The organism is Streptomyces sp. OR43 (genome assembly GCF_008042275.1).
GTDB lineage: Bacteria > Actinomycetota > Actinomycetes > Streptomycetales > Streptomycetaceae > Streptomyces.
The window spans coordinates 215,441-271,880 of the sequence record NZ_RDBK01000022.1 but is presented as its reverse complement, the minus strand read 5'-3'; the positions used below and the strand labels follow the sequence as shown (position 1 = coordinate 271,880).

Genomic DNA, 56,440 nt, shown 5'->3' with positions numbered 1-56,440 from the left:
ACTGGGCCTCGACGGGGTTGAACATCCCCGGCTGATTCGCCACGACCTTCGCGTTCGCGGGCAGGGCTTCGGTGAAGCCCGCCACCATCAGATCGGACGCGGCGCCGGGCGCCCCGGCCACGATGCCCACGTCGACCGCCTTCCCGCCGGCGTCCTTCCCGATCCAGCCGGCGTCCAGGGCGCCCAGCTTCTTGAGGTCGACCACCGCCGCACCGAGGATGCCGTCGACCTCGTCGGTGGCGACCGATGTCAGGAAGATGGGCACGTGCGCGGAGCCGGCCTTCGCTATGTCCCCGTCGAGCGCGTCGACGTTGACCGTCTGCACGACCAGCGCGTCGACGTTGCGGGAGATCATGTCCTCGATGTTGGACAGTTCCTTGCCGGGGTCCATCTTGGAGTTGGCGAGGTAGACCTTCACCCCGGCGGCCTTCGCCGTCGTCTCGACGGCCTTCTGCAGGCACATGGCGAACTCGCTGGTGTCGCCGTTGACGAAGCCGAGCGTGATGGAGCCGTCGCTCGCGGCGTCCGCTCCGGCTCCGCATCCGCTCAGCACGATCGTGGCGCCCAGGGCCACCGCAGCGGCCGGGCCCGATCGGAGACGGGCAGGGAAGGACATGGTGAACCGCCTTTGTTCTCGGGTGGGGTGGCGCCGGCACAGGAGGCCGGCGCCGGACGACCGGGCTCACATGGGCTGGACCATCGTCTCCAGGACGTGCTGGGTCAGACCGGCGTGGTCGAAGTCCGGGTACTGGGAGGGGTCCATCTCGTACTCGCCGATCTGCACCGACGACTCCACGACGAGCCGGCACCGCTCGTAGCGGGCCTCGGTGTACTCGGCGAACGCCTCCTCATGGCTGCTGTGGGCCGCCAGACACCGGGCGAGGACGACACCGTCCTCGATCGCCTGCGCCGCACCCTGCCCGAGGTGTGGCGTGACGGCGTGGACCGCGTCCCCCATCAGCACGATGCGGCCCTTGTGCCACGGCGCCGGTGCGATCAGCCATTCCTCGGGCCGGAACACGATCTTCGACGAGTCGTTGACGTACGCGTCACGGACCCGGCCGGCAAGCCCGCCGAACGGCGCGAGTCGTTCGCGCAGTTCGTCCGCCATCTTGTCCTGGTCCAACCAACGCCCCTCCTCCCACGTGGTGTTGTAGAAGAGGTAGGCGAGGTCGGGGCCGATCGGCACGAAACCCGCCAGGCCCTCCGGGCCGTGCTGAAGGATGATCCGGTCGATCTCCGGGTCCCGGGGGATGTTGAGCCGGAAGGCCGACTGCCCGAGGTAGACGGGCTCGATGTCCTCCGCCAGAACGTAGGGGCGGACCTTGGAGTGGACACCGTCGGCGCCGACAACGAGGTCCACCACGTTCTCGGAGCCGTCGGTGTAAGTGACCTCGACGCCGTCGGGCCCGTCGGTGAGCGTCGTGAACGTCCTGTCGTACGCGATGACGACGCCGGCTTCGAGCGCCTTGTCGGTCAGGATCCGGTGCAGCTGCGGCCTGGTCAGACCGTTCATCGGCGGCAGATCGGAGCCGGGGATCCTGGCCCCGGGCATCTCCCGGAGGAGGTTGCCGTCCACGTCGAGCATGTGGCCCCAGGCCGTGGTCGCGTATCCGACGGCCATGCACGCCTCGGCGCAGCCGATCGCGTCCAGCGCCCGCAGGGCGTTCACCGGCTGGATGATCCCCACGCCGTACACCGACGAGTGGAGGTCCTGCTGGATCTCCACGACATGGACGTCGTACCCGGCGTTCCGCAACGCGATCGAGGCGGACAGCCCGCCGATCCCGCCACCGACGATGAGAACACTGTTACGGCTCATTGCAACCACCTAGATTCGTCCCCTTGCCGCCGTACGGAAAAGCACGGAGGCCGGATGCGAGGCGAACTTAATGACCCTTTGCCAGAACGGTAACCAGGCAGGAACGCACACTTACGTTGCGTCCCCATGCCCTTGCAGGCGTACGGAAAATGCTCTCTCCGAAAAGTAACGTGAAGCCGGAGTCCCTTACTCTCTCGCGCTCTCTCCGTACGCTTCGAGTCGGCACATCACCCCTCGATGTGCCGGACGGCACGCAATACGCGACGGAAATCCCCGATATGCACGGCACCGATGTCGAATTTCCTTGCATCGGTGGACGCCACCCGGTCATGAGGCGCAAGAATGACCCGGCATCCGAACACCCAGGAGAATCCAGTGGCGTTTCCCCTGCTCGACGCGCTCGACCTGAAGCTGCTCCAGGCGCTGGAACTCGACGGCCGCGCCTCCTTCAGCCGGATCGCCCAGGTGCTGGGCGTCTCCGACCAGACCGTCGCGCGCCGGTTCCGCCGGCTGCGCGAGACCGCCAGGCTGCGCGTGACGGGAATGACCGACGACAGCCGCCTGGGCCGCACCAGCTGGATCGTGCGCCTCGGCTGCGCCGACCACACCGCGGCCCGGCTCGCCGCCACGCTCGCCGGGCGGCCGGACACCCACTACGTCGACCTGGCCGCGGGCGGCACCGAGGTCGTGTGCGCGATCACTCCGCAGAGCAGGCCGGACCGCGACGAGATCCTCCTGGAACGGCTCCAGCGCATTCCGCACGTCACCTCGGTCGGCGCCCACTGCATCCTGCGTACCTACTACGGCAACTCCCTCAGATGGCTGCGCAAGATCAGCGCGCTCGACCCCGACGAGGAGAACGCCCTGCGCGTCCCGGCCGCCGCACCCCTCCCGGCACCCGCCGCTCCGGACCCCGTCGATCTGTCCATGCTGAACGTGCTGCAACGCGACGGCCGGGCACCCCTTTCCCAACTGCAGGCCGCCGGCGGCCTCTCCGAGACCGCGGCCAAACGCCGCCTGGAACGTCTGCGCGCCTCCGGTGTGCTGTATCTGGCCGTCGAGTACGACCACGAGCCGCTCGGGCAGGGCATCGAGGCCCTGTGCTGGCTGACCGTCCCACCTCACGCGCTGGAGCGCACCGGCCGGGCCGTCGCGGACCACCCCGAGGTGCGCTTCGCCGCAGCCGTGACCGGGCGGACCAACCTCGTCGTCTCCGTGCTCTGCCGCACGACCGACGACCTGTACGGCTTCCTCACCGAGAAGACCGGTGCGCCGGGCGACGTACACACGGCGGAGACCGTACTCACCCTGCGCCGGGTCAAGACGCTGACGAACGAGCAGCCATCGCTCCACCCGTCAACGGCTGATCCGCGCACCGGGCCGTCGAGCTGTCGCTAGGCGGCGGGCTCGGACGTAGCTCATAGCCCGACGTCTGAGGTGGCTCATGCCCCAACGGCCGAGAGCCGCGTGAGCACGGTGTTCTTCCGGAACGGTCTGCGGCTGGAGCGCGAGGATCGGGCCGGGATGGTCGATGATGCTGTCTGCCGCTTCGATGTCGAGGAGAAACTACTCCAGGGGAGCCTCATGTGCGGCCGCACAGCGCCGAGGGGGAGCCGACGGTCCAAAGCTCCGGCAGACCAACCCCACCGCTCGGCCTCAAGGACTGCGGGTCGGGGTCCTGGCTTGCCGCTCCGCAGCGCTGCCGTTGCCGAGGATCTGTTGGGCGCCTGCGACGAATTCGGAGCGGGTTCTACGAAAGTCCGCGTTCTTGACGCTCAACTGCTCATCCACCTCGTCAAAGGAGAGAGCGTCGTCGAAGGCGACCTTGAAGCGGTGCATGTTCACGTCGTACAGCCTCTTCGCGAGGTCGGCCATCGGCTCAGGCCCGGACACCCTTGCGTTCCATATCGCGCGGCGCAGCATCCGCATGGCCGCCTGGCTTTCCTCGCGCATCTCCGCCCACTGCTCCGACGGCCTGTCCGCGGGGCTCGCACCGCGTCGAACTGCCACGATGTCATCGAGTGAGGCAATGAAACGTTCGGATGCATCTATGACCTCCGCATACGAGGCCCTGCGGTCCGCACGAAGTTGTGCGCGCCGTTCGGCTCTTTCCTGAGCGGCGATCTGTTCCGCGGCGGCTCTTCGCTGCATCCACACCCCCACGAGCGTTCCGCCCAGTGCCCCGAACACGCCTATGAGTGCCGCCAGTACGGCGGCCATACTCTCGCCCATGGGCGTTCTGTCTAGACCAGTTCGGCCCAACCTGCAAGATGGCACTCAGGGCGGGCGCACTGGACAACGAGCCACTTTCAAGAACCATGCGGTGTGCGGCGGTTGGGGATGCTCTCCGAGGGTCGTGCCGGAACCGGCGCATATATGGTCCGACGCCTGTGCCCTTCTTCCACGGCTCCTCCGCGATTCGAGTGCCGGGCATGGCGACGCCGTGAGACTGCCGGCAGGACTCGGTCTGCCACGTCGCGTGTCTCCGGCCCCCGAACGGTCCGGAGACACGCGGAGTGATCAGCCGGCCTGCTGCTTCGCGGCGGATCCGGATACCTTGCCCGGAACCTGCCCGGCCTCGTCGACGATGCCGTGCTCGATCTCGGCGGTGCTGGAAAGAAGGGTCCCGGCCTTCGCGTAAGGAGCGTCCTTCGTCCGGTACATGCGGGAGCCCAGGAAGGAGTAGTCGTCCTTGTCGAAGACCCATTCGGTGCGGTTGCCGTATGTGGTGTCCTCGCGGGCGATACCCAGGCCCGTTCGGCCTATGGCGTCCTTCGCGTCCGGCGCCTCCTCGACGCCGGGGATCTTCGCCGCCGCACGGTAGAGGGCCGCGGCCGTCTTCGGCGGCAGCACACCGCCGAGCAGGCCGCCGACCTGCTCGAAGACGAGCTGGTCGGTCTCCTGCCCGGCGTCCTTGCGAACGTGTGCACGGAGGTAGGCCAGGAGTTCGTCGGGTTCGGCAGGCAGCGAGGCGAGCCAGCGGTAGGTGGGGCGGTACAGACCGGCGGGGGTCCCGTCGTCGTCCCCGAGCTGGGCGTTGATGACCATGTCCTCGCCGTCGACCCGTGCCAGTCCGAGCTTCTTCAGGGGGCGCGGGTCCTGCGCCGCCCAGTCCTCCCTCTCGGTCAGCGGGCTCAGCACGGCCTTGCCGCTGCCGATTTCGGCCTCCCGAACCTTGGACCGGGTATAGAGGAACTGGTCGTCCCGCACGACGGGTGCCGCACTGGTGAGGGCGACGGTCGAGAGGTGGTGGAGAAGGCCGCCGGTGCCCTGGGTGGCCGTCACCGGCGTCCGGTCCCGGTCATCCGTACCGAGGGCGAGACCGCCCGCGAGGATTCCGGCCAGTGCCAGCGCCGACACGGGGACGAGAAATGCGGGGCGCAGGAGTCGTCCGGTGGGGCGGGCCGTGGGCTGAGTCCGGCTGTCACGGCGGGAGTCGGCGTCGATGCGGTTCATCAGAAGTTCCTTGTGGTGGCGGAATCGCTCGGGCGGGAGGTCCTCGGTCGCCGGAGCCGGAAGCAGCCTGGCCAGGTGGCGGGCTTCGTCATCGTTCCGGTTTTCGGAAGAGGCGGTTTTTTCGCGGTTCATCGGGTTTCCTCCCGCAGGGGCACGGTCGCGATCGCGGCTGTATTGCATACCTCTCCGCGGGCTCTCGCGGGTTCCGGGTTTCTTCGCGGGCGTTCCGTGCGCTCCGCCTGGTCCGCGATCCGGGCGAGCCGTCTGCGGGCGCGGGAGAGCCGGGAGCGCACAGTGCTCACCGGGACGCCGAGCGCGTCGGCGGTCTGCTCGTAGTCCAGCCCGGACCACACGCGCAGGGAGAGCACTTCCTGTTCGTGGCGCCGAAGCCGCCCGAAAGCCGTCGAGACGGCGCGCAGCCGGCTCCGGTCGTCCAACCGGGACGCTGCCTCTGCCGAGAAGTCCGCGACGGCGGCGGGCGCCGGCTGACGGGCCAGGAAAGCCCGCCGCCGCCGAAGTCCGCGCCGGGTGTTCTCCCACTTGTGCGTGGCGATGCCGAGGAGCCAGGGCAGCGGGGAGCCCCGATCCTCCTCCAACCGCTCCCTGCCCTGCCAGGCGGCCAGGAAGGTGTCCGCCATGATGTCCTCGGCGGTGGACCAGTCACCTGTCAGCCGCAGCGCGTGGCGGTAGACGGCCTGGGCGCAGCTCTCGTACAACTCGGCGAACGCCTCACGGTCCCCCGCGCGCAGCCTGCGCCGCATTTCGTTCCCCGCGTCCTCCTGGGCCTTGGTGCCTTCGGTGCCCCGGGGGTTCCCCAGGATCTCTGACTCTGGTGGTTCTCTCACACCCGGTAACTCTCCGCGGCCTCGAGCCCGTTCCTGTGACTCCCGCCACAACCCTCTGCCACACTGGCCGGTCGGGGAAAGCTACTGAGGGGCCGTCATGGGCCCGGATTTTCGCGCGACGCAAGTCTCAGAAGGGGGTCAGCCCTGCTTTTGAGCGAGAACAGGTTCCGCGCCCGAATCCGGGTTCGGCGGAGGTCCGGCGCCTCATGGTTGATCTTGCTCGCGCAAAGGACTGTTCATGCGAGCCAATCAACTGGCCCGTGCGGCGACCGTCGCACGACCTTCCGATACTCCCCAGGCATCTCCTGTCTCTGTTACGGTGAGTCACCGAGACTGTTTGGCGGCGTTTGCCCGATAGCGTTCCAGTACGCCGATGGACAGCGCCGATACGGCCATCAGCCCGAACTCGATCGAGTTCGAACCGCCGCTGTGCTCTCGCTCCCCAAGACGGAATCCGACCAGCAGGACAACGGCTCCGAACAGCACAACCTGTATCCACCTGATGGCCACGGCCCGCTGGCCGCGGCCATCCACGTTGCTGTCTCTCCTGTGCACCAGGGCTCCTCTGCTTTTGTAGTGTGCCGACTGTACTGGCACAGGACGCCGTCGAACCGACCGTCTCAGCGTCCGGGAGTACCTTGCGCTGCTCGGTGATGTCGGGCCACTTCTCGGCGCAGGTGGCTTGAGCTTGATGGAGTCGGCCCCCTTCTCGGGTACTTCACTCTGTTCGAGGCCGTCCTGCGCGACGCCTCACACGGGGACGACGTGGTCACCGGGCTCGGCTGCGAGCATCTGCGCTGCCACGACCTCCGACACACCGGGCTGACCTGGTTTCCGGACGCCGGGGTCCACGTACCCGTCCTCCGCAGGATCGCCGGCCACGGTTCACTGACCACCACCGAGCGCTACCGGCACCCGGACGTCCACAAGATCACGGCCGCCGGGGCGGCGCTCTCGGCCCGCTTCAACATGCTGCGCGCACCACGCTCGCWGCCGAGCCCCCTCGTCACGCCCCCGCCGACCCGCTGACCCGCTGACCCGCTGACCGGGTGAGGGCGCCGGGCCTCCAGCCGGTCCCCAACTGGTCCCCAAAAACGATCAAGGGCCGGTTTCGGATTGCTCCGATACCGGCCCTGATCTGCGACTGTCTCCAGTCGGGACGACAGGATTTGAACCTGCGACCCCTTGACCCCCAGTCAAGTGCGCTACCAAGCTGCGCCACGTCCCGCTGCCAGTCCCCCGGTCCTGCCGGGCGGCTGCGCAGGACAAACATTACCTCACTCCGTGGACCGGATCGACGCCCGTGCCTGCTGGGCGCGGGCTGCCAGTCCCTCGGCGCCGCAGGCCGTGGCCAGCTTGTGCGCCCGGGCGAGCCCGCGGGGTGAGCGGGTGGCGACGCCGTGGTCGAACAGGGCGAGCGCGAGTTCGTAGCCGGACGGCGAGGCCTCCAGGTGGCGGACCGCCTCGCCCAGCAGGTGAGCGGCCTCGTCCGGGCGGGCGAAGAGGGCGACACAGCGCAGCGCCTCGCCGATCGCCGTGTCCGTGCCGAACCGCTCGGCGTGCACCCGGGCGGAGTTGGCGAGCTGGGCGGCGCGGCCCGGGTCGTCGTCGACGAGGGCGCGGGCCAGGTCGCCGGCCCAGGGACCCCAGATGCCGTTGAACCTGCCGCGCGGTTCGAGGGCGTGACCGGCGGCCTCCAGCTCCGTGACGGCTTCCTTCGTACGGCCTTCGGCGAGCAGCAGGCGGCCACGGACGCACGGGGCGTCGGGCAGCACCATGGCGCTGGGGTAGGGCAGCCCGAAGTCGTACCGGTCGGCGACCTTGCGGGCCTCGGTGATCCGGCCACGGGCCAGCAGCGTGTCGATGAGCAGACAGGCGGCGTCCCAGTGGACGGGCAGGCCGCTGCCCACACGGTCGGCGAGCCGGAGCCCCTCGCGCAGGAAGCCCTCCGCCTCGGCCAGGCGGCCGCGACGGCGGTGGACCAGGCCCAGGAGGGTGTGGGCGAAGGCCAGGTGGGCGCCGCTCCAGCCGGAGATCTCGAAGGCGCGCACGGCCTCGCCGAAGAGTTCCTCGGCCCGGTCGAGCTGGTCGGTGAAGGCGTAGGTGATGCCGAGCAGGGTCGGGAGTTCGAAGCCCCATTCGGTGTCGGTCCAGCCGAGGCCGCGGGCGGGGTGGCCGTTGACCAGGGCGCGTTCGCACAGGTCGACGATCAGCTGGGCGTTCTCGCCGCGCAGCATCGCGTCGAAGGCGCGCAGCGTGAGCAGCGCCCGTTCGGCGTTGTCCCGGCCGGTGAGGTGGTCGGCGTTGGCGGCGAGCCGGCGGGAGCGGCCGGGGCCGTCCTGCTCGGTGGCCTGCATGCCCTCCCAGAGGAAGTGGGCGGCCTGCAGCCGCATCAGGCCCGGGCCGGGCGCCGTGCGCTCGGCCTCGGCGGCCAGGGCCAGCGCCGCTTCCTTCAGCTGGTTGTTGTGCGACAGCGCGGCCGCGAGCCGGAAGGTGGCGTCGACCCTCAGATCGTCGGCGAGGCCCGGCATGTCGAGGGCGGCCCGCAGATGCTGCACCGTGGTGGGCGGCGAGCTGAGGAGGGTGGCGCAGCCGAGTTCGTAGAGCAGGGTGGCGCGCACGTCGTGGCGCGGAGGTTCCTGGAGGGCTCGCTCCAGGCAGCGCCGGGCGGCCTCGGGGGCGCCGACCGCGAGGTGCTGGTTGGCCGCCGCCCGCAGCTGTTCGACGAGCTCCTGGTCGTCGTCCGGATGGACCTCGAGCAGGTGGCGGGAGGCGGCGGCCGGGCCGAGTCCGGCCCGGGTGATCGCCCAGGCGGCCCTGCCGTGCATGGCGGTGCGGGTGGCCGGCGGGATGGAGCGGTACACGGCCGTGGCGATCAGGGGGTGCACGAACTCCAGCGGGTCGAAGCCGCTGACGATCCGGGCCTCGCGCAGCCGGGCCGTGCAGTCCGCCGCTTCGGCGGGGCTCATTCCGGCCAGGGTGGCGGCGAGGTCCTGGGAGATGTCCGTACCGAGGACGGCGGCCGCCCAGGCGAACCGGTTGGCGTTGGTGCCGAGCCGTTCGAGCCGGGCGACGAGGCCGCTGCCCCGGGCGGACGCGCCGAGTTCGCGCAGCAGTCCGGCGGACTCCTCCAGCGGGGGCAGCTCGCGGTCCTGGACCTTGGCGACGAGTTCGACCGCTTCGTACGGGTTGCCGCCCGTGACGGCCCAGACCTCGCGGCAGAACGGGTCGTCCGCGTGGTCGCCGAGGGTGGCGCGGACCAGTTCGGCGGTGGCGTCGGGGGTGAGCGCGCGCAGCGCGACCCGGACCTGCGCCGGGTGACTGCCGGCGGATGTGCGCTCGGCCTCGCGGGCGGCGAGCTCCTCGGGGCGGTGTGCCTGGACGACGAGGACCTTCACTTCGCCGAGCCGGGCGGTGAACGAGGCGAGCCAGGCGAGGGATTCGCCGTCCGCCCAGTGCGCGTCGTCGATGATGAGCAGCAGCGGGCGGTGGCTCAGCCGGGTGGCGAGCCGGGAGACTACCCAGTCGAGGCCGTCGCGCACACCCTGCGGGTCGGGCTGCGGACCACTCGGCTCGGAGAGGCCGAGGGCGGGTGCGGCGATCTCGTACCAGGCGCCGAAGAGCGCCTTCACGTCATCGACGGGCAACTGGTCCAGTGCGGGCTGGAGCAGTTGGCGTACGACGTGGAACGGCACCGAGGTGACGGTCTCGCCGCCGCGGGCGGACCAGACCGTGCAACGGTCGGCCGCCATGGCCCGGATCTCGGCCAGCAGCGCGGTCTTGCCGATGCCCGCTACGCCGCTGAAGACCAGCAGCCCGCCGGTCGCCTGCGCGCCGCACAGTGCGTCAACGGCGTCTGCGGCAGCGGCAAGTTCCGGTTCTCGCTCGTACAGCGGCCGGGACGGCTTCATGCCTACCCTCCCCCAAAGTCGTTTCGGTGACAGTCGAGACTAGTCGTGCGCGGGGGCCCACCGACAGTGGTTCGGACAGTTCATCGCAGGTACGGGGCACAATCAAGGAGTGGACGAGACTCGCAGGGACCGTGACATGGAGGGCAGGGCGCACAATGCGCGCCCCCGGGACGGGCTGGGGCGCCCCCTGCCGTACGGCACGGTGGGGGTCGAGCGGCAGCCCGAGGGAGTGGTCCGCACACCGGAGGAGACCGTACGGGAGGCGCAGCGGCTGCTGGACGCGGGCATGCCGTTCCATGCGCACGAGGTCTTCGAGGACGCGTGGAAGTCGGGCCCCGACGCGGAGCGGGAGTTGTGGCGCGGGCTGGCCCAGCTGGCCGTCGGGCTGACGCACGCGGCCCGGGGGAACGCGACGGGCGGGGCGCGGCTGCTGCGGCGCGGGGCGGCGGCGCTGACGGAGTTCACCGCGTCCGGCGGGGACGGCGTGGCCGGGACCTCTGCCGGCGCGGTGTACGGAATCGGCATCGGGGCGCTCACCCGGTGGGCCACGGAACTCGCGGGGCGCGTGGAGAACGCGGGCGCGCCCGCTGTCGATGCGGCAGCCGAGGCGCCGCGGCTGAAGGCCGACGGCTGAAGAAGGCCGACGGCTGACGGGCGCGGCCGGCCGCCACGGGAGCACTGCGGCTCCGAACTCCCCTTACTTTCCCTGCCCTTGACCGAGAGCGGTGAACAGTGCCGTGCGAAACCATTACCATCCGGCGTCATGAGCACTTCTGACCAGGACCAGGACCAGGCCGTGGACGCACCGATAGCCGAACCCGGGGACACCGGCGCCGCCGAGGACCGGAGACTGACGCCGCGGCAGGCGAGACAGCTGCGGATCGTCCTCTCCTCGGTCGGGATGGCGGCGATGGCCGTCGTGCTCGGGCTGCGGATCGCGAGCCGGTCCTCGGTCCTGGTGGTGGGGGTGTACGGGCTCGCGCTGATCCTGTGCGGGATCGTGATCGAGCTCAGCAGGAACGGCCGGACCCGGCTCGGCAGTTGGCTGCTGGGCGTCGGCCTGGTGGCGGCGATCGGTTCGGACTGGCTGCTGATCCCCTGAGGCCCTGGCTCCGGCTGAGCCCCTGAAGGCCCGGCTCCTGCTGAGCCCCGGAGGCCCGGCTCCTGCTGAGCCCTTGAAGGCCCGGCTGCTGCTGGATCTCCGAGCGCCCGGCTCCGCTGATCCTCCGAGGACCCCGGCTCCCGCTGATCCTCAGAGCGCCCGGCCGAACCGCTGCCGGGCCGGTCAGCCGGCCGAGACGTGCACCGTGCCTCCGCGCGGATCGGCCCGGTCGAGCCAGTCGGCGGGCAGGTGGAACGGGCGTCCCGGCCGGGCGGGGCGCAGCAGTCGTCGGCGGTACAGCTCCCGTCCGTCCTGACGGGCCACGAGCAGCGGGGCCGTCAGCGGCCGGACGGTGCGCAGGGTGAAGCGGTTGTTCAGCGGCCGGTCGCCGTCGGGGCAGAGCAGGTTGGGCGCGATCCACTCCAGTGGCGCCGCGACGGCGAGCGCGGGCCGCCCGGCCGGCCAGCCGCCGGCGGCCGTCCCGGTGGTCAGGTGGCGCCGTACAGGGGCGGCGAGGGCCCGGCCCTCCGCCGCGGCGGTGCCGGCGCTCTCCACCGCGTGGAGCAGATTGCCGACGGCGAAGACCCCGGGGACGCCGGTGCGGTACGCGGCGTCGTACGCGGGGCCGCGGGTGCCGGGGTCCAGGGGCACGTCGCCGCGCCGCGCCAGTTCGTGGTCGGGGATCCAGTCGCCGGTGAACACCACCGTGTCGCACGGCAGGGTCGTCGTACGGCCGTCCTGATGGCGCACCGTGACCCCGGTGAGCCGGCCCCGGCCGGTCAGGGCGGTGACGGTGGTGCGGGTGAGCAGCGGGGCTCCGTGGCGCGGCCCCAGGGCGGCGGGGAGGGCCGGCGGGCGGTCGGTGACCCGGGCGACGACCTCGGCCCCGGCGGTGCGCAGGGTGGCGGCGGCGGCGATGCTGACCGGTTCGTCGCCGATGATCACGGCGCGGGTGCCGATGTGCTGGCGGTGGAGGTGGACGGCCTGCTGGAGCTCTCCGGTGGTGTAGACGCCCGCCGGGCGGGTGCCGGGGACGAGGCGGGCGCTGCGCGGGCGTTCGCGGGCCCCGGTGGCGAGGACGACGGCGTGTGCGGTGATCCGTTCGAGCCCGCCGGGTCCGGTGGCGTCGAGGGTGAGGGGTCCGGCCCAGCCGGTGACGGTGATGCCGGTGCGCACGGCGGCGCCGGCCCGGGTGGCCGCGGCCGTGCAGCGGCGGGCGTACTCGGGACCGTCCGTCCCGCCGCTCGAACGGCTGCCGCCGAATCCGGCGTGGTGGCAGTGGCGCGGGATGCCGCCGGCGGTCTGCTCGCGTTCCAGGACCTCGACGCGTCGTACACCGGACGCGGCGAGTCCGGCGGCGGCGCCCAGTCCCGCGGGTCCCGCTCCGACGACCAGTACGTCGACGGTCCGTTCGCGTCGGGTCATGGCCGGGTCCTCTCGATCAGCGCGCGGAGCCCGGCTCCGCAGTGGAAGCCCTGGCAGCGTCCGTTGCCCGCCCTGGTCCTGCGGGCCAGGCCCGCCACGGAACGCGGCGGGAGCGTGGAGGCCAGTGCGTCGCGGAGCTCGCCCGCGGTGACGCGCTCGCAGTGGCAGACCAGGGTGCCGTACGCCGGGTCCCGGCCGATGAGATCCGCGTCCAGGTACGGGCGCCGGCCCGTCTCGCCGAGGCCGGGCATGGTGAGGGGGGCCGGTTCGGCGGGCTCGCCCGGGTCGAGTCCGGTGCGGACGAGCAGGGTGGTGACGTGGTCGGCGATGGCCATGGACGCGGTCAGCCCGGTGGAGCGGATGCCGCCGACGGCGACGTAGCGCTGGTCGGGGTACTCCTGGATCCGGTAGTCCTCCTGGCCGGTGGCCGCCCGCAGTCCCGCGTAGACGGCGGTGACCTCCTCGTCGAGGAGCCGGGGCAGGATCCTGCGGCCCCTCTCCCTCAGCCGGTCGATGCCCTCCTGCGTCGATTCGGTGGCGGTCTTGTCGTCGAGTTCCTCGGCGGTGGGGCCGAGGAGGACGTTGCCGAAGACCGTCGGTGCGACCAGGACGCCCTTGCCGGCGGCGGTGGGGACGGGGAGCAGGATGTGGCGGACGAGGTCGCGGGCGAGTTTGTCGAACACGATCAGCTGGCCGCGGCGCGGGGTGACGGTGAAGGCGTCGTGGCCGAGCAGGCGGTCGATCTCGTCGGCGTGCAGTCCGGCCGCGTTGACCAGGAAGCGGGTGCGCAGCGGCCCGCGGCCGGTGGTCAGCGTGTGGACCGCGTCCCCGGTTTCGATGTCGAGGACCGGGCAGTCCAGGTGCAGGTGGACGCCCGCGCGGACCGCCTCGGTGGCGAAGGCGAGGGGGGTGGTCCAGGGGCAGATGACGGACTCGTCGGGGACCTCCAGCCCGCCGAGCGCACCCGGGCCGAGGTGGGGCTCCCGTTCGGCGACCTCGTGGGCGTTCAGCAGCCGGGCCGCGTGGTAGCCGTTGGCTTCGGCCTTGGCCAGCAGGGCGGGCAGCGCGGCGAGTTGTTCCGCGTCCCAGGCGACGAGAACGGCGCCGACGCGTTCCACGGGGATGCCGGTCCGTGCGGCGTACGCGGAGAGCCTGTGCCGTCCTTCGCGTACGAGTCGGGCCTCCAGTGAGCCGGGTACGGCGTCGAAACCGGTGTGCAGGATCGCGGTGTTGGCCTTGGACGTGCCGTCGCCGATGTCGTCCGATGCCTCGACCAGCGCGGTGCGCAGGGGGTAGCGGGCCAGTTCGCGGGCGATGGCGGTGCCGACCACGCCCGCGCCGATGACGGTGACGTCGTACGGGGCTCCGCCGGGCTGCGTGGGCAGCGGATCGCCCGCGGTCGTGACGGTGGGCGTGATCGGGCCGCTCGTGTGCGTCATCGGGCCGCTCCGGCAGGGCTCATGACCGTTCCAGGAGGGTCCCGACGGCCGCGCGGAATCCGGCGAGGCGCTCGGCCGCCTCCGCGGCGCCGATCCGTGGTTCGTACACCGCGGCCGGCCGCCAGGCGGGGACGGCCTCGGCGAGGGAGAGCCCGGGGTCGATGCCCAGCCGGGCCACGGCGCCGACGCCGAGCGCGGTCACGTCGGGCAGCGCGGAGACCTCGACGGGCCGTTGCAGCAGGTCGGCCTGGGTCTGCATGAGGAGTGCGGAGCGGGTGAGGCCGCCGTCGACGCGGAGGGCGGTCAGCGGCGAGCCGAGGTCTGCCGCCACCGCGTCGGCGAGCTCGACCACCTGTGCGGCGATTCCCTCGCAGAGCGCCCGCACCAGATGGCCCGCGGTCGTGTCCAGGCTCAGGCCGGTCACCGAGCCGCGCAGGTCGCCGCGCCACCAGGGGGCGGCGAGTCCGGCGAGCGCCGGTACGAAGGTGACGCCACCGGAGTCGGGGACTGCGAGGCCCACCGGGTCGAGGTCGGCGGCGCCGGAGATCACGTGGAGGTCGGTCAGCCAGCGGACCGCCGAGGCGGCTGTGTAGACCTGCCCGTCCAGGCAGTAGCTGGTACGTCCGCCGAGCCGCCAGGCCACGCAGCTGACGAGGCCCGAGGATCCCCGGCGCGGAACGGGGCCGGTCTGGGCGAGGAGGAACGCACCGGTGCCGTAGGTGCACTTGGCGGACCCCGGCTCCAGGGCGCCCTGGGCCAGGAGCGCGGCCTGCTGGTCGACGAGGAGCCCCGTGAGCGGGAGTTCGCCGCCGAACGCGGTGGTCGTGCCGAACATGCCGGCGGCATCGACCACGGCCGGCAGCCGCTCACCGCCCAGCCCGAAGGCGTCCAGGGCGGCGGGTGACCAGCCGGCGGCGTCGAGGTCGAGCAGCTGGGTGCGGCCCGCCGTGGCGGCGTCCGTCACGAAGGCACCGGTGAGCCGGTGGACCAGCCAGGAGTCGCTGGTCGTGACGACGCCCTCCCCGGTCAGTTCGCGGCGGATCCAGGCCATCTTGGGTGCGGCGAAGTACGGGTCCAGCGGCAGCCCGGTGAGGTGCTTCAGCTCTTCCTCGTGAGCCGCGAGTTCACCGCAGATCCGTTCGGCCCTGCGGTCCTGCCAGACGATCGCCTCGGTGAGCGGCCTGCCGGTGTCCGGGTCCCAGGCGAGCACGGTCTCGCCCTGGTTGGCGAGGCCGACGGCGACCACGGGCTCGGCGGCGTCCGCCAGGGCCCGCGCCCCGGCTTCGAGGACGGAGCCGAGGAGCTCGGAGGGGTCCGCCTCGACCGCTCCCCCGGATCCGTAGCGCGGGCGCACCGGAGCGGAACCGGAACCGATCACGCCCCGCTCGGGGCAGATCACCAGGGCCTTCGTCCCCGAGGTGCCCTGGTCCACGGCGAGTACCGGGCCTGTCATCGGGTCTCCAGCGGTACGCAAGCCCGGGGCTTGAACGGAATCGTGATCTTCGGTCGCGGAACCTCAGGGTGGTGCAGCCCGGCGGCTACGTCAAGCGCCCGCAAGGCGTGCGCCCGGAACCCGGCCCCGAAGCTCAACCTCCTGTTTGCACACGTGACTTGAGGAAGATCCACGATTCGTTCGGGAGATGGGCACGCAGGGCTCTACACTCACCGCCGAGCAACAACCGGACGCTTTACAGCAGTTCATTTTTCAACTGCTGCTTCACCCCCCACGTCCCGAGGATCGATGAGACCGACACCATGCGCCGAGCACGACCATGGCCAACAGTGACTTCCGGCCGGTCTACCATCCGGCCGGCCACGACAACGAACTGCGCTCCGCGTTACAGGACTTACGCACCGGGCGCTGGCTCTCCATGCGCGACCTGCTGGAGAGCACCCCTGACTGGACCCTGTGGACGCAGCGGACCCAGGTGCTCGGCGCGGTCGCCGCGGGATCGGACGCGGTACAGGCCTGGCTGACCGAGGAGCCCCGCAGTGTCGCGGCCGCAGTGATGCACGCCCGGGTAGCCGTGGAGCGGGCGGTCCGCGCCCGCCGCTCGGACCATCCCAGCGGGCAGGAACTGTGGCAGGAGGCCTGGGAGGCGTGCCGCTCGGCCGCCCACGCCTCGCCCGCCGACCCGGTGCCCTGGGTGTGCCTGCTGGCCCTCTCCCAACTGGACGAGCGCCAGCGGCTGGAGGAGCACCGGCTGCACCCTCCCGGGCCCATGCTCTTCCCCGGGCCGTGGGGTCTGCTGGCGGAGGCGGACAAACGCGATCCGTACAACCGCGAGGCCTACCACCGCATGCTGCAGTTCGTCTATGCGCGCCGGGCCGGCGGCTCTCTCTCCGAGGCGGTCAACTTCGTCCAGTGGGCGGCGTCCTCGGCACCCGACGGATCGGCGCTCCATGTGCTGCCGCTGTACGTGCGGGTGGAGCGCTACCGCCGCGAGCACGGCCACGAGAAGGCGCTCGACCTGCACTGGGTCACCGAGGACGCGGAGCGCGAGGCCCTGCGCGCCCTGGAGATCTGGTTCCACCGCACCCCGCCGGCCGCGCACACCCTGCTCGATCTCAACCATCTGGCCCACGCGCTGTGGGGGGCGCTCCAGTTCGCCGACGCGGCTCCCGTGTTCCAGGAGCTCGGCCCGTACTTCACCTCGCTGCCCTGGGCGTACCGCACCCGCACGCCCAAGGACCCCGGCGGCGCCGAGGAGGTCTTCCTGCGGGCCCGCAGTCGCGCCCTCGCCGCCGTCCGCGATCCCGGCCGGGGTCCGCACGGCTGAGCGTGAAGCCGTTCCCCTGCCCGTTCTTGTGTCTCGCATTCCCCCGCTACTCCGCATATTCCACTTATTCCGCTCACGGAGGTCTCCCCCATGTCCCTATCCACCTCGAACCGGAAGGGCGCCGGCGCCGCCCCGCCCAAGGACGAGGAGCAGCGGCTGCGCGAACTCGGCTACCAGCCGGTGCTGGCCCGCCGTATGGGCGGCTTCGGCAACTTCGCCATCAGCTTCTCCGTCATCTCGATCCTGTCCGGCTGCATGACCCTGTACGGCTTCGGCATGTCCACCGGCGGTCCGTCGGTGATGCTGTGGGGCTGGGCCGGGGTCGGTCTGTTCGTGCTCTGCGTCGGCATGGCGCTCGCCGAGGTCACCAGCGCCTACCCGACGTCCGGGGCCCTGTACTACATGGCGGACCGGCTCGGCGGCCGTAAGTGGGGCTGGTACACCGGCTGGCTGAACCTGCTCGGGCTGCTCGGTGCGATCGCCGGCATCGACTACGGCGCCGCGCTGTTCACCGGTGCGCTGATGAACCTGCAGTGGGGATTCACCCCCACACCCGGCAAGACCATGATCATATTTGTCTGCATCCTGCTGCTGCACGCCGTGCTGAACCTCTTCGGTGTCCGTCTCGTCAGCGTGCTCAACTCGATCAGTGTGTGGTGGCATCTGGCCGGTGTCGCGGTGATCGTGTCCGTGCTGGCGATCGTGCCCGACCACCACCAGTCGCCGTCGTTCGTCTTCACCGAGTTCGTCAACGACACCGGGTGGGAGAACCCGCTCTATGTGGCGGCGATCGGTCTGCTGCTGGCGCAGTACACGTTCTGCGGCTACGACGCCTCCGCCCACCTGTCGGAGGAGACATCGGACGCCTCGGTCTCGGCGCCGCGCGGCATCGTCCGTTCGATCTGGGTCTCGTGGCTGGCCGGTTTCGTGCTGCTCGCCGGGCTGACGTTCGCGATCCAGGACTACGTGGGCACCCAGGAGAGCGCGACCGGAGTGCCGCCGGCCCAGATCCTGATCGACGCCCTGGGAACCTCGGGCGCCACGGCGATGCTGCTGATCGTGATCGCCGCGCAGCTGTTCTGCGGCAACGCCGAGGTCGCCGCCACCAGCCGGATGGTCTTCGCCTTCAGCCGGGACAACGCGCTGCCGGGATCCTCGGTGTGGCGCAAGGTGAGCGCCCGCACGCAGACACCCGTCAACGCGGTGTGGCTGTCGGTCGTCGTCGCCGGCGTGCTCGCCCTTCCGTCGCTGTACTCGGCGACCGCGTACGGCGCGGTGACGGCGATCAACGTCATCGGCATCACGCCCGCCTACGCCATCCCGATCTACCTGAAGCTGCGTGCGGGCGGCCGCTTCGAGCACGGGCCGTGGCATCTGGGCCGCTGGTCGAAGCCGGTCGGCTGGATCGCCGTGGTGTGGGTCGTCCTCGTGACCGTGCTGTTCCTGCTGCCGCAGAGGTCTCCCGTGACGATCGACTCGATGAACTACGCCTCGGTCGCCCTGGTCGCCGTGCTGGTCCTGGCCACTGTGTGGTGGTTCGTCGCCCGTGGTTCGTACGGCACTCCGTCGGCGTACGGAAACGCGCGCGAGCAGGCGGAGATCGAGGAGGGCATCGTCTGACGGACGGTGTCCCGCATCCCCGCCGGCCCTTCCGGATCATCGCGATCCGGAAGGGCCTCGCCGCGGGTACAGCGGGAGCTCACGCATTCAGCGGGAGCTCCCGGGTTCAGCGGAAGCTCACGGGTTCAGCAGCAGTTGGAGACCGCCCAGCACGGTGGCGGCGATGACCAGGCGTTCGAAGAGCCGCTGGTTGATCCGGTCCACGCACTTCCGGCCGATCCAGGCACCCGGGAGGACGAACAGCAGCAGACAGGCGTCCAGCAGCAGGGACCGTGCGTCGATCAGTCCGAGGCCCACGCTGAACGGCACCTTGGACGTGTTGACGATGAGGAAGAACCACGCGGACGTGCCGAGGAAGCCGAGTTTGCGGAATCCCGCGGAGAGCAGATAGAGGGACATGACCGGGCCGCCCGCGTTGGCGACCATGGTGGTGAAGCCGCCGAGCACCCCGTACGAACGCGCCTTGAGCCGCTCGGCGGGCGTGGGCGCGCCTGCCTCGGCGGCCGCTTCCCCGGCCGCGTTCGCGGTGCGGCGCCGCCAGACCGTGACACCCGCCATGAAGATCAGGATCGCGCCGATGGAGGTCCGGACGGCGGCGTCGCCGGCCCACATCATGAACAGCGTGCCCGCCACCACGCCCACGGCGACGGCGGGGAAGAGCCGGAGCAGGGTCGGCCAGTGCGCATGGCGCCGGTACGTGAGCACGGCGAGGACATCGCCGGCGATGAGGATCGGGAGCAGCACTCCGGTCGACTCGCGGGCGGGCAGGACCGCCGCGAAGACCGCGAGACTGATCGTGTTGGCACCGCTGACGGCCGTCTTGGAGAAGCCGACGAGCGCGGTTGCCGCGGCCAGCGCCGCCAGTTGCCAGAGTGTGAGGGTGTCCATGCCAGGGACAGATCGTAATCCCCCTGATGTTCGATCTTGAACGAGCCCTCACCGCCGCATGGCTATGCTGCGCTCCAAGCGCTCAGGCAAAGCGCTCAAACGCACAACGCACAGGGGGCGACAGCATGCGGGAGCCAGTTGAACTCAGGCGTCAGCGAATCCTGGCGGTGGTGGAGTCGCGCGGTGCGGTCAAGGTCAGCGCGCTCGCGGACGAACTGGCCGTCTCCGTGGTCACGGTGCGGCGGGACGTCGAGGAGCTGGCGCGGGCGGGGCGGCTGCGGCGCGGACACGGCGTCGCCCGGCCCGTGCGCGATCCGGCCGGGCCGTCGGCGGTGCCCGCGCCACGGGGCGTCGACCCCACCGGCGACGGAGGCGCGGTCGCCCTGGTCGTACCGGAGCGGCATTCGTATCTGTACGAGACGCTGCACGGCGCCCGGACCGTGCTGGAGGAGGCCGGGATCCGCATCGCGCTGTATCTCGCGCCGCAGTCGGCCGACGCCGAACGGCCGCTGGTGGAACGGGCGCTGGCGGACGGGGCGCGCGGGCTGCTGATCGCCCCCCGGTGGCGCAACGTGATCTCCGAGGAGCAGGACTACGGCTGGCTGGCGGACACGGGCGTGCCGACCGTCCTGATGGAGCGGCGGCCCCGGCCGGGCAGCACCTTGCACGCCCTCGACTCCGTCTGTTCCGACCACTGGTACGGGACGCATCTCGCCGTGGAGCACCTGGTGTCGCTGGGCCACCGCCGGATCGTGCTGGCCGCCCGGGACGACAGCCCGACGGCACGCACCGTACGCGCCGCGTTCGCCGGGATCGCGGCCGCCCACCCCGACGTCGACGACTGGACGGTGGTGCTGAGTTCGCCGGACGCGGTGCCCGGGCCCGGCCCGTCCGGAGCGGGTCCGGCGCCCGGCGCCCCGTCCGGGAGCGGGGCGGGCGTGCCCGGTCTCGATCTGGCGGAGCTGCTGCGCGGGCGCGGGGCCACGGCCGCGGTGCTCCATGGTGACGTGGACGCGCTGATGCTGGTGCAACGCCTGGCCGAGAGCGGGGTGCAGGTGCCCCGGGACTGCTCGGTGGTGGCGTACGACGACGTGGTCGCGGCGCTCGGCAGCACCCCGCTGACCGCGGTGGCGCCGCCGAGGGCGGAGATCGGCAGGGCGGCCGCCGGGCTCCTGCTCCACCGGCTCTCCGGAGCGGCCGGCGCGCTCGGCCCGGTGCGCCGGACGCAGGTGCTGCCCGAATTGAAGGTACGGGGATCGGCACAGGCGATCACGGGGGCCGCTTCCTCCACGGACTGATCGTTTGACCGCTTTACTCTTCTTCTGAGCGATCTATTGACCACTACCGATCAGCCGATCAGTATTCCCCGTGTCTTCATTCAGGAGCCGCGGGAGGCGCCCATGCCCGGTCGACACAGCCGTCGATCCGTGCTCGCCACGATGACCGCACTACCGCTGGCGGGCGCGCTGAGCGCCTGCAGCGGTGGCACATCGGGGGCGGACAGCACGAGCAGGACCAGCACCACCGGCAGCACCGCCGGCCGCAACGCCACACGCATCACCTTCTGGTCCGCCCTGCGGGGCAGCCAGGAAGTCGTCGACGCGTTCAACCGGACGCACGACACGATCCAGGTCGAGTTCCAGCAGATCCCCTCGGGCCCCCAGGGCGGTTACGCGAAACTCAGCAACGCCTCCCGGGCCGGCAACGGCCCGGACATCGCGACGATCGAGTACCCCCAGCTCCCCGGGTTCGCCATCGACGGCGTCGCCCGGGACCTCACGGACCTGGTGAGCGACTCGCTGCGGTCCAGACTTCTGCCGCAGGCACTGGGCCTGACCACCTTCGACAAGCGCGTCTTCAGCCTTCCGCTGGACGTCGAGCCCATGGTGATGCACTACCGCGCCGACCTCTTCGAGCAGTACGGGATCGAAGTCCCGGGGACCTGGGACGAGTTCGAGGAGGCGTCCCGCACCGTGCGCCGCAAGGCGCCCGGCCGCCGGCTGTCGGCCTTCGCCACGGACGGCGCGTTCCAGTTCGCCTCGTTCGCCTGGCAGGCCGGTGCCCAGTGGTTCGACACCCGCGGCGGCGCCTGGAACGTGTCGCTGGCCGACGAACCGAGCCGGCGCGTCGCGGCGTACTGGCAACGGATGATCGACCAGGACCTGGTCTCCATGACCCCCGTGGACAGCAGGGGGTACGACGCCCTGCTCAGCGCCGGCAAGATCCTTGTCCGGCTCAGCGGCGCCTGGGACGCCGGCGCGCAGATGAAGGCACGCCCCGGCCAGAAGGGGCAGTGGGCCGTCGCACCGCTCCCCCAGTGGAACGCGGGGGACGCCTCGGTCGGCACCCACGGCGGCTCGACCTTCGCGGTCACGAAGGACAGCGAACACCCCGAGGCCGCACTTGAGTTCATCGAGTGGCAGGTCTCGCATCCCGACGCGCTGAGGGCCCGGCTCTCCAGCGGCGCCAGCAGCCAGTACCCGGCCGCCCCCGGTCTTGTCGCCGTCGGCCGCAAGGCCTTCGACCGCGCCTACTACAACGGCCAGGACATCTACACCCTGTTCGAGCAGGAGGCGGACAAGATCCGGGACGGCTGGACCTGGGGACCGCGGATGACCGCCACGCAGAAGGTCATGCAGGACGGCTTCGCCCGGGTGGGCGGCGGCCAGGGCTCGGTGCTCGAATCCGTGCGCGCGGCCCAGCGGGGCACCATGCCCGACCTCAGGTCGCTGGGTCTGTCCACCACAGAGCACAGCAGCTGACCGTGATCCGTCCCCCTTCCCAGCAGCAGAGAGGCAGGTGACCTTCGATGACCACCCCCGTCACCACGCCGGCTTCCGCCCCCGTGAACGTCTCCGCGGCGGCGCCGGCACCCACCACGTCCCCGCGCACCGCCCGAAAGCCGGCCCGCCGCCGTGAACTCGGCGCGGCCGGCGCCCTGATGACTCCCTTCTTCATCCTGCTGGTGACGGTCTTCCTGATCCCGGTCGGCACCGCCGTCTGGCTCAGCTTCTTCAGCGACGACCAGCCGGGGCTCGGCTTCGGCCCGGAGCGCACGGTCTTCGTCGGCCTGCGCAGCTACACCGCCGTACTGACCGACCCGACGTTCCTCAGCGGTCTCGGCACCGTCGTCCTGTACTGCCTGATCTACATCCCGCTGATGGTCGTCGGCGCGCTGGCACTGGCGCTGCTGCTGGACTCCGGCGTGGTGCGGCTGCGCTCCTGGGCGCAGCTCGGACTCTTCCTGCCGCACGCCGTGCCCGGCATCATCGCCGCCGTCATCTGGCTCTACCTCTACACACCAGGGCTGAGCCCGGTCATCGACCTGCTCGGCAAGGCCGACATCACGATCGACTTCCTCGGGGTGCACACGGTGGTGCCCTCGATCGTGAACATCGCCCTGTGGAGCAACCTCGGCTACAACATGGTCGTCTTCTACGCCGCCCTGCAGGCGGTGCCGCGCGAAGTCATCGAGGCGTCCGTCGTCGACGGCGCCGGACCCGTCCGCACCGCACTCCAGATCAAGACGCCCCTGGTGCGTTCCTCCGTCGTGATGGTCGCGATGTTCACCCTGATCTTCGCGCTCCAGCTCTTCACCGAGCCGATGCTGCTGAGCCAGTCGACCCCGATGATCAGCTCGCGCTTCTCGCCCAGCATGTACATCTACGACGCCGCGTTCACCCGGAACAACTACGGTCTGGCGGCGGCCGCCTCGGTCGTCCTGCTGGTGTGCACGATCGCCCTCTCGTACGGCGTGACCCGCTGGACCAACCGCTCCGACGCCGCCGAGGAGGACGCCCGATGAGCGCCACCGCTCCCACCCGCACCGCCGCAGTCCTGCGGCCCCGGCTCCTCGGCCGCTCCGTCGTCAACCTGGTCGTCGGCATCTCGGTGCTGTACACGCTGCTGCCGGTGCTGTGGCTGGTGCTCGCCGCGTCGAAGGACCGGGACGCGCTGTTCGGCAGCGACGTGCTGTCGCTCGACCACTTCTCCTTCGCGCGGAACCTCAAGGACCTGTTCGCGATGGACGGCGGTCTGTACACCCGGTGGTACGGCAACAGCCTGCTGTACGCGGTACTCGGCGCCGGGCTCGGAGCGCTGATCAGCATCGCCTGCGGGTACGCCTTCGACAAGTACCGCTTCGCGCACAAGGAGAAGCTGTTCGGCCTCGTGCTCGCGGCGGTGATGGTGCCGCAGACCGTGCTGGCGCTGCCGCTGTATCTGATGGCGTCGGGCACCGGGCTGGTGAACACCTTCTGGTCGGTCTTCATACCGGTGCTCTTCAATCCGTTCGGCGTGTACCTCGGCCGGATCTTCAGCCAGGGCTACGTACCGAACGAGGTGCTGGAGGCGGCCCGGGTCGACGGGGCCGGCGAGCTCACGACGTACTTCCGGGTCGCCCTGCGGATGCTGGGTCCCGGTCTCGTCACCGTGTTCCTTTTCCAGCTCACCGCGATCTGGAACAACTTCTTCCTGCCCATGGTCATGCTCTCCGACCAGGACCTCTATCCCGTCAGTCTCGGCCTGTACACGTGGAACAGCGCCGCCACCGTATCGCCCGAGTACTACCCCGTGGTGATCATGGGTTCGCTGCTCGCGGTCCTGCCGTTGATCCTCGCCTTCGCGTTGCTCCAGCGCTTCTGGAAGTCGGGGCTCACGGCGGGCGCCGTGAAGTAGCCGGACCGCGCACCCCTCCGGAATCAGGAGAAGAATGACCGGCACCATCCCCCTCGCACCCACCGGACGACGACGGCCGCGCGCCGCCGTCGCCATGCAGCCGGCCACCGCGGACGCGCTGCTGAACACCCGGTCGCTGGCCGCGCTCTCACAGGTGTGCGACCTCGCGCCACCGCCCGTACTCGACGACTTCACCACCGACCGGGCCCGTGCCGTGCTCGCGGACACGGAACTCCTGGTCACCGGCTGGGGCTGTCCGCCGCTCGACGCGGCGGCGCTCGCCGCGGCGCCCCGGCTGCGGGCGGTGGTGCACACCGCGGGCAGCGTCCGCGGGCACATCACCGACGCCTGCTGGGAACGCGGCATCGAGGTGTCGTCGGCCGCGGCCGCCAACGCGCTCCCGGTCGCGGAGTACACCGTCGCGATGATCCTGCTCTCCGGCAAACGGGCCCTGGAGCGGGCGCACTCCTACCGCTCGGAGCGGACCCGCGACGACTCGCTGACCACCTCGCCCGCCCTGGGCAACTACGGCCGGACGGTGGGCATCCTGTCCGCCTCGCTCATCGGCCGCCGGGTCATCGAGCTCCTGCGCCCGTACGACCTGCGGGTGCTGCTGCACGATCCGTACGTCTCCGACGCGGAGGCGGCCGAGCTCGGCGTCCGGCCCGTCGGACTCGGTGAACTGTTCGCGCAGAGCGACGTGGTGAGCGTCCACACCCCGCTGCTGCCCGCGACGCGCGGGCTCGTCAGCCGGGAGCTGCTCATGTCGATGCGCCCGGACGGTGTGCTCCTCAATACCGCGCGGGGCGCCGTCGTCGACCAGGACGCGCTCGTCGACGTCCTGCGGCTGGGCCGCATCCGGGCGGTCCTCGACGTCACCGACCCCGACCGGCTGCCGCCCGGCCACCCCCTGTGGGACTGCGAGAACGCCCTGATCACCCCGCATCTGGCGGGCTCGCAGGGCAATGAGTGGCAGCGGCTCGTCGACCTGGCGGTGGGCGAGGCCGAACGCTGGGCCGCGGGCGACGGATTCGCCCATCCCGTACGACGCGAAAGGCTGGCCTTCCTCGCATGAACCGTCCGCACCCGAACTCCCCGCTGGAGCTTCCCGCCGACGACCGGGCCGCGAGCCCGTACACCGGCTACACCCGCGCGCACTGGGAGGCTGCGGCCGACGGTCTGCTGCGGGCCGCCTGGCAGTGGGCCACCCCCGGCAGCGCGCTCCTCGACCTGCCAGGTCGCCCGTCCGCTTCCGGGGTCCGGTCCGACGGTCTGGAGGGCTACGCGCGCACGTTCCTCGCCGCGGCGTTCCGGGTCGCCGGCGCGGACGGCAAGGACCCGCACGGCTGGCTCGACCGGTACGCGGACGGGCTGGCGGCCGGTACGCGCACGCCGGGCCGGGACGACGCCGAGTCCTGGCCACTGATCCTCGACCACACCGTCTTCGGCCAGCCGATGGTGGAGTCCGCCTCGGTCGCCATCGGGCTGCGGCTCACCCGGCCATGGCTCTGGGACCGGCTGGACCCGGCCGTGCAGGACCGCGCGGAGGAATGGCTGCGCGGCGCGCTCCGCCACACCCCCGCGCCGAACAACTGGTACCTGTTCCCCTACTCGGTGGCCGGGTTCCTCGAATCGGTGGGTCGCGCCGACGCGGAGACCGCGCGGGCACGCGAGCGGGCGCAGGACCTCATGGAGGGCTGGTACCGCGGTCAGGGCTGGTACGCGGACGGCGACGGCCGCGCCTTCGACCACTACAACGGCTGGGCGCTGCACCTGTACCCCGTGCTCGACGCCCACCTCAGCGGTGACGCCGAACTCTCCGCGCACTACGGGGCGCGGCTGCGCGAGCACCTGGAGGGCTTCGCCCTGCTGTTCGGCGGGGACGGGGCGCCGATCCACTTCGGGCGGTCGCTGACCTACCGGTTCGCGGCCGGTGCGGCGGTCGGGCTGGGTGCGCTCACCGGAGACACCCCGCTCACGCCGGGCGCGTCCCGCCGGGTGATCAGCGGGTCGCTGCGCTACTTCCTGGACCGTGGCGCGACCGGCACCGACGGCCTGCTGAACCTGGGCTGGCACGGTCCGCACGACGCCACGCTCCAGCCCTATTCCGGTCCCGCCTCGCCCTACTGGGCGTCCAAGGCCTTCGTCTCGCTCCTGGCCCCCGCGGACCACCCGCTGTGGACGGCGACCGAGGAGCCGGCGCCGAGCGAGGGGCCGGACCGGGTGCTCGCGCTGCCCGCCCCCGGGCTGCTCGTCCAGTCGACGCGGGCGGACGGGATCGTACGCCTGCACAACCACGGCAGCGACCATGTCCGGCCGCACGAGGGCGAGTCGGCGGTGGCCGACGACCCGCTGTACAGCCGTCAGGCGTACTCGACGGTCACCGGTCCGACCGCGCGCGCGAACCCGGCCGACAACCACCTGTCCGTGGTCGTCGCCGGCACCCGCAGCGGCCGCCGCGCCATCCGCCCGCTGGGCGCCGGGGGCGGCGAGGGCTGGGGCTGGGCGGCGTCCTGGCACCGTCCGGTCTTCGCGGGCGGGGCGCCGATGGTGCCGGGGCTCCGGGTGGAGAGCGTGACGGTGGTCCGCGGCCGGTACGAGCTCCGGGCGCACCGGGTGCTCGGCGCCCCGCACGGGGCGCGGGTGGAACAGACGGGCTGGGCGACGGGAGCCGGGTCACCGGTGACGTCCGCGCTGCACGGTCTGCACGGCTGGGAGTCGCGGGACGAGGTACGCGCCCCGCAGGGCACGGCGTACACCCCTTGGGCGGTGCTGCCCCGGCTGGGAGCGGACGCCGAGGGCACGGTGGTCCTGGTGGCGCTCGCCTCGCTGAGCGCGGAGCCGGGCGCGGAGGCGCTGGACGGTGTGGTGAGCGGGGTGAACGTCGACGGGGACAGCGTCGAGGTGTGCTGGGCCGAGGATTCGGCGACGACCCGGATCGTCTTCGGCCAGGTGACGGTCACGCACGGATGAGCCGGTAGCGGGACGGGGGTGCGCCGCCTTCCGGCGGCGCACCCCGCCCGCTACCCGTCACACGTCCGTGCGGATCACGACCGCGAGGGTGCGTGGCCCGTGCACGCCCTCGACCCGTTCCAGTTCGATGTCGGACGTGGCCGAAGGACCGCTGATCAGCGTCGTCGGCCGCTCCGGCACCAAACGGGCCACCGCCTCGGGTACGCCCACCTCCACGGTCGACAGATCGACGACGCAGACGTGCAGGTCGGGCACCAGCGACAATGCCCGCCTGCCTTGACCGGGCGATCCGTCCAGGAAGATCGTGCCGGTCTCGGCGCAGCTCACGGCCGAGGCCGTGACGACGCCGTCCAGCGAGTCCAGCCGCGGTGCGGGGATATCGGCGGAGTCCTGCCGCACCTCGCCGTCGTAGGCGGTGAGCCACTGCGGGTCGAGGCCGGTGGGCACGCCGATCCGGCGGGCTCCGCGCTGCCTCAGCACCTCGGCGACAACCTCGGCCGTGCGGTCGGCGGTGCAGGGATGGACCTGGGCCTTGTAGTCGACGAGCCGGTCGGTGAACAGCGACAGGCGTTCCTCGTCGGGGAGGGTGCGCCCGGTGCGGTAGGCGCGCGGGACCGGGGTGCCGGCTGCGGGTGCCAGGGCCAGGGCGTCACGGACGCGGCCGAGCACCGTTTCGCGAGCGGTCGTCACTTCTCGTCCTCCTGCTGCTGGTTCCGGGTGTGCGCGTCGGCGGCGGCCCGCATGGTCGCGGCTCCCTCGGCCGATGCCAGCCAGGAGCGGAAGGTCTCCTTGGGCGGGGCGGGCGTGTCGCGGCTGTCGCTCCAGCCATTGAAGGGCGGGGGCAGATGCGAGATCTTCCCGTCCCGTCCGGCGATGACGCGGCCGAGCCCGGACGCCTTCTGCGCGGCCGTGAACAGCTTCGGGCTCTTCATCACTCCGGCCGCCGCCTTCATGGCGAGTTTCTCGGCCGTGGTACCGGACTGCTCGGTGTGCTGGTGGCGCAGCTCGACCAGCAGCGACGGAATGTCGATCTTGACCGGGCAGGCGTCGAAGCAGGCGCCACACAGGCTGGAGGCGAAGGGCAGCGAGCTGTTGGGGTCGTCCTTGGCCGCGTGCATGCCGGCGAGCTGCGGGGTGAGCACGGCGCCGATCGGTCCGGGGTACGTCGATCCGTAGGCGTGGCCGCCCGCACGTTCGTACACCGGGCAGACGTTGAGACAGGCCGAGCAGCGGATGCAGTTGAGTGCCTCGCGCCCGATCCGGTCGGCGAGCGCGGCCGTGCGTCCGTTGTCGAGCAGCACCAGATGGAAGGTCTGCGGGCCGTCGCCGGGGGTGACTCCGGTCCACATCGAGGTGTACGGGTTCATCCGCTCGCCCGTGGAGGACCTCGGCAGCAGCTGGAGGAAGACCTCCAGGTCCTGATAGCGCGGCAGCACCTTCTCGATGCCCATGACCGTGATCAGGGTGTCGGGCAGGGTCAGGCACATGCGGCCGTTGCCCTCCGACTCGACGACGGACAGCGTGCCGGTCTCCGCGATGCCGAAGTTGGCTCCGGACACGGCGACCTTCGTCGTCATGAACTTCTCGCGCAGATAGGCGCGGGCCGCGGCGGCCAGGTGCGCGGGGACGTTGTCCAGGGACGGGTCCACGCCCGGGATCTCCTTGAGGAAGATCTCCCGGATCTCGTCGCGGTTGCGGTGGATGGCGGGCACCAGGATGTGCGAGGGCTTGTCGTGGGCGAGCTGCACGATGAGCTCGGCGAGGTCCGTCTCGTACGGGGTGATGCCGATCGATTCGAGGTGCTCGTTGAGGCCGATCTCCTGGGTGGCCATCGACTTGACCTTGATGACCTCCTTGCTGCCGGTCTCCTTGATCAGCCGCGCGACGATCTCGTTGGCCTCGCCGCCGTCCCGCGCCCAGTGGACGGTGCCGCCGCGTTCGGTGACCTTGCGCTCCAGCTCCTCCAGGAGCTCAGGGAGCCGGTTCATGGTGTCGGTCTTGATGGCCGATCCCGCGTCGCGCAGCTCCTCCCAGTCGGGCAGCTCGCCGGTGACGTCGAGGCGTTTGGCGCGGATGGTGTGGGTGGCCTTGCCGAGGTTGCGGCGCAGCTGTTCGTTGCCCAGGTCCTCGTGCGCCGCCGCGGGGAACTTCCGGTCGCCACGCAGGTTGCCCGTTCCGTACGGGGAGCGGGGCGGGGTCGCGGGCATGCCGAGAAAGGTGCTGCTCATCGGGCGGCCTCCGTCAGGACGTGCGGTGCGGTACGGGTGGAGGAGAGGATCTGGGCCAGGTGCAGGGTGCGGGTGCCGGACTTGATCCGGGAGAGCCCGCCGCCGATGTGCATCAGACAGGAGGAGTCGCCTGCGGTGCACACGGCGGCGTCGGTGGTGGCGATGTTGCGCATCTTGTCCTGGAGCATCGCGGTCGAGGTGTCGGCGTTCTTCAGGGCGAAGGTGCCGCCGAATCCGCAGCAGGCGTCGGCCTCGGGCAGCTCGACGAGGTCGATCGAGTCGACGGCCCGCAGCAGCCGCAGCGGCTTGTCACCGACGCGCAGCATCCGCAGGGAGTGACAGGTGGGGTGGTACGTGACGCGGTGCGGGAAGTAGGCGCCGACGTCGGTGGCGTCCAGCACGTCGACCAGGAACTCGGAGAGTTCGTACGTCTTGGCCTTCACCGTGGCGACGCCCGAGCGCAGCGCCGCGTCGCCGTAGCGCTCGGCGATGATCTCGTGCTGGTGGCGGACGGAACCGGCACATGATCCGGACGGCATGACGACCGCGTCGATCGAGGCATCGCCGAACTGCTCGGCGAAGTTGCGCACCAGGGGGACGGGTTCACGCTGATAGCCGGTGTTGACGTGCATCTGTCCGCAGCAGGTCTGCCCCGGCGGGAACACCACGTCGTGCCCCAGGCGCGCCAGCAGCACCGCCGTGGATTTCACCGCCTCCGGGAAGAGTGTGTCTCCCAGACAGGTGGCGAAGAGTCCGATACGCATGGGGCCTCCCCGATCGCAGTTTGTGGTCCGACCATACTACCCTCGGTCCGATTTGAGGAGAGGCGCACCACGCCCAGGCCCCTTTCAGGCAGCGCGGAGAAAGCCCTTTCCGCCACACATTCACCCGTACCGCACAGGGGAGTGACCTACCCGGCACTTGGTCCGACCTTATTGACATACGACATATGCGGTGTCCTACTGATCGCCGAACCAGCTGCCGGCACGCGGTTCGATCTGCCCGTACCGCTCGACGAGGAGTACTTTCGTGGCCCCCGCACCACCCGCCCCCACGCTCGCTTCGTACACACCGGATGTGCATGCCATCGGCGACAGCCTGCTGGCCACCGCCCTGGTGAGCCTCATCCCGCTCGCCGTGTTCTTCCTGCTCCTGATGGTGGCGAAGCGCTCGGCGCTGGTGTCCGCGCTGGGCTCGGTCCTCACCGCTCTGCTCGTGGCGGTGATCGGGTTCCGGATGCCCGTCGAGCTCGGCCTGCTCTCGGCGTCCCAGGGCCTGGTGTTCGGCCTGTTCCCGGTGATGCTGATCGTCGTGGCGGCCATCTGGTTCTACGAACTCACGGTCGTCAGCGGCAGGTTCGAGGACCTGCGCCGCTCGTTCAGCGCCGTCGGCCGGGGCGACCTGCGCGTCCAGGCGATGCTCATCGCGTTCCGCTTCGGCGGTCTGCTGGAAGCGCTCGCGGGGTTCGGAGCTCCCGTCGCCATCACGGCCGTGATGCTGATGGCCCTCGGCCTGCCGCCGGTCAAGGCGGCCGTGACGGTCCTCCTCGCCAACACCGCGCCCGTCGCGTTCGGCGCCATGGCCATCCCGGTCACCACGGCGGGCAACCTGACCGGTATCCCGGCCGAGGACATCGCCGCGGTCATCGGCCGCCAGTCCCCGCTGCTGGCGCTCTTCGTGCCCCTGCTGCTGCTCTTCGTCGTGGACGGCACCCGCGGAATCCGCCAGCTGTGGCCGATCGCCCTGGTCACCGGAGGCGTCTTCGCCGTGGCCCAGTACTGGTGCTCCAGCCACTTCGCGTACGAACTCACCGATGTGGTCGCCTCGCTCGCGGGATTCGGCGCCGCCGTGCTGATGCTGCGCTTCTGGAAGCCCCGCACACCCGAGGACCAGCACTCCCAGGTGGAGAACGAGGCGCTCACGCCGCGCCGGGTGACCTACGCCGTACTCCCGTACATCCTGGTGATCGCCATCTTCGCCCTCGCCAAGCTGGACATCGGCGGGGTCGACGTACCCGGGCTCCTCGGGCACCTCAACCTCACCATCGAGTGGCCGGGCCTGTACGGCGAGCTCCTCACACCCAGCGGCGAGCCCTCGTCCAGCGCGGTCTACAAGCTGGAGGTGCTGGGCAACCCGGGCACCCTGCTGATCATCTCGGGCATCCTGGTCACGCTGATCTACCGCTACGCCAAGGACCGCGACGCCTACCCGATGACCGGGCCCATGGCGCTCTCCGCGGCAGGACGCACCCTGAAGAACATGCGGGTCGCCATCATGACGGTCGCGACCGTGCTCGCACTGAGCTACGTGATGAACCAGTCGGGCCAGACCGTGGCCATCGGTACCTGGCTGGCGACGGCCGGCGGGCTGTTCGCCCTGCTCTCACCGATCCTCGGCTGGCTGGGCACCGCGGTGACCGGTTCCGACACGTCGGCCAACGCGCTCTTCGCCAACCTCCAGCAGACGGCCGGTCAGACCGCCGGCATCGACCCGACGCTGCTGGTCGCCGCGAACACCTCCGGCGGCGTGGTGGCCAAGCTGGTGAGTCCGCAGAACCTGACCATCGCCGCCACCGCCGTACAGATGCCGGGCTCGGAACGCATCCTGCTGCGCAAGGTAGCCGGGTACAGCGTGGGCATGCTGGCCATCCTGTGTGTCCTGGTCTATCTCCAGTCCACGCCGGCACTTTCCTGGATGCTGCCTTAGGGCCTCTCCTGGCCGGTGGCGCCGTCCGCGTCGTCGCCACCGGTCCGGTCCTCGTCGACCAGCGTGCCGTGGAAACCGCGGATGTGGAGCTCGGCGAGGTCGGCCGCCTCGTCACCCCGGTCGAGGCGCGTCAGCCTCAGCATCTCGGCGTGCTGACGGTTGAGATGCGCCTGGGTGGCCGGCCAGTCGTCGACCTCTTCGAGCGCGCGCAGGATGAGGGGGCGTACCGATTCCCGGACCGCCGAGGTCAGCGTCGACGTGAGCGCGTTACCGGAACTGCTGGCCACCTTGACGTGGAACCGGGTGTCGAGTTCGTTGAACTCCTCCGGCAGGATGCCCGGCTGCGACATCCGGTGGACCACCGCACCCGCCTCGTCCAGGTCCTCCTCGGAGGCGTGCGTCGCGGCGGCGGCGAAACTGGCGCGCTCCAGGGCGACCCGGGCCTCCATCACGTCGTGCAGGCTGTAGCTGCCGAGGGCGAAATGCAGGCGCAGCAGCCGCCCGAGCGCGTCGTCCGGGTTGCGCACGATGCGGGCTCCCGAGTCGGGTCCCCGGCCGGGCTGCGCCACGAGTACGCCGATGGTCTCCAGGACGCGGAGCGCCTCGCGCAGGGCGGAGCGGCTGACCCCGAAGACCGGGGCGAGTTCACGCTCGGGCGGCAGCCGGTCGCCGGCCCTGAGTTTTCCGGCGAAGACCTGCTCCTCGATGCTCTGGAGCACCAGCTCATGCGTCCGCGACTGCCGTACGGGTTGCCATTCGACGGGCATCCGCCACCCCCTGCCCCGGCCGGAGCCGTTCCGCTACCGGCCTCGTCCTCTTCCGAATCTCCCACTATGTCACACATGGCATGTGGTCGGACCAGAAAAAGGGCGGAGGGTTCAGGAAAGGGCGGAGAGCGCCGGGAGGGGCGGTGGGTTCCGGGAGGGGCGGAGGTTCCAGCAGGGCCGAGGGTTCCAGCACGGCCGCAGGGCTCTAGGCGCTGTTTCTCGGATCATGTTCTGAGCCAGATGACGAGTGCTGCGAGCGTGACGGTACCGAGGTAGATATAGGCGCGTTTCTCATAGCGGGTGGCGACGGCCCGGAAGCCCTTGAGGCGGTTGATGGTGCGTTCGACGGTGTTGCGCTTCTTGTAGCGCTCGCTGTCGAAACCGGTGGGGCGACCGCCTCGGGAGCCTCGGCTCTTGCGGTGTCTTTGCTGGTCAAGGCGTTCTGGAATCGTGTGCGGGATACCGCGTCGCCGCAGGTAGCGGCGGTTTCTGCGCGACGTATACGCCTTGTCCGCCAGGACACGGTCAGGCCGGGTTCGAGGCCGGCCCACTCCGGTTCGGGGCACCGATACCCGCTCCAGGACCCGCTCGAGCTGGGGTCCGCCACCGTAGTGTCCGGGTGTCAGGACAAACGCGAGGGGCCGGCATCGCCCCTCGGCGGCAAGGTGGATCTTGGTGGTGAAACCGCCGCGGGACCGCCCCAGACACTCACCGATCTGACCACCTCCTCCAGACGGGCGACCAGTTTCCGCAGTACCGGATCGACCTGGTTCGTCCCCCGTCCGGCCCCCTTTTGAGGAAGGGCGGCCGGAGGAGCCTTCTTCGCACCGGCGGCGTGCTGGTGAGCTCGTACTGCCGTCGAGTCCACCGACACATCCCAGTCGATACCGCCCGCCGCATCCTCGGCTGCCTGGATGCGAGACAACAGCATCTGCCAGGTTCCATCGGCTGACCAGCGGCGATGTCGTTTATAGACTGTCTCCCACGGTCCGAACCGCTCCGGCAAGTCCCGCCACTGGACACCGGTCCGCACTCGGTAGAGAACCCCGTTGATCACCCGGCGGTGATCGCTCCACCGACCACCACGCGCACCACCAGGAGGTAAGAACGACTCCAGTCGGTCCCACTCCGCATTCGTCAGATCCCCTCGCCCCATACAGCCAGCCTGGCCTAATTGAGCCGCTCAGGTCAGCAGATCCCAAAAGCAGTTCCGAGGGCATACCCCCTACGAGGTAATGTGCCGCGGATGGAGATCGTGGACTTGACCTCTTCGGAACACCAACTCTGTGAGGCGTTCCCTCGCGGTGAACCGATCGACCTCCGTCAGGCCCAGAACGAGAACCCTGAACAGCCCGGCGCCTGGGGCCCCGAGCGAACAGTCCGCGCCGACGTTCTCCGCGCCCTCCTCCTCAGCAGCCCCCCTGAATCCGGCAAAGTACCCGCACTACACCTCACCGGCGCCCGGATCACCGGCCTTCTCAGCCTCAAGCACGCAGAGATCGTCCACCCCATCCATCTCAGCGCCTGCCACTTCGAGCAAACCCCGGACTTCTACGGAGCACGCACCCGCCAGCTCGACCTCAGCGGTTCGTGCCTTCCCGCACTCACGGCCACAGCCATACACGTCGATGACACACTCCGGCTCACCGACTGCCGTATACCGGGGAGTATCCAACTGGGCAGCGCCCAGATCGCCGGAGGAGTTTTTCTCGACCGAGCCCACCTTGGCACCGACGGCGGTTGTGTCCTCCAACTCAGCAACGCCTCCATCGGCAACGACATCTGGGCACCCAAACTGGTGGCCCACGGCGAAATTCGCCTTGGGGCCACCCGAATCGAGGGAACCCTCGACCTTGAAGATGCCCACATCAGCAACTCGGGCGGAGACGCGCTAAACGCTGCCCACCTCACCGTCGGAACCGTGCTCAACGCGGGTGGCCTCATAACCGATGGCCGCGTCAGACTGACCGGGACCAAGGTCACCGGGCTGATCACCTTTATTGAGGCTCAGCTCCGCAACCCGGGTGGTGTCGCGCTGGGTGTCAGCAGCTGCGAGGCTGCAGTGTTCTCGCTCTGGGACGCCGCCCCAGTCGCAGGCGACGTCAAAATGCATTACGCCAACTTCAAGATCATCCATGCTAAACCCCAGGTCTGGCCCGCCAAGGTACGTCTGGACGGCCTGACGTACGAAGCGATCGTCCCGCGCCTGCCCGCGGCTCAACGACTTGCCCTATTGGAGCGAGACGAAGGGGGCTTCGTGCCTCAAGCCTACGAGCAACTCGCGGACTCTTACCGCCGCGTCGGAGACGACAAGGAGGCCCGCACGGTCCAACTCGCCAAACAACGCCGGCAGCGGACCACGCTGACCTGGTACGGCAAGATCTGGGGCCACCTCCAAGATGCCACCGTAGGCTACGGCTTCCGCCCCACCCGTGCCATGGCTTGGCTCCTCGCCCTGCTGCTGCTCGGCTCAGTCGCCTACGGGCTACATCACCCAAATCCGGCCGAGCGCGGAAAAGGACCGGACCTCAATCCCTTTGTCTATACTCTCGACCTTCTCCTGCCCATCATCGACTTCGGCCAAGAGAAGGCATTCAATCCCACAGGCCTTTACCAGTGGCTGTCCTATGTACTGATCGCAGCAGGCTGGATCCTCGCTACGACCATCGCCGCCGGAGTAACCCGTAACCTCAGCCGCCAATAATTCCTACCAACGCCGCAGCATCGCCGAACGATCTACCAGTTAGGTCCCTGTTTCTCAGGTCACCCTGCTCCGCACATGATCCGAGAAACAGTGCCTAGTAGGTCACCACGATCCGGCGGGCCACACCGTCCACCCGAATCCGTCCGCCGTACGGGATGACCAACTGCGGGTCCGTGTGGCCGCAGTCGACGTCGAGGACGGCCATCGTGTCGGGGGCGTACTCGTTCAGGGCCCGCAGCACGGCTTCGCGCTGCTGTTCGCGATACCGCTTCCCGGCGGCGGCGTCGAGGGGCTGTTCGAAGGACCAGTTCTTGGCCCGGGCCATCAGCAGCGCGGGGAACCGGCGCAGGAGTCCGCGCTCCCCCATGTTCCGCAGGATCCGGTACACCTCGTCGGCGCTGATCATCTCCTCGGAGGTTTCGAGGAACAGCACCCGGCCCTCGTACTCGGCCGCCGGGCGGATCTCCCGGTCGGCCATGAGCAGCCAGGAAAGGATCTCCAGGTTGCCTCCCCAGCTCGCGCCTTCGACGACCCTGTCGGCGTGGTGCCAGGTCCAGGCGTCGGCGGGCAGCAGGCCGGGCTCGTGGTCGAAGGTGTGCGGGTCCTCCCACCGGCCGTTGACGCTGCCGGTCTCCTTCGCCGGGGTCAGTTCGTGGTCGTCACGGGTGAAGAGCGCCGCCCGCAGCGACGCGGCCGTCAGAGGGTGCATGGCGCCCGGGCGGCCGAGCTCGACCATCACGGATCCGCCGTGGTAGCCGACGATTCCGAGGCGGTCGAGGAACACCAGCAGGTTGGTGTTGTCGCTGTAGCCGAAGAACGGCTTGGGGTGGGTACGCAGCAGTTCACGGTCCAGATGCGGCAGCACGGTGATCTGGTCGTCACCGCCGATGCTGGCGATGACCGCCTTGATCGTCGGGTCGGCGAAGGCCGCGTGGATGTCGGCGGCGCGTTCCTGCGGAGTGGAGCCCATCTTCCGGGTGGCCGGGTACTCCACGGGTTCCAGCCCGAACTCGTCGCGGAGCCTGCGCAGCCCCAGCTCGTACGGCAGCGGGAGGAGGCCGGGGAGACCGGAGGAGGGGGACAGCACGGCGACGCGGTCACCGGGCCGGGGCTTGGAGGGGTAGCGGGATTCCGTCACCCGTTGAGCCTAGTCAGCCACCCTCGGCATGTCCGCCGGATATTCAGCGCTGGGCTGCGGCGGGCCCGGCCGGGGTCCCCTGATGGAAGTACATCCGCCAGCCGGCGTCCGACCGGCGCCAGAGCGAACTGCGCCTGAATCGCCTGCCGTTCCTCTCGGAGGTGTACGTCAGATGGACCAGGCCCGGCGCCAGCAGCACACCGGACATCCCGGTGACGGCGCTCGGCCCGGGGTCGCTCTCGTCGACGGCGGACGTGACGGCCAGGACCGACGTCCTGTCGTAGCGCCGTCCCGAGGCCCCGAACTCGGTGAACTCGGGGTCGAGGAGGGCGGTGACCGCGTCGGGCGAGGCGCGCACGCCCGGCTCGAGCAGCCTCAGTTCGCCCTCGACGGCGGCCCGCACGGACCGTTCCTCCTCATCGCTTGCGTTCATGCGTGGACCCTAGGTCAAGACCGTCGGCCGTGCACGGACCCCGCCCCGGCACGGGGCGCGTGAGCGGCGGGACCTTTCAGCCACCGACGTGCGGTGTCAGTTGCCGAAGGTGCCGACGCACCGCCCTCAGCCCACAGCGCCCCGACCGCAGCGTCGGGTCCGGCGTCGAACGTGCTGAAGGAATGCACGAGTTGGCATGCGGCCGGGCCGTCGGCCGCGTTGCGGACTTCGGGGCGGGACAGGACCGTCGCGAACAGGGCCGTCGCGCTCGCTCCGTGCGGCGGGACTCCCGCTCATCGTTCACCTTCCCACGGGTTCCGGTCCGTCCGGCGAAGGGCCCTGCCCCCGCCGCACCCCCGCCGCCCCGCCCTCGAGAACCGTAGGAGAGAGGCACGGGAGAGGGCACGGCAGGCGCCGGTCACAGGCGCGCCCCCTGCCGGTCACGGTGCGCCGGGCATGGGTCAGACGGCGGCCGCGACCCCTGCGGGCCGCAGGATCACCGGCAGCCGCTGGTAGCCGTGGGCGATGAAGGAGGCCTGCGGAACGAGTTCGCTCTCGGGCACGGCGAGGGCCAGGTCCGGGAAGGCGCCGAACAGCGCCCGGAGCGCGATGTCGGCCTCCATCCGGCCCAGCGGCGCGCCCAGGCAGAAGTGGACGCCGTGACCGAAGGCCAGGTGGTCCGTGGACTCCCGGGTGGCGTCGAACTCGCAGGCGCTGTCCCCGTGGACGGCGGGGTCACGGCCCGCGGCGCCGAAGGCGAGGAGGATCGCGTCGCCCTTCCTGATCACGACGTCACCGAGGTCGATGTCCTCGACCGCGTAGCGCAGCGGCATGTGCATGATCGGCGCATCGCGGCGGAGGGTCTCCTCGATCACGGCGTCCCAGCCGATCTCGCCCGCCCGCACGAGTGCCAGCTGCTCCGGGTGCGTGACCAGGGCGATGGCGGCGTGGGAGATGAGGTTCACGGCGGTCTCGGACCCGGCGCCGATCATGAGGATCAGCGTGGACACGAGCTGCTCCTCGTCCAGCTTGGCCTCGCCGTCGCGGGCCGCGATGAGGTCACTGGTCATGTCCTCGCCGGGCTCGGCGCGCTTGGCCGCGATCAGGGCGGCCATGCAGCCGAACAGGTCCCCGTAGTCGGCCGCCGCCTGCTCGGGGCTCGCCCCGGTGTTCAGCGCCGCGTCGATGACCCGTCTCATCCAGGACCGCATGTCCGCGGGCACCCCGAACAGGTCGCAGATGACCTCGGTGGGGATGACGTAGGCGAACCGCGCCCGCAGGTCGACGCTCTCGCCGGGGGCCGTCTCCCTCAGCTCCGTGATCAGCCGGTCGACGAGCGTCTGGACCAGCGGCCGCAGCGCCTCGGTGCGGCGCGGGGTGAAGGCCGTGGAGATCAGGTTGCGCAGCCGGCGGTGGTCGGCACCGTAGGAGGTGAAGGCGCTCACCACCCGGACCCAGACGTTCAGCGACCAGTCCTGCGGCACGGATTCGAGCGCCGGCCAGTGCTGCCGGGGGTCGCGGGAGACGCGACGGTCCGCGGCGAGTTCCCGGATGACGTCGTGCCGGGTCACCGACCAGGCCGTGACCTCACCAGGAAGCGCCACCAGCGTCGCGGAGCCTTCGGCGCGGAGCCGGGCGGCCTCGGCGTGGAGATCGGCGCCGGATGAGTCGAGGACAGGGCATCGGCTGGTTTCCATGATTCTCCTACGGAGGCGTCGGACGGTTCGGTGGACGACGTACGAGCGGGGGCGAACGTCACCGGGAGGGCGGTGAGCGCGCGGTGGAACGGGCCCGGGCGCCAGACGAGTTCCGCGGCATCGACGGCGAGCGCCATGTCGGGGAGGCGGTCGAGCAGCATCTCGATGGCGACCTCGGCGATGACCCCGGCCGTGTCCCGGGCGGGGCAGGCGTGCGGACCCGCCCCGAAGGCCAGGTGCGAGGTGTTCGCCGCGCGCTGTCCGGAGTCCACGTCCAGCGTCGGGTCGGTGTTCGCCGCCGCATGGCTGATCAGGACCGGGACGCCTGCCGGGATGTGGGTCTCGGCGCCGGTGCGCTGGTCGCGGAGAGTGTGGTCGTGGACCGCGTAGACGAACGAGAAGTTCGACAACGGCGAGTGCAGCCACAGCACTTCGTTGAGCGCGTCGGCCACCGTGAGGCTGCCGCCGGTCAGGTCGCTCGCGAAGCGCTCGTCGGCGAGCAGCATCATCGTGCCGGTGGAGATCCAGGCGGTCTGCGGCACCGTCCCGGCGCCGATCAGCACGACGAGCTGGTGGATCATCTCCTCGTCGGTCAGCGCGGACGGATGGTTCAGCAGCCAGGTGGTCAGGTCCGCACCCGGCTGCTGCCGCTTCATGCCGATCAACTCCCCCAGACACATGGCGAGTTCACCACCACCGGCGTGGGCGACGGCCGGTTCGGCGTCCATCATCCGGCTGCAGGCCGAGGCCATCCGCGCGGTGAGTCCGTCCGGGCAGCCGAAGAGCTGGGCGAAGACGAGGGCCGGAATCGGGTCGGCGTACTGGGCGACCAGATCGGCCTCGCCCGCGCCGGCGAACCGGTCGATGAGCTGGGCGGCGCTGCGCTGCACATACGTACGCAGCTGGTGCGGGTTGACGCGGCCGAGCGCGTCGTCGACCGAGGCACGCAGCCTCAGGTGGCGCTCGCCGTCGGCGAACCAGAGGCTGGGCCGCCAGCCCATCATGGGCACGACCTGGTTGTCCGCCGGTACCTTGCCCTCGGTCAGCGCGGTCCAGCGCCGGGCGTCCTTGCTGAAGTACGGGCTCCGCAGCACTTCCAGGGCAGCGTCGTAACCGGTGACCAGGACGGCCTCCACCCCGGGGGCGAGCTCGACCCGGTGGGCGACGCCCTCGGCCCGCAGCCGGTCATAGGTGGCGTGCGGGTCCGCGGCGAACTCCGTCCCGTACAGGACGGGAAGACCCGAAGCCGTCGTCTCCCCGGTGGGCAGATGGGCGGGGCAGCCCGGCGGTGGGGCCGAGCCGGTACCGGGATCGGTGGGCAGCGAGGTCACGACATCTCCTGGTGGCGGGCGAACAGATACCTGACGAGCTCGATCAGCGCGTTCTTCGCGGACTCGCGGTCCCGGGCGTCGCACATGATCAGCGGCGTACCGGGGTCGAGGTCCAGGGCTTCGCGCAGCTCGGCCTCGGGGTACTGCGGGGTGTCGGGGAAGCGGTTGAGGGCGACGATGTACGGCAGCCCGTAGCTCTCGACCATGGCGAGCGCCTCGAAAGACTGGTCGAGGCTGCGGGAGTCACCGATGACGAGGGCGCCGTAGGCCCCGCGGGCCAGGTCCTGCCAGATCTGGGCGAACCGCTGCTGGCCCGGGGTTCCGAAGAGGTACAGGGCCAGGTCGTCGGCGAGCGTGACCCGGCCGAAGTCCATGGCGACCGTGGTGGTGGTCTTGCCGGGCACGCCGCTGATGTCGTCGACCGCCGCGCCGGCCTGGGTCATGACCTCCTCGGTCCGCAGCGGCTCGATCTCGCTGACGGCGCCGATCAGGGTGGTCTTGCCCACGCCGAACGGTCCGACCACCATGAGTTTGGCGGTCAGCTGCACCGTGTCGCGGACGTAGATACCGTCAAAGAGCCTGGAGGCCATGCAGCAACTTCTCCAAGATGTGGGCGGTGGCGGCCCGTTGCCCCGCGGCCGAGTTCGCGGCGGGCACGGCGGGCACGGGGAGCCGGGTGACGATGTGGCCGGTGTCGAGCAGGTCGCCGAGCAGGACGCGGGTGATGGTGAGTGGCTGGCCGAGATGGCCCGCGACCTCGATGACCGACAGATAGCCGCCGCGGCACAGTTCGACCACGGCCAGTTGCTCGGGCAGCAGTCCGGCCACGGACCGGTCCGGGACACTGGTCACCATCGTGATCACGTCCAGGACATGCGTGTTGCGGGTGGGCCGCGCCCGTCCGCCGGTGAGGACGAACGAGCGCACCAGGTCGCGCCTGCGCCGCGGGGTCACCTCGGACTGCCGACGTCCTGGCGGGGCGCGCTGCCCATCTCCCGGCCGAGCTGGTCGACCACCTCGTGCATGCGGTACGCGACCTGGCCGACGTCGGCGGCGCCCGAGGTGGCGACGGACAGATAGGTCGAATCGCCTGCGTGGATGGTGATCACGAAGCCACCGTCGAACTCGACCAGGCTCTGACGCCAGGAATCGGCGGGGGCCCGGCAGAACATCGCGGTGGCGCTGCTGGTGGCCTGTACCCCGGACAGGGCGGCCGCGATGCGGTCGGCCTGGTCGCGGTCGAGTCCGGGCGAGAAGGCCATCACCAGACCGTCCGCCGCGACCAGGATCGCGTCGTAGACCTCGGGCTGGTCGATCACCTGATTGAGCATCCAGGCGTCGCGGTTCTGGGTCATGCCTCGGGGGTCCCCTCGATGGTCGGTCGGTGGTGCGCGGCGGCCTGGCTGCCGCGCAGGAAGGCGTCGAGCGGGGCGGCGGCCTCGCGCGGGGTGCGGCGTGCCGCGACGGGCGCCGGGGAGCCGGCCGCCGCCGGGGCGTCGGGCAGGGCGGCGGTGGCCCTCTGCCGTACCCGCTTGGGCAGTCCGCCGACGGTGGTCGGCCTGGCGGGCTCGGCCTCGGCGGCCGCGACAGCGGGGGTGACCGGCGCGAGGGCAGCGGGCACGGGCGCGGCCGACGCGGTGGTGATCGCGGAGGGCTCGGCGTCGGCCGCCGGGACCGGGTGTCCGTCCACCGAGGCGATCACGGCGGGAACGGTGGTCACGGCGGGCGTCCTCGGGGCCTTGGTCGCGTCGGTGAGCAGCGCGCTGGGGATGTTGACGACGGCCCGCATGCCGCCGAAGGCCGAGGCGGAGTCCACCGAGACCTTGAAGCCGTAGCGCCGGGCGAGCGCGCCGCAGGCGGCGAGTCCGAACCTCGGCGGGCTGCCGAGACCGGCGACGCCGAGCGCCTCGTCGTGCAGCAGCCGGGACGCCTTCTCGCGTTCGGCGGCGTTCAGCCCGACGCCGGCGTCCTCGATCACCACGGCCACGCCGCCGTGCGTGAGCTGGACGTGCACCTGGACGGGTGTGCTCGGGCTGGACGAGCGCGTGGCGTTCTCCAGGAGTTCGGCGAGGCTCACCACGAGGGCTTCCACCGCACGGCCCGACACGGCCCGGGAGTCCTCGATGCGGACGATCTGTACGCGTTTGTAGTCGAGGATCCGGCCGACGGCGCCGCGTACGACGTCGTACAGCGGGGTGTCGTTGTGCTGGCGTCCCGGCCACGCCTTGCAGATGACGGCCATGCCGACGGCCCGGCGCAGGATCTGGGCGTTGGTGTGGTCGATGTCCATCAGATCCTGGAGGAACTCCGGCGCGTCATGGCGCCGGTTCATCTCGGTGATCTTCATCTGCTGGTTGTTCGCCAGCCCCTGGAGCTTGCGGGCCACGGCCAACAGAAGTCCCTGGGAGGCCTGTTCGGCGTCCTCGGCGACCTTCCGGAAGAGGTCGAGCACGCCGTCCTGGGCCTGCACGAAGGGTGTCCCGGTCAGTTCCGGGTGCAGGGGCCCGGGGATGTCGCCGGGCCTGCCCTGGGACAGGACGTCCTGGAGGGCCGGGAGCCGCCGCTCAAGCAGGTGCCGGGCCTCCTCGTCCTGTGCGCGCAGGGCCTGTTCGAGGGAGGCGACACGTTCGGCGCGACGGGCGGCGGCGATGCGGTAACGGAGCGCCAGGGCCGCGACGGCTACGAGTGCCGCGAACAGCAGCCAGGCGGCCACGTCCGGCAGATTTGGGGTCATCAGTTCCTCGAACGGGAGCAGAAGGACGGGGTAACAGAGCGTCCACGAGGACGTGTTCGGCCGCGCAGCGGCGGCAGCACCGACCACCCACCCGACGGAACGCCGAAGCGGCGTACGGGTGCGGGAGTTCACTTGTGCGAAGAGCGGCGCCTCGCGGCCGGGAGACGAGTCCCGTCGGGTTGTTCACCGAGTCCCCGGCAGGGACGGTCGGAACACCTCGGGGCGGGACATCGCGACATCTTCCTGGGCAGCACGCGGGGCGGGCGGATCGGCACTTCGGGTCACCGGACACGCTGAGCAATGTGTGCACACGCGTGGTGACTACGTACAAGCATGCTCATGACCAGGCATTGATAGCAATATGAACGAGCAAAATGCTGAAGATATCGATCACATGAAGCGACCCAAGCCCGCCCATGCCCCACATGTCGGACGGCATGGCTCCATCCGGTTCATAGGATTCTCACGCAGTCCGACTACGGTGGCTGCCGTGACGCAGACGAGCCCGCCCGGCTGGCATCCAGACCCCGGGTACACAGGATTTGGCCCCATCCAGGAACGCTGGTGGGACGGCACTCAGTGGACCGATCAGCTCCGGGTCCCGCCGGCCGCCCTTCGCAGCAGGCGCATACGCATCGGCGCCGGCATCACCGCAGCCGTGGTGGTCCTCGCGGCCATCGGCGGGGGCGTATACCTGCTGAACGACGATTCCGGCACGACCGGCAACTCCGCGACGGCCCCGTCCGCCTCGTCGTCCCCGGCTCCCAGCCGTCAGCCCGGCGCACCGGGCGGCAGCGGCGGCAACGACGGCGGCCGGCAGTCCCCGGAGCAGCAGCCTCAGACCGAGGACGGCTACGCGACGGACATGGCCAGCGGCATCAGCATCCCGGTCCCCGACGGCTGGACGGGCGAGTCGGGCATGGGGGCAGGCGTGACCACCGGCACGTACACCTGCCCCGGCGACACGGGGGAGAAGTGCGTGCGCGGCGGGGTGTTCTCCGTACCGGCTGCCGCGCTGAAGCTGACCACCAAGACCGCGAAGGCCACGGCCGAGAAGGACATCGCGGCCAACGCCGAGGAATCGTACGGCGAGAAGATCTACGGCGGCATCACCTCGCACGAGCAGCTGAAGTCCGAGGCCGTCACGGTGGCCGGTCAGCAGGGCTACCGGGTGCGCTGGAAGGTGGTCACCAAGACCGGCGACGACGGCTACGTCGAATCTCTCGCGTTCCCCTCCCCCCAGTCCCCGGACCTGCTGATCGTCGTACGCTCCGGCTTCGACATCAATCCCAAGGCGCCCGGTCTCTCCGTGCTGGACACCATCACCAAGGGCATCAAGGCGGCCTCGGGCACGGGTGCGGGCCCGGGCACCAACGCGTAGGACGCAAGTTCCGGCCGGGCACCAACGCGTAGGACGCAAGTGCGGCCCGGGGAAACGAGTTGCGGCCCGGCCACCCACACACAGGCCCCGCCTCGCCGGCCGCCCCCGCACGGCCCGGGTGAGTACCCGGGCCGTGCGCGCTGAGTACATCACCCGATCCCGCAGCGCCCGGCCGTTGCTGGAATGAGGTCATGGCTCCCGACGCAGCGCGCCCCCGCATCCAGCAGATGACCAGCACCGGCACCACGCTGGCCGTCACCTTCGCCCCTCTGGTGATCGGCGTCCTGCTGGCCCGCACCATGGCGCTGGACCCGATGAGCCCCGTGAACGCGCTGATCACCCGCGCCGGTCACGGACCGGGCGTCTCCCCCGCCGAGTGGCGCGGCTGCGGCCGGAGCGCGCTGCGCCGGTGCAGGACGTTGACTCCGCGGGCCCGGCGCGGTGTGCAACGCACCGCGGGCGCGGTCCGAGGGCTCCGTCAGCCCAGCCGGTAGCCGGAGGCTGCGCCGTCGCGAAAACCGGTTCCCCCGCCCGCGCCCCGTTCCCTAGACTCACCACACAATCGCGCCCCGGCACTCCGCCGCGGCGCTCGCCGTGACCCATTGAGGGGAGACCTGCCGTGCGCTACCGCACCGCTGTCGTCGTTCCCCTGTCGCGGTACGAGGTGATCCTGGTGTCTACCTCCGCCCGGCGCCGGCTGCGCGGCCGGCCCCGGACACCCTGACGAACGCCTGAGCCCCGTCCGCTTGCTGACGGGTCGTCCCCTATTCACGCGCCGTGGACGGGGAAGGGTTTCGCGGCACCCCTGTGCGGGCCGCTTCGTCCGGGCATCGCGCCGTCTTCTTCCGGATCACCCGAAAGGCCACGGACCGTGCGTACCGAACTGCACCGTCAACACACCAGCGCCATCGCCAACGTTCGCAATCTGGGCATCCTCGCCCACGTCGACGCCGGCAAGACCACCGTCACCGAGCGGATCCTCTACGCGACCGGAACCACGCACAAGCGCGGCGAGGTTCACGACGGCACGACCATCACCGACTTCGACTCCCAGGAACGCGACCGCGGCATCACCATCTTCGCAGCCGCCGTGAGCTGCACCTGGGCGGGCCACCGGATCAACCTGATCGACACCCCGGGGCACGTCGACTTCGCCGACGAGGTCGAGCGTTCGCTGCGGGTGCTGGACGGTGCGATCGCCGTGTTCGACGCGGTCGCGGGAGTCGAGCCGCAGAGCGAGTCCGTGTGGCGCCAGGCCGACCGGCACGCCGTGCCGCGTATCGCGTTCGTCAACAAGCTCGACCGGGCCGGCGCCGACCTCGACACGGCGGTCGCGTCGATCCGGGAGCGGCTGCACGTGGTTCCGCTCGTGGTCCAGCTGCCGATCGGACACGAGGACGGGTTCACCGGAGTGGTGGATCTGCTCCGTATGCGGGCGCTCGTCTGGGCGGACGGCAGTGGCACGTACGAGGAAGGCGAGGTGCCCGATGAGCTCCGGGACGAGGCACGGCGTCGGCGACGGCTCCTCGAGGAGACGGTGGCCGAGCTCCACGCGGGTGCGCTGGAGGAGTACTGCGCGCGGTCGGAGCTCTCGGAGCGGACGCTGTCCGCGGCACTGCGCGAGCTGACCCGTACCGGCGAGGGTGTCGTGGTGCTGTGCGGTTCGGCCTACCGCAACCGCGGTGTCGAGCCGCTGCTGGAGGCCGTCGTGGCGTATCTGCGGGTGTACTCGGGAACGATCAGGAAGGGGGAGACGGTGCTGGACGTCGGTGCGCGGCGCAGCGAACGCATCGGCCGGATCCTCCGGGTCCGGGCGGACCGCCATGTCGACGTCGACACGGCGGTGGCCGGGGACATCGTCGCGGTCATCGGTCCCAAAGCCGCCCGGGCCGGTGCCACCCTGTGCGCACCGGACGCCCCGTTGGTCCTGGAACCGCCGACGGTGGCCGATCCGGTCGTGTCGGTGGCCGTGGAAGCGAGTCGGAGTACCGACACGGAACGGCTGATGGCGGCGCTCGTACGGCTGGTCGAGGAGGACCCGTCGCTCGCGGTACGGACGGACTCGGAGACGGGTCAGACAGTGCTCTCGGGCATGGGCGAACTGCACTTGGAGGTGGCGGCGGAGAAGATCCGGCGTGACCACGGGCTGGAGCTCCGGGTCGGCCGGCCGCAGGTCGCCTATCGGGAGACGGTCACCCGAGGCGTGTCCGGTCTGGTGTACCGGCACGTCAAACAGGACGGCGGGGCAGGGCAGTTCGCGCATGTCGTCATCGACGTCGAGCCGTGGGAGGACGAGACGGGCGGCAACGCGGGCGCCGTGGAGTTCGAGTTCCGTTCGGCGGTCGTCGGCGGGCGGGTTCCGCAGGAGTACGTGCGGGCGGTCGAGGCCGGCTGCCGGGACGCGCTGCTGGAGGGGCCCGTCGGCGGGCATCCGGTGACCGGGGTGCGGGTGACGCTGACCGATGGCGCCACCCATCGAGAGGACTCCTCGGAGATGGCGTTCCGTACCGCCGGACGTTTCGCGCTGCATGAGGCGCTGCGCTCCAGTGCGATGGTGCTGCTGGAGCCGGTGGTCGAGCTCACGGCGACCGTGCCCGACGAGGCCGTCGGCGGGGTGCTCGGCGATCTGGCCGCGCGGCGCGGCCGGGTGTCCGGCTCCACCGCACGGGCCGGTGCGGCCGTGATCACGGCGACCGTGCCGCTGGCCGAGCTGTTCGGCTACGCGACGCGGCTGCGCAGCCGGACGCAGGGCCGGGGCACGTTCACCACCCGGGCCACCGGCTACGCGCCGGCCCCGGTGTCCGGCTGACGCGCACGGGGCCGGTCCCTCCCGTCGAAGCGGGTGGGACCGGCCCTCGTGGCGTCGGGCAGGACCGGGATCAGTGAACCGGTACGGGGTACGTCGGGTACTCCACCCCGGAGACGTGCTGCACGACCCGGACGACCTGGCAGGAGTAGCCGAACTCGTTGTCGTACCAGAGGTAGAGGATCGCGTTGTCGCCGTCGACCTGGGTCGGGCCCGCGTCGACGATGGAGGCGTGACGTGAGCCGATGAAGTCGCTCGACACCGCGTCCGGGGCGGTCGTGAAGTCGATCTGGCGCTTGAGCGGCGAGGTCAGCGACACGTCGCGGAGGTGGTCGAGGACCTCCTCCCGCGTGGTCTCACGGCCGAGCTTCAGGCTGAGGATGGCGATGGAGACGTCCGGCACCGGCACCCGGATGGAGCTGCCCGTGATCGTGGCTTCGAGGTCGGGAAGCGCCTTGGCGACGGCGGAGGCGGCACCGGTCTCGGTGATCACCATGTTGAGCGGCGCGGAGCGGCCGCGGCGGTCGGAGTTGTGGTAATTGTCCAGCAGGTTCTGGTCGTTGGTGAACGAGTGGATGGTCTCCACGTGTCCGCGCAGGACGCCGTACTCGTCCGCCATCGCCTTGAGCGGCGGGACGATCGCATTGGTGGTGCAGGAGGCGCACGAGATGATCTGCTCGTCCGGCTTGATCATGTCGTGGTTGACGCCGTGCACGACGTTGAGGACGTCACCCTTGCCGGGCGCGGTCAGGACAACCTTGTCGATGCCCGGGCGCAGGTGGTTCGAGAGGCCCGCGCGGTCACGCCACTTGCCGGTGTTGTCGATCAGGATGGCGTCGTTGATGCCGTACGCCGTGTAGTCCACCGACGTCGGATCGTCGGAGTAGATCACCTGGATCTCGTTGCCATTGGCGATGATCTTGTTGTTCGCCTCGTCCACGGTGATCGTGCCCTGGAACTGGCCGTGGATGGAGTCACGGCGCAGCAGTGAGGCGCGCTTCACGATGTCCTGGCCCGCACCCTTGCGGACGACGATGGCGCGCAGCCGCAGACCGTTGCCGGATCCGGCCTTCTCGATAAGCAGCCGGGCCAGCAGACGGCCGATGCGGCCGAAGCCGTACAGCACGACGTCGCGGGACTCGCGGCGCTCGATCTTGTTGGCTCCCGTGGCACCCGCGACGGCGCCGGCGGTGAACTCCGCCTCGGAAAGGCCGCGGTCATCGGCCTTGTACGTCGCGGCGAGCATGCCGATGTCGATCTGGGAGGGGCCGAGATCGAGGGTGGTGAGGGCCTGGAGGAACGGCAGGGTCTCGGTGACCGAGAGCTCCTCGCCGTCGATCTGCCGGGCGAATCGGTGGGTCTTGAGGATGCTCACCACCGACTTGTTCACCAGGGAGCGGCTGTGCAGAAGGACGGTGACGTCCCTCTCGCGGTGCAGCTTCCCGATGATCGGGATCATCGACTCCGCGATCTCCTCGCGGTGCATCCAGTTGGTGAACGAGTCGTCATTGACAGTCACAGGTTTATCTTTCGAGCTAGGCGGCGCTCATATGGTAACCCGTCGGTCTTTTGATCTTTCAAACGGTGCCGCCCAGCGCCGTGGAGCTTCGCGGAGCCACCCGGCAGGAGGCGCGCCGCCAGGCGTTCGAACGCGTTCACGCAGCGGACACGAAGTCGTCGCACAGGAATGGAATGTGCGGCCGACTGCCCCTGGTTCTCCCTCACATGACTGTGGGAGTAGCACTCAGCGCGACCGGATCCGACAACCAGATCGATGCCACCGTGCGTCTCGCCCGGGAGGCCGCCGCCGCCGGGCTCCGGTCCGCCTGGTTCGGGCAGACCTTCGGTGCCGATTCGCCGCAGCTCGCGGCGATCGTGGGGCGCGAGGTACCGGACCTCCAGGTGGGCACGTCGGCGATCCCGGTCTTCGGCCGCCACCCGCTGCTCGTCTCCAGCCAGGCCCAGACCGCACAGGCCGCCACCCACGGCCGCTACCACCTCGGCCTCGCACTCGGTACGAAACCACTGACCGAGTCGGGCTTCGGCATTCCCTACGAGCGCCCCATCGCCCGTCTGCGCGAGTTCCTCACCGCGCTGCGGCAGCTCACCGAGACCGGAAGCGCCGACTTCCACGGCGAGCTGCTCACCGCGAGGACCCCGCTCCCGGCGCGTGTGCCCGGGGCGGAGGGCGGCGTCCCCCTGCTCGTGGCCGCGATGGGCCCGCAGGCGCTCCGGGTCAGCGGCGAGCTCGCGGACGGCATCCTCCCGTACCTCGCGGGGCCCCGGGCCCTGGCCGACCACATCGTCCCCGCGGTCACCGCCGCCGCCGAGGCCGCGGGCCGCCCCGCGCCCCGGATCGTGGCCCTGGTCCACGGCGTGGTCACCGACTCCCCCGACGCAGCGCGCGCGACGGCCACCGAGCAGTTGGCGTTCTACGAACAGTTCCCCTCGTACGCACGGGTCGTCGAGCTCTCGGGCGCCCAACGGGCCGGCGACGTGGCCGTGATCGGAGACGAGAAGGCGGTGGCCGCCGAGGTGCGGCGCTACCGGGACGCCGGGGCCACCGAAGTGGTGTTCTCGGGGACGGATCTGGCCGGGGAGGCGGACCGGCGCCGGACCTGGGATCTGCTCGGGGAGCTGGCGGGAGGCGGCGAAGCGCGCTGAACCGGCGCCCACCCGGCTGCCCGGCGGGCGGTGTCCGAATCGTCCGTCACGCACGGTACGTCCGGGCCCTCGACCGTCCCGGGCACTGTTCCGCCGCCGGAGCCTCCGCCATGATCGCGGCTGCGGCCCGGTGCAGTCAGCCACCGGCTGACTGCACCTCACACGACGCGCCACCGGCGAGCCTGGTTCTCCGGGCCCGCCCGTGGCCGTTCCGCCTTCCGGCGCGGCGCCGAGGCCCCGCACGCTCGCCCGGGTAAGCGTCGAAGGTTCCGCTCCATAACTCCGAGAGCCCGGCGGCCAATCGCCCGGGTGCACGTCCTGACACGCTGAATGCGCCCCGCGCACCACCCCCCGTCCGGTGGAAGCAATACGCATCACCGCAGGCCAGAGCCCCTATGCGGCCTTCCTGAATTCACGATTCAATTAAATGCGGAAATTCCCCGGCCTCACGGAAATCCCCCGGTCTTCCCATCCGATTTGCGGGTTCGCATTCCGTGCATTCCACTCGGAACGTACGTCAACCCCATTTCCCACAGGACGGGGCAACACCCATGTACACGACAGAATCCACTGCCACCGACATCGAGCTCGACCTCGACGAGGCGCTCAACCCGGGCGAGGCCGAAGGCTTCTACCGCGACTCCCGCGAGTGCGCGTACCTCGCCCTCCTCGGAGGCGGCTCCGCGCTGCTGCTCTCGCCGCCGACCCCCCGCCCGAAGAAGGGCTAGTCGGTAGCACATGGACCAGTCACATGCTCCGTCCCCCCTCGCGGGTGCCGTGCATGACCTGGCAACAGAGGTGGTCCTCGCTCTTCGGAGCGGGGACCACCTCGCCACGGTTTGCGGCGCGGCAGGAATCGACGAGGACAACCGGACGGGAATCGCCGCGGTACGCGTCATCGGAGCCGATCTGCTGCTGCCCAGTGTGCTGCACGGGCACCATCCGCATCCCGGGGACCTCGCCGTACTCCACCGTGCCGTGCGGGAGTTCCCGCCCCGGCCCGACGCCTCCGACGCCGCCGTCTGGAGCCATTGGGGCATGATGTCCGCCCTGCACCGGACCGCGTCGCCCACCGCACCCGGCGCCGACGAACCGAATGCGGCCTGGCTCGAAGGGGCCCCCTGGCAGGCCTTCACCCATCAGCTCTCCGTACTGGCCCCGCTCGCCGTGCCCGCCGCCTCGTCGGCCGTGCACCGGGCCGCCGCCCACCGGGTCGTGGACCTGTCCCGCGGGTTCGTCCGAGCGGTACGGAGGCGCAACTGGCTCCAGGCGGCGGGCACCGGGCGCTGGCTGGCCGCGCTGGACGGCCGGCCCGACAGCCTGGGCCTGGACCGTGGCCTCGACTTCGTCGAGCTCATGGGCGGCACGGACCCCCGGGTCGCACTGCACGTACGGGCCGCCCGCCTGATGGCCGAGGGGCGGGCGCGGTGACGGCATCGGCGGCCACCGCCCCCGGCGGTAAGCCGGGCGCGGCACTGACCGTCCTGCCCGGCGTACTGCGCCGGGCGCTCGGCTGGGCCGACGCCCACCGGGCCGGTTTCGTTCTCCCCGCCGACGTACTCGAGCCGCACACCGAGGTCAACCGCACGCTCAAACCCCTCGGCGAACTGGCCCAGCTCTGCACCACGATCAGCCGCAGCACCGCCCCGCACACCCCGGAACACCACGCGGCCAACGAGCTCATCACGTTCGCGTGGGACCAGGTGCACGCGGGCGATCTGCTGCTGGAGCTGCTGCGCGGCGAGCCCTTCGCCGCGTATCCGTACGAGATCTACGCGGCCTTCGCCGGATACGGACTGCGCAACGAGGGCTTCGAACGGCTGGCCGGGACACTCTCCGCGACCAGGGGCTGGGCGCACACCGAGCAGCACGCCAACCGGGAGCTGGGGCTCATCAATTCGGAGCGACGCGTCGGCGCCGCCGCGCACACCGACGCGGGTGCGGTCCTCGCGCGCACCTGGCTCGGTGGCCTGTCCGAACCGTGGATGTTCGAAGGGCCGTCCGGCTACGCGCTGACCCACACCGTCTTCCACATCACGGACTGGTGCTGTGTGCCCGAGCGGATGCCCGCCGACATCGACGCCTATCTGCGGGCCTGGCTGCCGCCCTGGATCGACGGCTGCCTGGATAGCCGGCAATGGGACCTGACGGGTGAACTGCTCGCGGTCGCCGCGGCCCTGCCGGGCCCGCCGCCCACGGACCTGTTCGACGCGGCCTGGCCCGCGCTCGCCACCGCGCAGGCCCCGGGCGGTGCCGTACCGGAGACGGGTCCCACGGCCTCCCCGGCGCCGGGCGACGCGGGCGCGGACCCGTACCCGTTCCTCGCCTGTTACCACTCCACCCTCGTGACCGCGTTCGCCGCCGCGCTGTCCCTCAAGCGGCTCGCCACGCACGGGGCAAATGCCGTCGCGGCGGACACCGGGGCCGCCGTATGAGCCGCACCAGCCGTACGAAGGGAGGTGCCGCGTGAGCGGCATCCAGCAGATCCATGACGTGGGCGCGCGGGCCCTGGGATGGCTGTACGAGCACCGGGCCGGGTTCCGGCTGGACGACGACCCGCCTCCCGAGGTGGGGGTCCTGGACCGGTTCAAGCCGCTCGGCGAACTGGCGCTCATCAGCAAGGTCATCTTCCGGGAAGGGGTCGCCGGCTCCCAGCAGGCCGCGCTGGCGCGCAAGCTCCTGGACCATGCCTGGCACGAACTGCTGGGCTCGGGGAGCCGGCTGCGCGACGGCCAGCGGCGCGAACCGCTGTGTCCGGTGCCGATGGAGGTCTACGTACCGTTTCGCGAGCTCGGGTTCCGGGAGCCGTCCCTGGAGGCGGCCGTCCGCCTGAACCACCGGCTGAAGAGCTGGGGCGCGCTGGAGGTCGTCCCGGTGCGCCGGCTCGGACTCAGCGCCATGGAACGCCGGTTCGGCCTGGAGCCGAGCGTGCCGGCCGACGAGGCGTACCGGCGCACCTGGCTGTCGCGGCGGCCCGAGCCCTGGACCGTCGAGGGCAATATCGGTTACGACATCACCCACACCGTCTTCCATCTGACCGACTGGGGCGCCGATCCGGCCGGGCTGCCCGCCGATGTGGCGGACTACCTCGCCCTCTGGCTTCCGGTGTGGCTCGACGACTGGCTCGATCTCGGACGTTGGGACCTGCTGGGCGAACTGCTCGTCGTCGACGCCTGTCTCCCGGAGCCGACCCTCGACCCGGCGGCCTGGGAGGGATTCGCCGCGGCCCAGCAGCCGGACGGAGCGATGCCGGTGATGGGCGGCATGCCGGAAGGTGACGAGGAGTCCGTCTTCGACCTCGTCTACCACCCGACGCTGGTGGCGGCGTTCGCTTCGGCGCTGGCCCTGTCCCGCGCCCTCTCGGACCTCGCCGCCCCGGCCCCCGCGTGACGGCCCCGCACGAGGTCCGCCCCGCCGGCACCGGCCCTGCCTCCCGGGGCGACGACGAGCGGGAGCGGCTGCTGGCCGAGGCCGCCCGGACCATCGACGCGCCCGACCTGGTGATCGCGCTCAGCCACCGGGGCCGGCGCACCTACCGGCTCGGCGCAGGCATGCGGCCGGACGAGGCACCACGCTACGAGCTCGGTTCCGCGTCGAAGCCGTTCACGGGACTGCTCCTGGCCGCACTCGTCGCGGCGGGCCGGCTGCGGTACGAGGATCCGGCCGCCGGACTGCTGGCCCCCGGCCACCCCGTGCATCCCTCCGTACGCGCCATCACCCTGCGCCATCTGATCACCCACACCTCCGGGCTCCCCGCGCTGCCGGCCGACTTCTACCCGCAGGCGCTGCCCCGGTGGTCGACCGCGCCGTACAGCCGCTACCCGGCCGACCGCGTCGTCCGGGCCTTCCTCCGCGCCCGCCCGCGCCACCGGCCGGGCACCCGCTGGCACTACTCGAACTTCGCGGTCTCCGTACTCGGTCACACCCTGGCCGCCGCCACCGGCACGCCCTGGGCGTCGCTGCTCCGCACGGAGGTGCTGGACCCGCTCGGTCTGCACGACACGCGGCTGCGCCCGAGCCCGTCGGACGGCGACGCCGTGGGGCACCGGCGCGACGGACGGCCGCTGCCGCCGCTGGACACCGGCGGCTTCGACGCCGCCGGAGCCGTCCGGGCGACGCCCTCGGACCTGCTCACGTTCCTGGAAGCGCATCTCCCGGGAACGGCGCCGTCCGCGTCCCCGCCGGCCGCCGCGTTCTCGGACGTACGGCGTCCGCTGCTGCGGCGCGGGCGGGGGCACGCCCATACGCACACGCTCACCTGGTTCCGCCATCCGTCGGCGCGCGGTCCGGTCTGCTTCCACGCGGGAGCCACGCTCGGCCAGCAGATGTTCCTCGGCTTCCGCCCGGACACCGGTACGGCGCTGGCGGCGATGTGTACGCGGCGGGTGCACAGGACGGACCCGTTCATCCCGACCGTTCACGAGCTGCTGACGGAGAAGCTCTGACGCCCGGATCACGGACCCGCCGGCGAACGACCCGTCCTGCGCTCAGGCGTCCTCGGCCGGGAGTGCGTACAGCCGGGGGAGGTTGACGACGATCGCCTCCTGGGTGCTGCGGGCGATCACCACGACGGCCTCCTCGGCCGGGTCGGGGTTCTCCTCCCGGTGCGGCACGAAGGGGGGCACGAAGATGTAGTCGCCGGGCGAGGTGCGGAGCCGTACCTCCTCCGGCTCGTCGCCCGAACCATCCAGGAAGACGAACTCGGGGTGTCCGCTCACCACATGGATGGCGGTCTCGGACTCGCCGTGGTGGTGGTCGGAGGAGGAGGTCGCCGGGGCCACGTGGGTCTGCCCCATCCACAGCTTCTCGGAGCCGACGGTCGTCCCGCTGACGGCGGCGAACCTGCGCATTCCTCCGGTCTGAGCGGTGTCACCGTCCAGGGCATCCGCACGGATGTGGTGCACGCGGGTGCGCAGGGGCGCGCCCGGGCCGCCCGGGGCGTCGTGGAGGTGCGGGTGAAAACCTTCACCGGGGGTCGTCAGGGGCTCGCTCATGGCAGGGACGCTAGAGGCGCACGGAAAAGGATGTCAAGAGGTGTCCATTGCCCTTCACCTGCGGCAACGTTCCTGCAATGTAAGGAAGGAACGGCTGGAAACCCTCGTCACGGACGAGCCTTCAGGCATGATGCGAGCATGCATATCTCCGCGAAGGCGGACTACGCCACGCGGGCCCTCCTGGAGCTCGCCCGTGAGCCTGACCGTCCACTCACCTGTGAGGCCATCGCGTCGTCGCAGGAAATCCCGTTCCGGTTCCTGAAATCCGTCGTCGGCGAGTTGCGCAGAGCCGGACTGGTGCGCAGTCAACGCGGCTGCGAAGGCGGCTACTGGCTCGGCCGACCGGCAGGGGAGATCGCCCTGCTGGACGTCGTGCGCGCCATCGACGGCGACGTCATCACCCTGCGAGGCGAATCGCTGGACGGACTCGACTACCCCGGCCCCGCGGCGGCCCTGCCCGAGGTGTGGCGTCGGATCGAGGCGGAGGCGACCGCGGTTCTGGGCGGCCTCACGCTGACGGCCCTTCTGCCGGAGGCGGCGCGGGCACGGGCGTCTTCAGGGGCCGAAGTCTCGTGACGGCCGCACCGCATCCGCCGCCCGCAGTGGAGATCGTCGAGTACACGGACCCGATGTGCCCCTGGGCCTGGGGGTCGGAGCCCTCGTTCCGCAGGCTGCGGGAAGCCCTGTCCGGCCGTGTCCGCTGGCGGCGGGTCTACGCGATCCTCTTCGACCACGACGACGACCCGGCGCCCGATCCGGCGGCCGAAACGGCCTGGTACGCGCGGTACGTGGAAGAGATCAGCGGTCACACCGGGGCTCCTCGCGCCGCCCGGCTGAGTCGTGTCGCGGCCAGCTCCTGGCCGTCCTCGCTCGTCGCCAAGGCCGCGGAGCTGCAAGGTGACGACGTGGCCGGGCGGGTACTGCGCAGGTTGCGGGAGACCGTCTTCGTGCTCGGCGAACCGGCCGACACCACCGCACTCGCGCTGTCCGCGGCACGGGGGGTTCCGGGGCTGGATCCGGACCGGCTGAGGTCGGACGCCACCTCCGGCAACGTACTCGACCGGGTACGCGCCGACCGGGCGGAGGCCCGCCGCCCGGTGCCCGACGTGCTGTCCGTACGGGGCGACTCGCCCCACCCCGGCGCGGCGAAGGAGACGCTCGACGGAGGGTTTCGGTACGCGCTTCCCACACTCCTGGTCCACTGCCCCGACGGTCACCGCGCCGTGCCCGGCTGGCGGCCGTTCGCGGCGTACGAGGCAGCGGTCGACGCGCTCGCGCCGGGGCTGCTGAGGCCTCAGCGGCCCCGGTCACCGGATGAGGCGCTGAGAGTCCACCGCAGCCTGACCGGACCGGAGGCGGAGCAGTTGGCGCAGGGCGGCCGACCGCCGTCGCACGCGGTCCGGGTGAACACCGGAAACGGCCCGCTCTGGCTCCACCCCGAGGAGGCCGCGACACATCCGGCCACGACCACCTGGGCGGGGACAGGGCTCTGACCTGCAGTCAGAGCCCTGTCCCACCGAATGAGACACCAATTGGTGTCCATTGACAGACGCCCCGGACGGCCCCAGGATGGGCCCATGCTCACGACGCACCCCGGTGTGGAGTGCCGATACGTGGATCTTCGGCGCACCTCCAGCGCACTCTGTCGCTGATCGCCCACCGCCCCGATCCCCTGGCGCCGCCCGTCGGCCGGCAGAACTGACTGCCCGCTGCCGCGCCGTGCCGGATCCCCCGCACTCCCCCTTCGCACTCCCTCGCGCACCGTTGCGCACCGGATGTCGCGACCCGGCCACGTCGAGCGCGGCCACTGACCTTCGGGTGCGCTGGAGGTGCGCCGAAGATCCACGTATCGGCACTCCACACCGGGGTGCGTCGTGAGCATGGGCCCATCCTGGGGCCGTCCGGGGCGTCTGTCAATG

51 protein-coding genes and 1 tRNA gene (1 of these 52 only partly in view) are annotated in these 56,440 nt (G+C 71.0%); 25 read left to right on the top strand and 27 right to left on the bottom strand.

Annotated elements, in window-relative coordinates; genetic code table 11:
- Nucleotides 1-616 carry the 5' portion of a sugar ABC transporter substrate-binding protein gene (locus EAO72_RS11035; RefSeq protein WP_148017074.1) on the bottom strand. Its footprint begins 341 nt before the window's first position, so only the first 616 of its 957 coding nucleotides appear in the window; the start codon lies at nt 614-616; its stop codon lies beyond the left edge, outside the window.
- Nucleotides 617-682: 66 nt separating this feature from the next.
- Nucleotides 683-1,822: an FAD-dependent monooxygenase gene (locus tag EAO72_RS11030; RefSeq protein WP_148017073.1), complete on the bottom strand. Its 1,140-nt coding sequence runs from the start codon at nt 1,820-1,822 to the stop codon at nt 683-685.
- 375 nt (nt 1,823-2,197) lie between these two features.
- On the opposite strand from EAO72_RS11030, the gene EAO72_RS11025 reads away from it, so the two are divergent.
- The gene (locus tag EAO72_RS11025; protein ID WP_261991416.1) at nt 2,198-3,220 is read left to right on the top strand and encodes an Lrp/AsnC family transcriptional regulator; all 1,023 of its coding nucleotides are present in this window, start codon (nt 2,198-2,200) and stop codon (nt 3,218-3,220) included.
- 258 nt (nt 3,221-3,478) lie between these two features.
- Here the strand turns inward: EAO72_RS11025 and EAO72_RS11020 are convergent, their stop codons facing one another.
- From EAO72_RS11020 to EAO72_RS11005, 4 genes are all read right to left on the bottom strand, one after another.
- A complete protein-coding gene (locus EAO72_RS11020) occupies nt 3,479-4,054 on the bottom strand; it encodes a hypothetical protein (RefSeq protein WP_148017071.1) in 576 nt (191 codons plus the stop codon).
- Nucleotides 4,055-4,342: 288 nt separating this feature from the next.
- Nucleotides 4,343-5,410, bottom strand: a complete 1,068-nt coding sequence (locus EAO72_RS11015; RefSeq protein ID WP_148017070.1) for a CU044_5270 family protein — start codon at nt 5,408-5,410, stop codon at nt 4,343-4,345.
- The gene (locus tag EAO72_RS11010) at nt 5,407-6,039 is read right to left on the bottom strand and encodes an RNA polymerase sigma factor (protein ID WP_148017233.1); all 633 of its coding nucleotides are present in this window, start codon (nt 6,037-6,039) and stop codon (nt 5,407-5,409) included. Before EAO72_RS11010 ends, EAO72_RS11015 begins: the two co-directional genes overlap by 4 nt.
- A 408-nt stretch (nt 6,040-6,447) precedes the next feature.
- Nucleotides 6,448-6,678: a hypothetical protein gene (locus EAO72_RS11005; protein WP_148017069.1), complete on the bottom strand. Its 231-nt coding sequence runs from the start codon at nt 6,676-6,678 to the stop codon at nt 6,448-6,450.
- A gap of 210 nt (nt 6,679-6,888) precedes the next feature.
- On the opposite strand from EAO72_RS11005, the gene EAO72_RS11000 reads away from it, so the two are divergent.
- Nucleotides 6,889-7,152: a tyrosine-type recombinase/integrase gene (locus tag EAO72_RS11000; RefSeq protein ID WP_410090212.1), complete on the top strand. Its 264-nt coding sequence runs from the start codon at nt 6,889-6,891 to the stop codon at nt 7,150-7,152.
- A 125-nt stretch (nt 7,153-7,277) separates the two neighbouring features.
- On the opposite strand, the gene EAO72_RS10995 is transcribed toward EAO72_RS11000, so the two are convergent.
- Both EAO72_RS10995 and EAO72_RS10990 read right to left on the bottom strand, forming a co-directional pair.
- A tRNA-Pro gene (locus tag EAO72_RS10995) sits at nt 7,278-7,351 on the bottom strand.
- A gap of 49 nt (nt 7,352-7,400) precedes the next feature.
- On the bottom strand, nt 7,401-10,034 hold the full coding sequence (locus tag EAO72_RS10990; RefSeq protein ID WP_148017067.1) for an ATP-binding protein: 2,634 nt from the start codon (nt 10,032-10,034) through the stop codon (nt 7,401-7,403).
- 109 nt (nt 10,035-10,143) lie between these two features.
- On the opposite strand from EAO72_RS10990, the gene EAO72_RS10985 reads away from it, so the two are divergent.
- Together EAO72_RS10985 and EAO72_RS10980 are read left to right on the top strand one after the other, a co-directional pair.
- A complete protein-coding gene (locus EAO72_RS10985) occupies nt 10,144-10,668 on the top strand; it encodes a DUF309 domain-containing protein (protein WP_148017066.1) in 525 nt (174 codons plus the stop codon).
- Nucleotides 10,669-10,797: 129 nt separating this feature from the next.
- Nucleotides 10,798-11,136 carry a hypothetical protein gene (locus EAO72_RS10980; protein WP_148017065.1) on the top strand — a complete coding sequence of 113 codons (339 nt, stop codon included), beginning with the start codon at nt 10,798-10,800 and terminating at the stop codon, nt 11,134-11,136.
- Between the two features lie 183 nt (nt 11,137-11,319).
- Here the strand turns inward: EAO72_RS10980 and EAO72_RS10975 are convergent, their stop codons facing one another.
- Genes EAO72_RS10975 through EAO72_RS10965 form a run of 3 tightly spaced genes read right to left on the bottom strand, consistent with a single transcriptional unit; the run spans nt 11,320 to nt 15,453 of the window.
- Nucleotides 11,320-12,561 (bottom strand): NAD(P)/FAD-dependent oxidoreductase, encoded by a 1,242-nt coding sequence (locus EAO72_RS10975; protein ID WP_148017064.1) that lies wholly within the window; start codon nt 12,559-12,561, stop codon nt 11,320-11,322.
- A complete protein-coding gene (locus tag EAO72_RS10970; RefSeq protein WP_148017063.1) occupies nt 12,558-14,000 on the bottom strand; it encodes an NAD(P)/FAD-dependent oxidoreductase in 1,443 nt (480 codons plus the stop codon). The genes EAO72_RS10975 and EAO72_RS10970 overlap by 4 nt, the downstream gene beginning before the upstream one ends.
- Before the next feature lie 19 nt (nt 14,001-14,019).
- Nucleotides 14,020-15,453, bottom strand: a complete 1,434-nt coding sequence (locus EAO72_RS10965; RefSeq protein ID WP_148017062.1) for an FGGY family carbohydrate kinase — start codon at nt 15,451-15,453, stop codon at nt 14,020-14,022.
- A gap of 319 nt (nt 15,454-15,772) precedes the next feature.
- On the opposite strand from EAO72_RS10965, the gene EAO72_RS10960 reads away from it, so the two are divergent.
- Both EAO72_RS10960 and EAO72_RS10955 read left to right on the top strand, forming a co-directional pair.
- Nucleotides 15,773-16,780, top strand: a complete 1,008-nt coding sequence (locus EAO72_RS10960; RefSeq protein ID WP_148017061.1) for a hypothetical protein — start codon at nt 15,773-15,775, stop codon at nt 16,778-16,780.
- A 90-nt stretch (nt 16,781-16,870) separates the two neighbouring features.
- Nucleotides 16,871-18,400 carry an amino acid permease gene (locus tag EAO72_RS10955; RefSeq protein ID WP_148017060.1) on the top strand — a complete coding sequence of 510 codons (1,530 nt, stop codon included), beginning with the start codon at nt 16,871-16,873 and terminating at the stop codon, nt 18,398-18,400.
- Nucleotides 18,401-18,517: 117 nt separating this feature from the next.
- Here the strand turns inward: EAO72_RS10955 and EAO72_RS10950 are convergent, their stop codons facing one another.
- Nucleotides 18,518-19,288, bottom strand: a complete 771-nt coding sequence (locus tag EAO72_RS10950; protein ID WP_148017059.1) for a sulfite exporter TauE/SafE family protein — start codon at nt 19,286-19,288, stop codon at nt 18,518-18,520.
- Between the two features lie 125 nt (nt 19,289-19,413).
- On the opposite strand from EAO72_RS10950, the gene EAO72_RS10945 reads away from it, so the two are divergent.
- From EAO72_RS10945 to EAO72_RS10920, 6 genes are all read left to right on the top strand, one after another.
- The gene (locus EAO72_RS10945) at nt 19,414-20,586 is read left to right on the top strand and encodes a substrate-binding domain-containing protein (RefSeq protein ID WP_148017058.1); all 1,173 of its coding nucleotides are present in this window, start codon (nt 19,414-19,416) and stop codon (nt 20,584-20,586) included.
- A gap of 102 nt (nt 20,587-20,688) precedes the next feature.
- Nucleotides 20,689-22,050 (top strand): ABC transporter substrate-binding protein, encoded by a 1,362-nt coding sequence (locus tag EAO72_RS10940; RefSeq protein ID WP_148017057.1) that lies wholly within the window; start codon nt 20,689-20,691, stop codon nt 22,048-22,050.
- A 47-nt stretch (nt 22,051-22,097) separates the two neighbouring features.
- Nucleotides 22,098-23,093 carry a carbohydrate ABC transporter permease gene (locus tag EAO72_RS10935; protein WP_148017056.1) on the top strand — a complete coding sequence of 332 codons (996 nt, stop codon included), beginning with the start codon at nt 22,098-22,100 and terminating at the stop codon, nt 23,091-23,093.
- Nucleotides 23,090-23,965 carry a carbohydrate ABC transporter permease gene (locus EAO72_RS10930; protein WP_148017055.1) on the top strand — a complete coding sequence of 292 codons (876 nt, stop codon included), beginning with the start codon at nt 23,090-23,092 and terminating at the stop codon, nt 23,963-23,965. The genes EAO72_RS10935 and EAO72_RS10930 overlap by 4 nt, the downstream gene beginning before the upstream one ends.
- 34 nt (nt 23,966-23,999) lie before the next feature.
- Nucleotides 24,000-25,040, top strand: a complete 1,041-nt coding sequence (locus tag EAO72_RS10925) for a hydroxyacid dehydrogenase (RefSeq protein WP_148017054.1) — start codon at nt 24,000-24,002, stop codon at nt 25,038-25,040.
- On the top strand, nt 25,037-26,938 hold the full coding sequence (locus EAO72_RS10920) for a DUF2264 domain-containing protein (protein ID WP_148017053.1): 1,902 nt from the start codon (nt 25,037-25,039) through the stop codon (nt 26,936-26,938). The genes EAO72_RS10925 and EAO72_RS10920 overlap by 4 nt, the downstream gene beginning before the upstream one ends.
- A 57-nt stretch (nt 26,939-26,995) precedes the next feature.
- On the opposite strand, the gene EAO72_RS10915 is transcribed toward EAO72_RS10920, so the two are convergent.
- From EAO72_RS10915 to EAO72_RS10905, 3 genes are read right to left on the bottom strand one after another with little or no spacing between them, the layout of a single operon-like run.
- The gene (locus tag EAO72_RS10915) at nt 26,996-27,628 is read right to left on the bottom strand and encodes a LutC/YkgG family protein (protein ID WP_148017052.1); all 633 of its coding nucleotides are present in this window, start codon (nt 27,626-27,628) and stop codon (nt 26,996-26,998) included.
- Entirely contained in the window at nt 27,625-29,166 is a 1,542-nt protein-coding gene (locus tag EAO72_RS10910) for a LutB/LldF family L-lactate oxidation iron-sulfur protein (RefSeq protein WP_148017051.1), read from the bottom strand. The genes EAO72_RS10915 and EAO72_RS10910 overlap by 4 nt, the downstream gene beginning before the upstream one ends.
- Entirely contained in the window at nt 29,163-29,930 is a 768-nt protein-coding gene (locus tag EAO72_RS10905) for a (Fe-S)-binding protein (protein WP_148017050.1), read from the bottom strand. The genes EAO72_RS10910 and EAO72_RS10905 overlap by 4 nt, the downstream gene beginning before the upstream one ends.
- Before the next feature lie 265 nt (nt 29,931-30,195).
- Here EAO72_RS10905 and EAO72_RS10900 point away from each other — a divergent pair, with 265 nt between their 5' ends.
- Nucleotides 30,196-31,872 carry an L-lactate permease gene (locus EAO72_RS10900; protein ID WP_148017049.1) on the top strand — a complete coding sequence of 559 codons (1,677 nt, stop codon included), beginning with the start codon at nt 30,196-30,198 and terminating at the stop codon, nt 31,870-31,872.
- Here EAO72_RS10900 and EAO72_RS10895 read toward each other — a convergent pair.
- The gene (locus EAO72_RS10895; protein WP_148017048.1) at nt 31,869-32,639 is read right to left on the bottom strand and encodes a FadR/GntR family transcriptional regulator; all 771 of its coding nucleotides are present in this window, start codon (nt 32,637-32,639) and stop codon (nt 31,869-31,871) included. The two genes, EAO72_RS10900 and EAO72_RS10895, sit on opposite strands and share 4 nt — an antisense overlap.
- A gap of 224 nt (nt 32,640-32,863) precedes the next feature.
- Nucleotides 32,864-33,795, bottom strand: a protein-coding gene (locus EAO72_RS10890) for an IS5 family transposase (protein WP_410090209.1) whose coding sequence is annotated in 2 segments (ribosomal slippage) — nt 32,864-33,394 and nt 33,397-33,795 — 930 coding nt in all. Because the reading frame shifts where the segments join, the coding sequence is not laid out codon by codon here.
- 90 nt (nt 33,796-33,885) lie between these two features.
- Here EAO72_RS10890 and EAO72_RS10885 point away from each other — a divergent pair.
- Nucleotides 33,886-35,343 carry a membrane-associated oxidoreductase gene (locus tag EAO72_RS10885; RefSeq protein ID WP_148017047.1) on the top strand — a complete coding sequence of 486 codons (1,458 nt, stop codon included), beginning with the start codon at nt 33,886-33,888 and terminating at the stop codon, nt 35,341-35,343.
- 94 nt (nt 35,344-35,437) lie between these two features.
- Here the strand turns inward: EAO72_RS10885 and EAO72_RS10880 are convergent, their stop codons facing one another.
- From EAO72_RS10880 to EAO72_RS10845, 8 genes are all read right to left on the bottom strand, one after another.
- A complete protein-coding gene (locus tag EAO72_RS10880; protein ID WP_148017046.1) occupies nt 35,438-36,481 on the bottom strand; it encodes a S66 family peptidase in 1,044 nt (347 codons plus the stop codon).
- Nucleotides 36,482-36,524: 43 nt separating this feature from the next.
- Complete coding sequence (locus EAO72_RS10875; protein WP_148017045.1) at nt 36,525-36,914, bottom strand: nuclear transport factor 2 family protein; 390 nt, start codon at nt 36,912-36,914, stop codon at nt 36,525-36,527.
- A gap of 461 nt (nt 36,915-37,375) precedes the next feature.
- A complete protein-coding gene (locus EAO72_RS10870) occupies nt 37,376-38,518 on the bottom strand; it encodes a cytochrome P450 family protein (RefSeq protein WP_261991415.1) in 1,143 nt (380 codons plus the stop codon).
- Nucleotides 38,482-39,942, bottom strand: coding sequence for a cytochrome P450 family protein (locus EAO72_RS42950; RefSeq protein WP_261991414.1), 1,461 nt, complete (start codon nt 39,940-39,942; stop codon nt 38,482-38,484). Before EAO72_RS42950 ends, EAO72_RS10870 begins: the two co-directional genes overlap by 37 nt.
- Nucleotides 39,939-40,532 carry a GTP-binding protein gene (locus EAO72_RS10860; protein WP_148017043.1) on the bottom strand — a complete coding sequence of 198 codons (594 nt, stop codon included), beginning with the start codon at nt 40,530-40,532 and terminating at the stop codon, nt 39,939-39,941. Before EAO72_RS10860 ends, EAO72_RS42950 begins: the two co-directional genes overlap by 4 nt.
- Nucleotides 40,513-40,869, bottom strand: a complete 357-nt coding sequence (locus EAO72_RS10855) for a DUF742 domain-containing protein (protein WP_261991413.1) — start codon at nt 40,867-40,869, stop codon at nt 40,513-40,515. Before EAO72_RS10855 ends, EAO72_RS10860 begins: the two co-directional genes overlap by 20 nt.
- 23 nt (nt 40,870-40,892) lie before the next feature.
- Nucleotides 40,893-41,297, bottom strand: coding sequence for a roadblock/LC7 domain-containing protein (locus tag EAO72_RS10850; RefSeq protein WP_148017041.1), 405 nt, complete (start codon nt 41,295-41,297; stop codon nt 40,893-40,895).
- Nucleotides 41,294-42,676: an ATP-binding protein gene (locus tag EAO72_RS10845; RefSeq protein WP_148017040.1), complete on the bottom strand. Its 1,383-nt coding sequence runs from the start codon at nt 42,674-42,676 to the stop codon at nt 41,294-41,296. Before EAO72_RS10845 ends, EAO72_RS10850 begins: the two co-directional genes overlap by 4 nt.
- Before the next feature lie 490 nt (nt 42,677-43,166).
- Here EAO72_RS10845 and EAO72_RS10840 point away from each other — a divergent pair, with 490 nt between their 5' ends.
- The 3 genes from EAO72_RS10840 (at nt 43,167) to EAO72_RS10830 (ending at nt 46,866) form a co-directional block, all read left to right on the top strand.
- Nucleotides 43,167-44,057, top strand: a complete 891-nt coding sequence (locus tag EAO72_RS10840) for a DUF2510 domain-containing protein (RefSeq protein ID WP_148017039.1) — start codon at nt 43,167-43,169, stop codon at nt 44,055-44,057.
- Nucleotides 44,058-44,248: 191 nt separating this feature from the next.
- Complete coding sequence (locus EAO72_RS10835) at nt 44,249-44,551, top strand: hypothetical protein (RefSeq protein ID WP_148017038.1); 303 nt, start codon at nt 44,249-44,251, stop codon at nt 44,549-44,551.
- Between the two features lie 377 nt (nt 44,552-44,928).
- Nucleotides 44,929-46,866 (top strand): elongation factor G, encoded by a 1,938-nt coding sequence (locus tag EAO72_RS10830; protein WP_148017037.1) that lies wholly within the window; start codon nt 44,929-44,931, stop codon nt 46,864-46,866.
- Between the two features lie 70 nt (nt 46,867-46,936).
- Here EAO72_RS10830 and EAO72_RS10825 read toward each other — a convergent pair whose 3' ends face one another.
- Nucleotides 46,937-48,382 (bottom strand): glyceraldehyde-3-phosphate dehydrogenase, encoded by a 1,446-nt coding sequence (locus tag EAO72_RS10825; RefSeq protein WP_148017036.1) that lies wholly within the window; start codon nt 48,380-48,382, stop codon nt 46,937-46,939.
- A gap of 206 nt (nt 48,383-48,588) precedes the next feature.
- Here EAO72_RS10825 and EAO72_RS10820 point away from each other — a divergent pair, with 206 nt between their 5' ends.
- From EAO72_RS10820 to EAO72_RS10800, 6 genes are all read left to right on the top strand, one after another.
- Nucleotides 48,589-49,527: an LLM class F420-dependent oxidoreductase gene (locus EAO72_RS10820; protein WP_148017035.1), complete on the top strand. Its 939-nt coding sequence runs from the start codon at nt 48,589-48,591 to the stop codon at nt 49,525-49,527.
- A 551-nt stretch (nt 49,528-50,078) separates the two neighbouring features.
- The gene (locus tag EAO72_RS41915; RefSeq protein ID WP_187285003.1) at nt 50,079-50,255 is read left to right on the top strand and encodes a hypothetical protein; all 177 of its coding nucleotides are present in this window, start codon (nt 50,079-50,081) and stop codon (nt 50,253-50,255) included.
- Nucleotides 50,256-50,265: 10 nt separating this feature from the next.
- Nucleotides 50,266-50,958, top strand: a complete 693-nt coding sequence (locus tag EAO72_RS10815) for a hypothetical protein (RefSeq protein ID WP_148017034.1) — start codon at nt 50,266-50,268, stop codon at nt 50,956-50,958.
- A complete protein-coding gene (locus tag EAO72_RS10810) occupies nt 50,955-51,962 on the top strand; it encodes a DUF6895 family protein (protein WP_261991412.1) in 1,008 nt (335 codons plus the stop codon). Before EAO72_RS10815 ends, EAO72_RS10810 begins: the two co-directional genes overlap by 4 nt.
- A 31-nt stretch (nt 51,963-51,993) precedes the next feature.
- Nucleotides 51,994-52,917, top strand: a complete 924-nt coding sequence (locus tag EAO72_RS10805) for a DUF6895 family protein (RefSeq protein ID WP_148017033.1) — start codon at nt 51,994-51,996, stop codon at nt 52,915-52,917.
- Nucleotides 52,914-53,972: a serine hydrolase domain-containing protein gene (locus EAO72_RS10800; protein WP_148017032.1), complete on the top strand. Its 1,059-nt coding sequence runs from the start codon at nt 52,914-52,916 to the stop codon at nt 53,970-53,972. The genes EAO72_RS10805 and EAO72_RS10800 overlap by 4 nt, the downstream gene beginning before the upstream one ends.
- 42 nt (nt 53,973-54,014) lie before the next feature.
- Here the strand turns inward: EAO72_RS10800 and EAO72_RS10795 are convergent, their stop codons facing one another.
- Complete coding sequence (locus EAO72_RS10795) at nt 54,015-54,521, bottom strand: cupin domain-containing protein (protein WP_148017031.1); 507 nt, start codon at nt 54,519-54,521, stop codon at nt 54,015-54,017.
- Between the two features lie 138 nt (nt 54,522-54,659).
- Between EAO72_RS10795 and EAO72_RS10790 the strand changes: the two genes are divergently transcribed.
- Complete coding sequence (locus EAO72_RS10790) at nt 54,660-55,097, top strand: RrF2 family transcriptional regulator (protein WP_148017030.1); 438 nt, start codon at nt 54,660-54,662, stop codon at nt 55,095-55,097.
- Nucleotides 55,094-56,014 carry a DsbA family oxidoreductase gene (locus EAO72_RS10785; RefSeq protein ID WP_261991411.1) on the top strand — a complete coding sequence of 307 codons (921 nt, stop codon included), beginning with the start codon at nt 55,094-55,096 and terminating at the stop codon, nt 56,012-56,014. Before EAO72_RS10790 ends, EAO72_RS10785 begins: the two co-directional genes overlap by 4 nt.
- Nucleotides 56,015-56,440: the final 426 nt, after the last annotated feature.

What these genes read in the sequence shown, in the direction of transcription:
- EAO72_RS10815 (WP_148017034.1), top strand. Translation starts at nt 50,266, where the DNA reads ATGGACCAGTCACATGCTCCGTCCCCCCTCGCGGGTGCCGTGCATGAC.
- EAO72_RS10905 (WP_148017050.1), bottom strand. Translation starts at nt 29,930, where the DNA reads ATGCGTATCGGACTCTTCGCCACCTGTCTGGGAGACACACTCTTCCCG.
- EAO72_RS41915 (WP_187285003.1), top strand. Translation starts at nt 50,079, where the DNA reads ATGTACACGACAGAATCCACTGCCACCGACATCGAGCTCGACCTCGAC.
- EAO72_RS10795 (WP_148017031.1), bottom strand. Translation starts at nt 54,521, where the DNA reads ATGAGCGAGCCCCTGACGACCCCCGGTGAAGGTTTTCACCCGCACCTC.
- EAO72_RS10895 (WP_148017048.1), bottom strand. Translation starts at nt 32,639, where the DNA reads ATGCCCGTCGAATGGCAACCCGTACGGCAGTCGCGGACGCATGAGCTG.
- EAO72_RS11020 (WP_148017071.1), bottom strand. Translation starts at nt 4,054, where the DNA reads ATGGGCGAGAGTATGGCCGCCGTACTGGCGGCACTCATAGGCGTGTTC.
- EAO72_RS10955 (WP_148017060.1), top strand. Translation starts at nt 16,871, where the DNA reads ATGTCCCTATCCACCTCGAACCGGAAGGGCGCCGGCGCCGCCCCGCCC.
- EAO72_RS10885 (WP_148017047.1), top strand. Translation starts at nt 33,886, where the DNA reads ATGGAGATCGTGGACTTGACCTCTTCGGAACACCAACTCTGTGAGGCG.
- EAO72_RS10835 (WP_148017038.1), top strand. Translation starts at nt 44,249, where the DNA reads ATGGCTCCCGACGCAGCGCGCCCCCGCATCCAGCAGATGACCAGCACC.
- EAO72_RS10790 (WP_148017030.1), top strand. Translation starts at nt 54,660, where the DNA reads ATGCATATCTCCGCGAAGGCGGACTACGCCACGCGGGCCCTCCTGGAG.
- EAO72_RS10980 (WP_148017065.1), top strand. Translation starts at nt 10,798, where the DNA reads ATGAGCACTTCTGACCAGGACCAGGACCAGGCCGTGGACGCACCGATA.
- EAO72_RS10845 (WP_148017040.1), bottom strand. Translation starts at nt 42,676, where the DNA reads ATGACCCCAAATCTGCCGGACGTGGCCGCCTGGCTGCTGTTCGCGGCA.
- EAO72_RS11010 (WP_148017233.1), bottom strand. Translation starts at nt 6,039, where the DNA reads ATGCGGCGCAGGCTGCGCGCGGGGGACCGTGAGGCGTTCGCCGAGTTG.
- EAO72_RS10875 (WP_148017045.1), bottom strand. Translation starts at nt 36,914, where the DNA reads ATGAACGCAAGCGATGAGGAGGAACGGTCCGTGCGGGCCGCCGTCGAG.
- EAO72_RS10820 (WP_148017035.1), top strand. Translation starts at nt 48,589, where the DNA reads ATGACTGTGGGAGTAGCACTCAGCGCGACCGGATCCGACAACCAGATC.
- EAO72_RS10940 (WP_148017057.1), top strand. Translation starts at nt 20,689, where the DNA reads ATGCCCGGTCGACACAGCCGTCGATCCGTGCTCGCCACGATGACCGCA.
- EAO72_RS10945 (WP_148017058.1), top strand. Translation starts at nt 19,414, where the DNA reads ATGCGGGAGCCAGTTGAACTCAGGCGTCAGCGAATCCTGGCGGTGGTG.
- EAO72_RS10975 (WP_148017064.1), bottom strand. Translation starts at nt 12,561, where the DNA reads ATGACCCGACGCGAACGGACCGTCGACGTACTGGTCGTCGGAGCGGGA.
- EAO72_RS10925 (WP_148017054.1), top strand. Translation starts at nt 24,000, where the DNA reads ATGACCGGCACCATCCCCCTCGCACCCACCGGACGACGACGGCCGCGC.
- EAO72_RS11030 (WP_148017073.1), bottom strand. Translation starts at nt 1,822, where the DNA reads ATGAGCCGTAACAGTGTTCTCATCGTCGGTGGCGGGATCGGCGGGCTG.
- EAO72_RS10935 (WP_148017056.1), top strand. Translation starts at nt 22,098, where the DNA reads ATGACCACCCCCGTCACCACGCCGGCTTCCGCCCCCGTGAACGTCTCC.
- EAO72_RS10965 (WP_148017062.1), bottom strand. Translation starts at nt 15,453, where the DNA reads ATGACAGGCCCGGTACTCGCCGTGGACCAGGGCACCTCGGGGACGAAG.
- EAO72_RS10960 (WP_148017061.1), top strand. Translation starts at nt 15,773, where the DNA reads ATGGCCAACAGTGACTTCCGGCCGGTCTACCATCCGGCCGGCCACGAC.
- EAO72_RS10970 (WP_148017063.1), bottom strand. Translation starts at nt 14,000, where the DNA reads ATGACGCACACGAGCGGCCCGATCACGCCCACCGTCACGACCGCGGGC.
- EAO72_RS10930 (WP_148017055.1), top strand. Translation starts at nt 23,090, where the DNA reads ATGAGCGCCACCGCTCCCACCCGCACCGCCGCAGTCCTGCGGCCCCGG.
- EAO72_RS10920 (WP_148017053.1), top strand. Translation starts at nt 25,037, where the DNA reads ATGAACCGTCCGCACCCGAACTCCCCGCTGGAGCTTCCCGCCGACGAC.
- EAO72_RS10950 (WP_148017059.1), bottom strand. Translation starts at nt 19,288, where the DNA reads ATGGACACCCTCACACTCTGGCAACTGGCGGCGCTGGCCGCGGCAACC.
- EAO72_RS10990 (WP_148017067.1), bottom strand. Translation starts at nt 10,034, where the DNA reads ATGAAGCCGTCCCGGCCGCTGTACGAGCGAGAACCGGAACTTGCCGCT.
- EAO72_RS11015 (WP_148017070.1), bottom strand. Translation starts at nt 5,410, where the DNA reads ATGAACCGCGAAAAAACCGCCTCTTCCGAAAACCGGAACGATGACGAA.
- EAO72_RS10910 (WP_148017051.1), bottom strand. Translation starts at nt 29,166, where the DNA reads ATGAGCAGCACCTTTCTCGGCATGCCCGCGACCCCGCCCCGCTCCCCG.
- EAO72_RS10860 (WP_148017043.1), bottom strand. Translation starts at nt 40,532, where the DNA reads ATGGCCTCCAGGCTCTTTGACGGTATCTACGTCCGCGACACGGTGCAG.
- EAO72_RS10850 (WP_148017041.1), bottom strand. Translation starts at nt 41,297, where the DNA reads ATGACCCAGAACCGCGACGCCTGGATGCTCAATCAGGTGATCGACCAG.